The organism is Actinotalea sp. (assembly GCF_041597215.1).
GTDB lineage: Bacteria > Actinomycetota > Actinomycetes > Actinomycetales > Cellulomonadaceae > Actinotalea.
The window spans coordinates 1-51,765 of record NZ_JBFHHB010000002.1 but is presented as its reverse complement, the minus strand read 5'-3'; the positions used below and the strand labels follow the sequence as shown (position 1 = coordinate 51,765).

The following is a 51,765-nucleotide window of genomic DNA, read 5'->3' as shown; positions in this document are numbered from 1 at the left end:
CTGCGGCCCCGGTGCTTCTACGACATCGTCGTCGAGGTCGCGCTCATCCGGCCCGGCCCCATCCAGGGCGGCTCGGTGCACCCCTACATCAACCGGGTGCGGGGTCGGGAACCGGTCACCTACCTGCACCCCTTGCTCGAGCCCTCGCTCGCCAAGACCAAGGGCGTCCCGCTGTTCCAGGAGCAGCTCATGCAGATGGCCATCGACGTGGCCGGGTTCACCGGGGCCGAGGCCGACCAGCTGCGCAGGGCGATGGGCTCCAAACGGTCCAGCGAGCGGATGGAGGCCCTGCACGCGCGTCTCATGGACGGGATGGCCCTGCGCGGCATCGGCCCGGAGGTCGGCGAGCAGATCTTCGACAAGCTCAAGGCCTTCGCCGACTTCGGTTTCCCCGAGTCGCACGCCTACTCCTTCGCGTACCTCGTCTATGCGAGCGCCTGGCTCAAGGTGCACCACCCGGCTGCCTTCTACGCCGGGCTGCTGGCGGCCCAGCCGATGGGCTTCTACTCCCCGCAGTCCCTGGTGGCCGACGCGCGTCGGCACGAGGTCACCGTGCTGCGACCCGACGTCCAGCACTCCGACGTGCACTCCGGGCTCGAACGCGTCGACCCCCCGGTGCCGTCCCGCCCGCTCCGCCCGCCCAGCCCCGTGGGTCACGAGGTGCGTCCCGGCCAGGTCGTGCTCGACGTCGACCCGACGCTCGCGGTCCGGATGGGGCTCGTGGGTGTGCGGGGGATGGGGGAACCCGTCGCCCGCGCGCTCGTGACGGAGCGGACGGCCCACGGCCCCTTCGCCGATCTGCGGGACCTGGTGCGTCGGGTGAGGTTGAGCACCGCCCAGCTGGAGGCGCTGGCCACGGCCGGTGCGCTCGGTTCGCTCGGGGTCGAGCGGCGAGAGGCGCTGTGGGCGGCAGGTGCCCTGGCCCAGGAGGGCCCCGACACGCTCCCGGGGGTCTCGGTCGGCGTCGAGGCGCCGATGCTCCCGGGGATGGACGCGGTCGAGATCGCACGGTCGGACGTCTGGGCCACGGGGGTCTCGGTGGACACCTACCCGACGCAGTTCGTGCGCGAGGGGCTGGAAGCGGCCGGGGTGCTCACGGTGGCGCAGGCCTTCCGGCACGAGGTCGGCCGCCGGGTCGCGGTGGCCGGGGTGGTCACCCACCGCCAACGTCCCGGAACGGCTCAGGGCGTGACCTTCCTGTCCGTCGAGGACGAGACGGGCCTGCTCAACATCATCTGCAGCGCGGGGCTGTGGCAGCGCTTCCGCACGGTCGCGCGGTCCTCGGCGGCGCTCGTGGTCCGCGGTCGGCTCGAGCGGGCCGACGGGGCGACGAACCTGCTCGCGGAGCACCTGGCGCCGTTGTCCCTGCGGGTGCCCACGGCCTCCCGGGACTTCCGCTGAGACGAGGGCCGTGCGATCAGGCCGTCTCCTGCTCCTCTGGTTCTGCAAGGGCGGGGGGCTCGAGGCTCACCGTCGGCGGCTCGATCGTCCGCAGCCGGGAGAACACCGCCCAGGCCACCGCGACGAGCGGAACCGAGATGACCGCCCCGAGGATCCCGGCGACGAGCGTGCCGGCCGTCACCGCGAGGGCGACGGTCACCGGGTGCAGCGAGACCTGACGGCCCATGACCAGCGGCTGGAGCAGGTGACCCTCGATCTGACCGATGAGGGCGATCGTCAGGCCGACGAGGATCGCGTTGATCACACCGTTCGCCGCCAGGGCGACGATCATCGCGACCACCATCGCCAGCGGTGCGCCGACAAGGGGGATGAACGCGCCGACGAAGACCAGCACGGCCAGCGGGGCAGCGAGCGGAACCCCCAGGGCGACCAGGGCGATGGCGGCAAGGGCGCCGTCCGAGGCTGCGACGAGGAAGATGCCCCGCGTGTAGCCGGAGAAGGTCTCCCAGGCGACGCCACCGCCGGTGAACCAGCCGGGACGCATCCGGCTCGGCAGCTGGTTGAGGAACCAGACCCACATCTCCTGCCCACGGATGAGGAAGAAGACCGTGCAGAAGATCGCGAGCGCGAGGGCGGTGAACACCTCCACGACGGAGCCTGCGCTGGTCAGCGCGCGGCTCGCGATCGTGCTGGTGTTCTGCGAGACCCAGCCCTGTGCCTGGACGAGCCAGCGCTGGACGTCCTCACCGGTGATCGTCAGGTGCAGCGGACTGGCCTTCAGCAGGTCGAGCAGGGCCGAGATGCCCTCGTTGAACTGGTCGCCGAGGTTCGCCCACTGCCCGGCCACCGACAGCCCGACGTAGGTCAGCAGCCCGGCGACGGACAGGAAGCCCAGGATGATCGCCAACGCGGTGGCCAGACCACGCGGCATGGCCCTCGAGAGGAAGCCGACGACGGGTCGCAGGACGGAGGTGAACACCATCGCGAGGAAGAGGGCGATGAACAGCAGCAGCACCTGGGAGACCGCCCAGAACACCAGTGCCACGGCGACGAGGATGACCAGCGCGCGCCAGGACCAGCCGGCGAGGGTGCGCAGCCAGCTCGGCGTCGACTCGTGGGGCTCGGGGAGGGCGGCCCGGCGGGATCCGGCGATCCGGGGGGTGGTGACCTGCCCCGCTCCGCGTCGCGGCGGGGACGGGCGCCGCTCGGACGTGGAGGTCTGCCGCTCCGCGGTGCTCGGCGTCGTGGCGTCATCGGTCACTGGGTGGTGCCTCCTCCTCGGGGCCGTCCGGCAGCTCGGGGTCGGACCACGGACGGTCGCTCGTCCCCCTCGTCCCGGTCAGTCTGCCGCAGCGCGGTGGGCTCGACCGACTCCCGCGCCGTGCTATCTTTACTGCCGCACTTGGGGCGGCCTCGACGGCGTCTCGGGTTCACCTGTCCGGGTGGCGAAATGGCAGACGCGCTAGCTTGAGGTGCTAGTGCCCTTAACGGGCGTGGGGGTTCAAGTCCCCCTCCGGACACTCGTTGAGACAGCGAACGACGAAGGCCTCCGACCCCGGTCGGGGGCCTTCGTCGTCCCTGCGGTCGGCGTTCGCCCGTGCGGGAACCCGAGCGGCGCTCAGCCGGCAGTCGCCGGAACCCGGCGTCGCATGCGCAGGCGGCCCTGGCTCACGGCGATCCCCAGGATCACCACGGCACCGCCGACGGGCTCGAACCAGTGCAGCCGCTCGTGCAGCACGAGCACCCCCAGCAGGGTGGCCACCACCGGCGTGAGGTAGGTCACGGTGCTCGCCACGCTGCTGCCGACCGCAGCGATGATCCGGAAGTTCAGCACGTAGGCCACTCCCGATCCGAGGGAGCCGAGCGCGATCATCGACAGGACCACCGCGGGGGTGAGCGGCGCCACGAGGGCCGTCCCCGTCCAGGCGAGCATCGGCAGCGTCAGCAGGGCGCCGAGAAGCACCTGCCCGGTGGCCAGGGCGATCGGGCTCTCCCCGCCGCTGGAGAGGTACCGCCTGGCGTAGGGGTAGCTGATCCCGTAGCAGCTGATCGCACCGATCAGGGCGAGCACCCCGAGCGCCTCCCCGCTGCTGAACCCCTCCCAGACGCCGGTGAGGGTGAGCACGCCGAGGAACCCGACGAGCATCCCCGTCACGCGGTCACGGGTCGGACGCTCCTCGGGGAACGCGACGAGGATCACCGCGAGAGTCGCCAGGGGAGTGGCCGCGTTGATGAGACCTGCGAGCACGGAGGTCAGGTGCTGCTCACCGTAGGCGAACAGGGTGAACGGGATCGCGCAGGACAACGCGCCGACGACGAGCAGATGGCCCCAGGTCCTGCTCCCTCGTGGCAGCCGCGTGCCCGTCATGGCACTGATCGCCAGGAGGGTCAGTGCGCCGAGCCCCAGTCGCACCGAGGCCACCTGGAACGCCGTCAGCGCCTCCAGCCCGACCTTGATGAACGCGAAGGAGCACCCCCAGATGACCGCGAGCAGGAGGAAGCCGGGGATCCACGACCGACCGGTCACCCCGTGGCCCTCCGCTCGAGGTCCAGCAGCCGCTCCTTGACCTCCAGCCCCCACTGGTAGCCCCCCAACGACCCGTCGGCGCGGACCACCCGGTGGCAGGGGACCACCAGGGCGAGGTGGTTGGTGGCACAGGCCCTCGCGACGGCACGTACCGAGCGGGGGGAGCCGATCTCCGCCGCGACCTCGGTGTACGTCCGCGTCTGGCCGGCCGGGATCCGCCGAAGGGCTGACCACACGGTGGCCTGGAAGGCGGTGCCTCGGAGGTCGAGCGGGAGGTCGGCCACACCGGGCCGGCCGGCGGTCAACGACCGGAGCGCGTCGGCGACGGCAGCAAGATCCTCGTCCGCCCGGACCAGCCGCGCCCGCGGGTACTCGGCAGCGATCGTGGCCACGAGCGCGTCCTGCTCCTGACCGATCCGGACATCGGCGAGGCCCAGGTCGCCGGCGACCGCGATGACCCAGCCGAGCTCGGTCGAGACGGTCGTCCACCGCAGCAGCTCGGACGGGGCCCCCGCGGCGAAGGAGCGTGGCGGCATGCCGAGGGTCGGCCCGGTCTCCTCGTAGAAGCCCCGCACCGAGTACCCGGCGGCGAAGACCGCCTCGGTGACCTGACCCAGGTCACGGAGCAGGGTCCTGGCCTCGCCCGTGCGGACGGCCGCACCGAAGTCCCTCGCCGTCACCCCGATCACCGAACGGAAGTCGCGAGCGAGCTGTCGGCTGCTCGTCAGGGTCAGGTCGGCAAGGGCCTGCGCCGGCAGGGGCCCGCCCGCACCGACCATCGCGCGGCAGGCGAGGACGACGCGGCGGGCGGGGGAGCCGAGCGCCAGGGTCTCGGACGGTCCCGTGGCCGTGCCGCCGACGGGGCTGCCGACGGTGCGGGCTGCGGCGGTTGCGTCGGTGGCCATGCGGTCAACCTAGGCCGCCGCGGCACCGCTCGGCACTCCGGTTCCGGACATCGACCTGCCGGTGCCTCCGACCTCCTGTCCCTGCCGGGACCGGCCCCCCGGCGTACGATTTCGAGAGAGGACCGCAGACCGCTCGCGGGTCATGTCCGTGCGAGCACGCCGCCCCGGCTGACCGGCGGTCCTCGGCGGTGGCCTCCGCCGAGATCAGGCCTGTGAGGTGAGAGTAATCATCCCGATCGTCCTCGTGCACGGGACCCGGACCAGCTCCGCGATCTGGGAGCCCCAGGTCGAGGCGCTGCGCACGGCAGGGCACCCGGCGTTCGCCGTCGACCTGCCGGGGCACGGTTCCAGGACCCTCGAACGGTTCAGCCTGCCCGGGGCGATGCAGACCATCGACGAGGCTGTCGCCGAGTTCGGCACACCTCCCTTGCTGGTGGGACTGTCCCTCGGGGGGTACGCCTCGCTCGCCTACGCGGCCGAGCACCAGGGCAAGCTCGCGGGCGTCGTCCTCTCCGGCTGCTCGACGGAGACCGCCGGCAAGCCGCTGAACCTCTACCGCCGGACCACCAGCTGGATCGCCGACACCTTCCGGCCGACCGGCACCTGGCATGTGGTCGCCGACATGCTCGAGTCCCTGCACGGCTACTCCTGCGCGGACGACCTGCGTCGCCTCTCGCTCCCGGTATGGCTGGTCAACGGCAGCCGGGACCCCTTGCGGCTCCAGGAGCGCCACTTCCACCGGGCGGTGCCCGGCGCGCAGCTGCACGTGGTGCCCGGGGCCGGGCACGACGTGAACTCGCACGCACCGATCGCGTTCAACCGGATCCTGCTGCGTGCGCTGGGTGAGCTCGGCGAGCTGCGGGCGCTCACCGAGCTCGGCGAGCTCGGCGAGCTCGGTGATGCCCCCGCTCGATGAGCACCCTCAGCCGGCCGCTCGATCGGCGAGTCGCTCGACGGCGGGACGGCGGTGGGGAGCGACCCGCGTGCCGAGCCTTGCCAGGCTCCGGGCCAGCGCTCGCCGGGACTGCGGATCCTCGCCCGCTGCCAGGAGCTCGGTGTAGCCGAGGTCGACGAGCGCATCCCAGCCCGGGGCCGGCAACCGCAGTCGCGGCACCCCGTCCGCGTCGCGGAAGGTGCGCGTGCCGAGCCGTCGACGGGAGAGCACGAGGAGGATCTGCTCGACGTGCTCGACCGCCTGGGCCGCCGTGCTCGGGTCGTTGACCCCGGGGGAGAGCGCGCGCAGGCCCGCGTCGACCACGAGGCGGAGCGGGAAGGACGGGTCGGCCTCCGCCGTGCGTTCGTCACCGACCTCGAGGGCGTCCAGGACGCACGCCTCGAGCTCGCCGTCCACGGGCCGCGGTCGCCCCGTCCCGCCGTCCTGGACCACGGCGACCACCTCCTCCCTCTGCAGGAACGTCCCGACGGGGAGGGTGAGGAGCACGAGGGCGCCGTCTCGGCGGGCGGCGTCGACGATCGTCGGCACGTGCACGTCCAGGAGGTGCCCGCTGGGCCCGACCCGACGGACCGTCCCGGTGGCGCCCAGCGCGTCCTGGTCGACGACGGCGACGTCGGGAAGCTCGCCGGGACCGTCCTCGGCCTCCCCGCCGTCGTTCTCCTCGGGGTAGGCGGTCTCGGCGAGCCCGAGGGCCGCGGAGGTCAGCTGGGCGAGCACCCGACCGGGTCGCAGCGAGCCGATGAGGCGTTCGAGCAGGGCGATGAACAGCAGGACCGTCGCGGTCGACCCGGCGACGGCGACGACCGCCGCCAGTGCCGCGGCCGTCGAGCTCGCGCTGCGCAGCACCAGCAGCACGACGACCGAGTAGGTGAAGGTCCCGAGGGAGGTGCCGAGGGTGTGCCGCAGCAGCGGGTCCCTGCGCAGGCGGTCCACGAGACGGGGGGCGTAGGTACTGGCCCCGAACTGCAGCGCGAGCGTCGTGATCGTCAGGACGAACCCCGCGAGGGACAACGTCGCGCCGCCGATCGTCGGCAGGACCCGACGCGCGATCTCCACCGTGGCCATGTCGGGCACCCCCTGCACCAGGGCGGCAAGAGGGGCCATCAGCGCACCGGCGGCCGCGCCGCCGAGGATGTACAGGACGGGCACTCCGAGCAGCCCGTCGAACAGCCGCCGGCGCAGCGAGCGCAGCGCGGATCCCGGGCGGCTCATCGGGCAGCGCCTGCCCTGGCCGGCCGGGGCGGGACGGGAGGGGCGGTCATCGCCGCCGGGATGTGCTCGAAGATGAGGCTGGTCTCGGTGTAGGAGACCTCCGGCCTGGCCGAGAGCTGGTCGACGACGAAGGCGCGCAGCGCCTCGGTGTCCCGGGCCGCCACGTGCACGAGGAAGTCGTCGGCACCGGCGACGAAGTACAGGTCGAGGACCTCCGGCCGTCGCGCGATGTGCTGCGCGATCGGCTCGAGGTTGGCCCGCGAGGTCGCCTGCACGCGCACGGCGATCATCGCCTGGAGGTTGTGCCCGAGCGCGGCCGGGTCGATGTCCGCGTGGAAGCCGCGGATCACCCCGGACTCGCGCAGCGCCTTCACGCGGGTCAGGCAGGTGGAGGGCGCGATGCCGACCTGCGCGGCGAGCGCGTTGTTGGGCGTCCTGGCGTCAGCGCGCAGGATCCGCAGGATCTCGCGGTCGACCTCGTCCAGGACGGGACGCCGAAGGATCTTCGGCGAAACCGGTTCCGAGGAACCGCGGCCCGTTGATGTGATCGTCATCTCGCTACCATAGAGAATCTTCTGCCGTTTTACGCTATCGAAACACACTTTCGTTCAGACTTGTGAGGTCCACCACACACGCACGTCCCACCGGAGACCCCCATGCAGATCGGCATCCCCACGGAGCGCAAGGTTCACGAGTACCGCGTCGCCCTCACTCCCGCCGGTGTCCACCGCCTCACGGCCGAGGGCCATGACGTCGTCGTGCAGGCGGGAGCCGGGGTGGGTTCGGCGATCACCGACGAGGAGTACGTCGGCGCGGGTGCGCGCATCGTCGCCACTGCGGAGGAGGTGTGGGCCAGCGAGCTCGTCTGCAAGGTCAAGGAGCCGATCGCGGCCGAGTACGGACTGCTGCGCCGGGACCAGGTGCTCTTCACCTACCTGCACCTCGCGGCCGACCGGGCCTGCACCGACGCCCTGCTGGCTGCCGGGACCACCTCCGTGGCGTACGAGACCGTGCAGCTCGCCGACGGTTCCCTTCCCCTGCTCGCCCCGATGAGCGAGGTGGCGGGTCGCCTGGCTCCGCAGGTCGGGGCGTACCACCTGATGCGCAGCGAGGGCGGTCGCGGACTGCTCCCCGGTGGTGTCCCCGGCGTCGCCCCTGCCAAGGTCGTCGTCCTGGGCGGCGGCGTCGCGGGCAGGCACGCGGCGGACATCGCCGTCGGGCTGCGCGCGGACGTGACGATCCTCGACATCTCGCTTCCGCGGCTGCGTGAGCTCGACGCCGCCTACGGCGGCCGGGTCCGCACCCTGGCCTCGAGCGCCTACGCCGTCGAGCAGGAGGTGCTCGCAGCCGACCTCGTCATCGGCGCCGTGCTGGTCACGGGCGCCAAGGCCCCCACGCTCGTCTCCCACGAGCTGGTCTCCCGGATGAAGCCCGGCTCGGTGCTCGTGGACATCGCCGTCGACCAGGGCGGCTGCTTCGAGGACACCCGCCCGACGACCCACGCCGAGCCGACCTTCCGGGTGTTCGACTCGACGTTCTACTGCGTCGCGAACATGCCGGGAGCCGTCCCGTCCACCTCGACCGCTGCGCTCACCAACGCCACGCTGCCCTACCTCAGCGCGCTCGCCGGCAGGGGATGGCGGGCGGCCCTCGCGGCGGACCCGGCTCTCGCGAGCGGCCTGACCACCCACGAGGGCGTGCTGCTCAACATCGCCGTCGCCGAGGCGCACGGCTACTCCGTCGGCGCGGCGGAGGAGCTGCTCGTCGGCTGACGGTGTGGTCGGCGGGGTGCGGTCCGCCGCACCCCGCCGCCGTGCGCGGCGGCGGGCGCCGCGTCCCCGCGACGTCACCTGGACCAGCGGGGGTCCTGCCGGTACTCGACCGCCCGTCGTCGGTATCGTCGCCGCCATGAAGATCGTCGAGCTCGGCGACGCCGTCGTGTCCCTCACCCTCCCCGTCGACGCCGACGTCCCCGCGATCACCCGCGCCTGCCAGGACCCCGAGGTCGCGAGGTGGACCACGGTCCCGGACCCGTACCGGACCGAGCACGCGGAGGCCTTCGTGCGGGCGACGGTCCCCACGGGCTGGGCGGACGGCACCAGTGCCACCTGGGCGATCCGTGAGTCCGGGACCGAGCACCGGATCTCGGGGATGATCGGCCTGCACGAGATCAGCGTCGGTTCCGGCGAGATCGGCTACTGGGTCGCTCCGTGGGCGCGCGGTCGTGGTCTCGTCGGCCGGGCGGCCGGCCTGGTCCTGGACCACGCCTTCGCACCGGACGGGCTCGCCCTCGACCGGGTGTCCTGGTCGGCCTTCGTGGGCAACTGGCCCTCGCGTCGGGTCGCCTGGCGCGCGGGATTCCGCGTCGAGGGCACCGTGCGCGGGCATGCGACGGCGCGCGGCGTCCGGTACGACGCCTGGATCGGCACCCTGCTGAGGGACGATCCGCGCGTCCCGGTAGAACCCTGGCCGGCCGAGGCCCCCGTTGACGGTCGGGCGGGGGCTCCTCGGCCCCTCTGCTGAGACGGTCCCGGCTCGCCGGTCACCGGTGAGCGGGATCGGGTCAGGGCGCCGTCGGATCCTCCTCGGGTGCCGGCGTCCCGCCCACGAGGAACTCCGCCGCGTGGTCGGCGAGGGCTGCACCGGCCGAGCCGTACAGGTGGAACACGGCGTCGGCGCCGTGCCGACGCAGCTCGGCGACGTCGTCGTCGTAGCGCGCGACTGCGGCGACCTGGCCGGTGAAGCCGGCAGCCTTGAGCCGGGCGAGCGCGATGAGGTTCGCCTTGTGGAACGGCATCGCGAGCACAGCGACCCGGACGCTCCCCGCGCGCTCGACGCGGTTCCAGAACTCCAGGTCGGTGGCATCGGCACGGAAGGTCTCGAAGCCGTGCGCCTCGAGCTCGGCGATGCGCAGCTCGTCGTGCTCGACGCCGACGACGCGGTACCCGTAGTCGTCGCGCAGGCGTCGGTAGGTGGTCGCACCGACCCGTCCCAGCCCGAGCACCACGGCATCGGCCTCCCCGATGTCCACGAGTCGGTCGTCGGGATGGAGCATGGCGTTTCCGTGGTGCGGCAGGAGCGGGACGAGCCGCGTCGCGATCTCGACGCCTCGCCGGTTGACGATCGCGGAGAGCACGAAGCTCAGTGCGACGGTGAGGGCGATGATCACGACCCAGTCCTCGCCCAGCAGCCCGTTGCTCGCGGTGACGGCGGCGACGATGATGCCGAACTCGGAGTAGTTGGCCAGGGCCAGGCCGGCGAGGAAGGCGGTGCGCCGGCGCAGACGCATCATCCACAGCAGGACGGCGTACCCGGCGACCTGCAGGGGAAGCATGGCCAGCAGCACGACGGCGATCCCCAGCTGGGCCGAGGTGGGCAGCCCGTGCAGGCCGATCTCGAGGAAGAACCCCACGAGCATGAGGTCCTTGAAGGTCATCAGGGACCGCGAGAGCTCTCCTGCGTGCGGGTGCCGGGCCAGCAACATGCCGACCACCAGCGCCCCGACCTCCCCGGAGATGCCCACCGCCTCGAAGAGCGCGTAGCCCAGACCCATGGCGACCATCACGCCGAAGAGCGCCTGCAGCTCACCGTGCCCCACCAGGTTCCAGATCCGGTGCAGCACCCACGCGCCCGGCACGAGCAGGACCAGGGCGAACGCCCAGGGGCTCGGCGAGGAGCCTCCTGCCAGGCTCATGAACGCGACCGCCGCGACGTCCTGGACGATGAGCACGCCCACCGCGATCCGCCCGTACAGGCTGCGCGCGTCCGAGCGTTCCTCCAGCACCTTGACCACGAAGACGGTGGAGGAGAAGGACAGGGCGAAGCCGATGAGCGCCAGCGCGCCCCAGGACTCCCCGGCCACGAGCGCCGCGCCGAAGACGGCGAGCAGACCGAGGAAGCCGACGGCGATCGCCACGCTGAAGACCAGGTGGACCGTCGTCGTCAGCCAGACCTCGCGCCGCAGCAGGAAGCGCGGGTCGAGCTTGAGGCCGATGGTGAAGAGCAGCAGCACGACGCCGAGGTCGGCGATCGTGGACAGGTAGGGGAGCTCGGGGGCGCCGGCAGCGCCCAGGGCGAAGCCGGCGACGAGGAACCCGACCAGCGGTGGCAGGCGCAGCCGCACCGCGGCGAGGCCACCGACGAAAGCAGCCGCCACGTACAACGCCGCTACGGTCATGCGTCTCCTCCCGCCGCGCCCATTGTCGGGCACGGCAGGGCCCGGGGCCGAATCCGGCCGGCGGTGCGCCCCAGGAGTGATCCAGCGGGCTCCCGGGCCGGGGTGGAGCAGCGGTCGCGATCCGGGGGCAGGGACGCCACCTCAGCTGCCGCGCAGGATCGAGGTCATCTTCTTGCCACGAGCGACCTCGTCGACCAGCTTGTCCAGGTACCTGATCTTCTGCATGAGCGGGTCCTCGACCTCCTCCACCCGGATCCCGCAGATCACCCCCGTGATGAGATGGGCGTCCGGGGTGAAGGCCGGGGCCTGCGCGAAGAAGGCCTCCATGTCGACATCGCCCGCCAGGACGGAGGCGAGTCCGGCGGTGTCGTAGCCCGTGAGCCAGGAGATGACCTGGTCGACCTCCTCCCGGCTGTGACCCTTGCGCTCGACCTTGGCCACGTAGAGCGCGTAGATGGTGGCAAAGCTGGTCGAGAAGATCCGGTGGCTCGACATCGCGGGGCTCCCTGGACGGCAGTCGGCTGGGCACGGTCCAGCCCGAGCCGGCCCGTGGGACGAGGCTAGACCGCGGTCGCCGGGGCGCGCCCGCCGGGCCGTGTCGGGCAGGATCCAGCGGTCCGGGCCTGCTTGGATGTCGGCATGCCTCTCGACTCCTCGAACCCCTTCGCCGCGCCCTCGACCCTCCCGTACCGCCTGCCCGACTTCGCGGCGATCAGGGTCGAGCACTATCTGCCGGCCTTCGAGGCGGGGATGGCCGAGCAGCGGGCGGAGGTCGAGGCGATCCTCGCCGCCGGCGAGCCCACCGAGGACAACACCCTGCTCGCGCTCGAACGGTCCGGCGCCCTGCTCGGGCGCGTCTCCGCGGTGTTCTTCAACCAGTCGGGCTCGGACAGCAGCCCGGAGCTCGACGCGCTCGAGGAGCAGATCGCGCCGCGGCTCTCCGAGCACCACGACGCGATCTACCTCGACCGTCGCCTGTACGACCGGCTCGAGGCGCTCGCGGCCCGCGTCGAGGCCGGGGAGATCGACCTCCCGGCGGACTCCGCCTACCTGCTGCGGACGCTGCGTCGCGATCTCGTGCGGGCGGGTGCCGCTGCCGACGAGCCCACCCAGGTGCGGTTGCGCGAGCTGAACGCGAGGATCAGCACCCTCGAGACGGCGTTCGGTCGCGAGCTGCTCGCCGACCAGAACGCCAGGGCGGTGCTCGTCGAGGACGAGGCCCGGCTCGACGGGCTCTCGGCCGATGCGATCGCCGCAGCCCGCCAGGCCGCAGCCGACCGAGGGCACGCCACGGGCTGGCTCCTCGAGCTCATCCTTCCCACCCAGCAGCCCGTCCTGGCGAACCTCACCGACCGGGACCTGCGCCGCCGACTGATGGCCGCGGCCACCGTCCGGGGCGGCAGCGGCCCGCACGACACGCGCGAGACGCTGCTCGAGCTCGCCCGGCTGCGCGCGGAGCGTGCCGGCCTGCTGGGCTACGAGCACCATGCCGCCTACGTCGCGGAGGACGGGACGGCCGCGACCTCTGCCGCCGTCGCCGCGATGCTCGGCCCGCTCGGGCCCGCAGCGGCCGCGAACGCCCGGGAGGAGGCCGCCGAGCTCGAACGAGCCCTGCAGGCCGACGAGCCGGGCGCGAGCCTGGAGAGCTCCGACTGGCAGTTCTACGCCGAGAAGGTCCGCCAGGACCGCTACGCCCTCGACGACGCTCGGCTGCGTCCCTACCTCGAGCTCGAGCGTGTCGTGCAGGAGGGGGTCTTCCGCGCGGCGAACGAGCTCTACGGGCTGAGCTTCACCGAGCGTCCGGACCTGGTCGGCTACCACCCGAGCGTCCGCGTCTTCGAGGTGCACGATGCCGACGGGAGCGGGATGGGTCTGTTCCTCGCCGACTGGTGGACCCGGGAGTCCAAGCGCGGGGGCGCATGGATGAACACCCTCGTCGACCAGAGCCGGCTGCTGGACGAGAAGCCCGTCGTGGTCAACAACCTCAACATCCCTCGCCCTCCTGCCGGCGAGCCGACCCTGCTCACCTGGGACGAGGTCATCACGCTCTTCCACGAGTTCGGCCACGCCCTGCACGGACTGCTCTCCGACGTGCGCCTGCCGTCCCAGTCGGGAACAGAGGTCCCTCGTGACGCCGTCGAGTTCCCTTCCCAGGTCAACGAGATGTGGGCGTGGGAGCCGAGCATCCTCGCCCACTACGCGGTGCACCACGGGACGGGGGAGCCGATTCCTCCCGCATGGATCGAGGCGCTGCTCGCCTCGCGGCAGTTCAACGAGGGCTTCGCCACGACCGAGTACCTGGCGGCCGCCCTCCTCGACCAGGCGTGGCACCGGTTGACCCCCGACCAGGTGCCCACCGAGGTCGAGGCAGTGGAGGCGTTCGAGACCGCAGCCCTTCGGGCCGCCCAGGTCCAGGTCGACGTCGTCCCGCCGCGGTACCGCTCCACGTACTTCAACCATGTCTTCGGAGGCGGCTACGACGCGGCGTACTACGCGTACCTCTGGTCCGAGGTGCTCGACGCCGACACGGTCGAGTGGTTCCGGGAGAACGGCGGCCTCAGCCGGGCCACCGGTGACAGGTTCCGGGCAGCGTTGCTCTCTCGTGGCGGCTCGGGCGACGTCATGGACTTCTACCGGGACCTGCGGGGTCGTGACCCCCGCATCGAGCCGCTCCTGACGAGGCGCGGCCTCACCCCTGCACCCGCCGCTTGAGAGGTCCGACGGGCGGGCGCGGCACCGGGGAGCGTCGCCGTCCGGCACCGGGCACGAGCGGCACCGGGCCGGACGGTAGCGTGACGCTCATGCCCCTCGACGCCGCCGCGCCCCCTGCTGCCGCCACCCCGACCGCCCAGGACGAGGTCGTCCGGATCTGCCAGGACCTCCTGCGGATCGACACCTCGAACTACGGCGACAACGAGGGCCCGGGGGAGCGGGAGGCCGCGGAGTACGTCATGGCGTCGTTGCAGGAGGTCGGGCTCGACCCCGAGCTGTTCGAGTCCTCGCCCGGGCGCGCCAACGTCGTCGTGCGGCTGCCGGGGGCGGACCCCGGCCGGGACGCGCTCGTGCTGCACGGGCACACCGACGTCGTCCCCGCCGCAGCAGAGGACTGGAGCGTGGACCCCTTCGCCGGGGAGGAGCGCGACGGCCTGCTGTGGGGACGCGGCGCCGTCGACATGAAGGACATGGACGCGATGATCCTCGCCGTCGTGCGGCAGATGGCGCGGGAGGGACGTCGACCGGCGCGCGATGTCGTGCTCGCCATGTTCGCCGACGAGGAGGCCGGCGGCAGGTACGGCTCGCACCACGCGGTCACGACCCGGCCGGAGCTCTTCGAGGGCGCCACCGAGGCGATCAGCGAGGTCGGCGGCTACTCCGTCCAGGTCGGGGCGGGGCCCGACGGCAGCGGTGGTCGGCGGGCGTACCTGCTGCAGACGGCAGAGAAGGGTCTCGGCTGGCTGCGCCTGGTCGCCGAGGGGCGGGCCGGGCACGGTTCGCAGATCAACCACGACAACGCCGTGACCCACCTGGCAGGTGCTGTCGCGCGGATCGGCGCGCACCCCTGGCCCCTGCGGCTCACGCCCACGGTGCACGCCCTGCTGCAGGGCGTCGCGGACCTCACCGGGCTGCCCTTCGACCCTGAGGACGAGTCAGGGATCGACCGGCTCATCCTCGCGCTCGGGCCGGCCGCGCGCTTCGTCGGCGCGACCGTGCGCAACACGGCGAACCCGTCCCAGCTCTCCGCCGGCTACAAGGCCAACGTGATCCCCGGTCGGGCGGAGGCCGTCCTCGACACGCGGTTCCTGCCTGGCGACGAGGCCGAGGTGCGGCGCGTCCTCGGTGAGCTCGCGGGTCCGCACGTGCGCATCGAGGAGATCGTCGGCGACGTCGCCCTCGAGGCACCCTTCTCGGGGCACCTGGTCGACGCGATGGTGGGCTCCCTCCTCGCGGAGGACCCGGGCGCCGTCGTACTTCCGTACATGCTCTCGGCCGGGACGGACAACAAGGCGCTGTCCCAGCTCGGCATCCGCGGGTACGGGTTCGCCCCGCTGCGGCTGGAGGGGGACCTGGACTTCCCCGCGATGTTCCACGGTGTCGACGAGCGGGTGCCGACCGATGCGCTCGTCTTCGGCACGCGGGTCCTGGACCGCCTCCTCGCGACCTGCTGAGCGCAGGGTGTCTCAGAGGGTGGAGCGCACCCGGATGATCTTGCGACGGAGCCAGACCCGTCGTCTGCCCCCCGCATAGAGCAACGTCCTGGCGAGCTCCCAGCGCCCGTACTCGGCCTCTTCCGTCAGCAGCGTGCGCGCCTGCGCGCGGCTCGTGCTCGGATCGAGGGTGACCTGGCGGTACTCGTACTGCGCGGCGCCGGTGCGGGCTCCCGCACGCGATGCCGTCCCTGTTCTCGCGCCGTCCACTGCGCCACCTCCGAGTCGGCTCGACGACTGCCATTGTGCACGTCGCGGCGCTACGGTCGTGCCATGACCGTAGATCCGCGTGCCGCGCTCGACCGACTTCTCGCCTCCCTCGAGGCGCACTTCCACGCCGTCGCGTCGCGCCGCGGAGACTCGGACCCCGCGGTCGACGATGCCTACGACGTCCTTGCCGACGCCTTCGAGGTCTACGACGACGCGCTCGTCAAGGTCTACGCCGAGACGCTCCCGTTCTACCTCGCGGACGACGACGACGAGGACGACGACGAGGACGACGACGAGATGGACGAGGACGACCTCGACGACGAGATCATGGACGGGACCGAGCCGGACGCTGACGAGCGCTGAGCGTGGTCCGGCTCACCGGGGGACCGGGGCGCTGACCTCGTCGAGGGCCGCCCTGATCTCGTCCGGGAGGCCCGGGTCGAGGTCCAGCACGGGAGCCAGCTGAGCCGGGGTCCTCGCGCCGACGATCGCCGAGGAGATCGGAGCGGACAGGAGCCAGGCGAGCGCGACCTCGAGCGGGCTCCGGTCCAGGCCCGCAGCAGCGGTGACCAGCCCCTCGACCACGGCACCTGCGGGTCGGGTGAGGTAGGGCGCGACGAAGCCGGCGAGGTGCGCGGACGCCGCGCGCGAGTCGGCAGGAACCGTCCGGCGGTACTTCCCGGTCAGGACCCCGCGACCCAGGGGGGACCAGGCGAGGACGCCGGCGCCGAGGTCGGCGGCTGCCGGGAGCACCTCGGCCTCCGCGTCACGGTGCACGAGCGAGTACTCGACCTCGACAGCGCCGAGACCGAACGGGCCGAGCATCGTGCCGATCCGGGCGGTTCGCCACCCGGGGTGGTTCGAGAGCCCGACGTATCGTGCGCGACCGGTGTCGACGATGTGCTGCAGGGTCGCGGCGACCTCCTCGTTGGAGGTGCGGTGATCCGGCTGCTGGACGAGGAACAGGTCCACGTGATCGGTCCCCAACCGACGGAGCGACCCGTCGATCGAGGAGAGCAGCGCGCGGCGCGAGCTGTCGACGACCGGCCCCTGGGGGGTGCGCCGCAGGCCGCCCTTGGTGCACAGCACCAGGTCCTCGCGAGGGACCACGGTGTCGAGCAGGGACCCGATGAGCTCCTCCGCCTGCCCGTCCGCATAGGAGGCCGCGGTGTCCACCAGGGTGCCGCCGGCGGATGCGAAGTCCGAGAGCAGCGTCGCGGCGGTCTCGGCATCGGTGTCGCGTGCCCAGGTCAGGGTCCCGAGACCGATCGACGAGACACGCACTCCCGTGCGCCCGAGCTGACGTTCCTCCATGTCGGTGCACGCTACGGCACGGCGGGCCGGAGCCGGTGGACGCACGCGGGTCGTGGCCGACGGGTGCTCCACGACGCAGCGAGCGGTGGGACCGGTCGGCACGGGAGGCCCCACCGGTTCATGGCGCTACTGTTCGCGGAATGAACTGGTGGGAAGCGGTCGTGCTCGGTCTCGTCCAGGGGCTCACCGAGTTCCTCCCGATCTCCTCCAGCGCACACCTGCGCATCGTGGGAGAGCTGATCGGCAACGCCGACCCCGGTGCAGCCTTCACGGCGATCACCCAGATCGGGACCGAGACCGCTGTCCTGCTGTACTTCCGCCGGGACATCGTCCGGATCTGCGTGGCGTGGTGGCAGGCCCTGGTCGGTCGGCACGGCACGGATCGCCGCTCGCGGTTCGGCGCGCACGACCCGGACGCGCGGATGGCCTGGTGGATCGCGTTGGGTTCGGTGCCGATCGTCGTGCTCGGACTCGCCTTCGAGAGCGTGATCACCAGCTCCTTCCGCAACCTCTACCTCATCGCGCTGACCCTCGCGGTGTTCGGCCTGATCCTGGGCTGGGCCGACCGGATCGGTGCCAAGAAGGAGAGCCTGGGGCACCTCGGCCCGCGCGATGCCGTCCTCCTCGGCTTCGCGCAGGCCATGGCGCTGATCCCCGGGGTCTCCCGATCCGGCGGCACGATCACCGTCGGGCTGCTGCTCGGCTACACGCGGGAGGCAGCGGCGCGCTACTCCTTCCTGCTCGCCATCCCCGCCGTGCTCGGCTCCGGTGTCCAACAGCTGGTGACGAGCCTCGACCTGCTGGGCACGGAGGGGACCCCGTCCTTGGCGATGACGGCCCTGGCGACCGTCATCGCGTTCGGGGTCGGCTACGCCGTGATCATCGGGTTCCTCAAGCTGGTCACCACACGCAGCTACCAGCCCTTCGTCGTCTACCGACTCGGCCTGTCCGTGGTCGTGGTCGTCCTGCTCCTCACGGGGGTGCTGCACCCGCTGGGCACCGGAGCCTGAGCTCGTGCACCTGGCGGCGGGCACGCGCGGTTAGGCTTCCGAGGTGCTCACCTGGCCCGCCCCGTTCCTGCCCGCCATCCCCGGAACCGGCTTTCCCGTGCACCTGCACGACAGCGTCACGGGCCGGCGGGTGCTCGCCTCCGCGGGACCGGTCGCCACGATGTACGTGTGCGGGATCACCCCGTACGACGCCACGCACCTGGGGCACGCCTCCACGTACATCGCCTTCGACCTCCTGCACCGCGCCTGGCTGGACGCGGGACTCACGGTCCACTACGCCTCGAACGTCACGGACGTCGACGACCCGCTCCTCGAGCGGGCGAGTGCCACCGGCACCGACTGGCGCAGTCTCGCCACCGAGCAGACGGCGCTGTTCGCCGAGGACATGACGGCACTGGCCGTCCTTCCACCGCACACCTACCTCGGGGCGGTCGAGACGATCCCGACCGTGGTCACGACGGTCCAGCGGCTCCTGGACGCCGGGCTGGCCTACCGTGTCCCGCTCGAGGACGGTGCCGGAGGCGACCACCCCGAGCTCGGCGACGTGTACGCCGACGTGACGATCGACCCCGGGACCGGCTCCCTCGAGGGGCTGACCCACGACGAGACCGTCGCCCTGTTCGCCGAACGGGGCGGCGACCCGCAGCGCGCGGGAAAGCGCGATCCGCTCGACCCCGCGCTGTGGCGCCGTGAGCGCCCGGGAGAGCCGTCCTGGGACGGCGGAGCGCTCGGCACGGGACGGCCCGGCTGGCACATCGAGTGCACCGTGATCGCCGAGCGCTCCCTCGGGCTCTCCTTCGACGTGCAGGCAGGCGGCCGCGACCTGTGCTTCCCGCACCACGAGATGAGTGCCGCGCACTGTCGTGCCCTGGGTGGCCACGGCCCCCGCATCCAGGCCCATGCCGGGATGGTGGCCCTCGACGGCACCAAGATGAGCAAGTCGCTCGGCAACCTGGTGCTCGTCTCCCGTCTGCGTGAGCGGGGCATCGACCCGATGGCCGTCCGGCTCGCCGTCCTGGCCCACCACTACCGATCGGACTGGGAGTGGACCGACGAGGTCCTCGCCTCCGCGGTCGCCCGGCTCGACAGGTGGCGCTCGGCGGTGTCCGGGAACGGGGGGCCCGATGCGCTGCCCACCGTCGAGGAGATCCGCCGCGCGCTGGCGGACGACCTCGACGCACCGGCGGCGCTGCGCGCCGTCGACGCCTGGGCCGACGCCTCGCTCAGCCTGGGCGGCACCGTGGAGGGGGCCCCGGGAGTGCTCTCGCGTTCCGTCGACGCGCTGCTCGGGATCCGGCTCTGACCGCGGCCGGGCGCCGGCCTCAGCTGCCGGGGGCGTCCCGACGGCGCAGATAGCGCTCGAACTCGCGGGCGATGGCCTCACCCGTCGCCTCGGGGAGCTCGGCGGTGTCCTTCGCCTCCTCGAGCTGGGCGACGTACTCGGCGATCTCCGGGTCCTCCCCGGCGAGCTCGTCGACCCCTGCCTTCCATGCCTCGGCCTCCTCCGGGAGCTCGCCCATCGGGATCGGCACGCCCCACAGCCCCTCGAGCTTCGTGAGCAGCGCGAGCGTGGCCTTGGGCGACGGCGGGTGCGCCACGTAGTGCGGCACGGCCGCCCACAGGGAGATGGTGACGAAACCTCGACGGCGCGCCTCCTCCTGGAGCACCCCGACGATCCCCGTCGGGCCCTCGTAGGAGTTGGCGTCGAGCCCCAGGCGCTCCCGCAGCTCCACGTCGTCCGTCGTCGCGGTGACCGGGATGGGTCGGGTGTGCGGGACATCGGCGAGCAGGGCACCCATGGTGACGATGGTGCGGACCCCGAGGCGCTCGGCGGCGTCGAGGATCTCGGTGGCGTACCGGCGCCACCGCATCGACGGCTCGATGCCCTGGACCACGACGACCGTCTGCTCGTCCGCACTGGTCGCGACGCTCACCGTGGTGACCGGCCAGGCGATCTCCCGGGTGCCGTCCGCGGCGATGGTCACCTGGGGGCGGTTGACCTGGAAGTCGTGGTACTCCTCCGGATCGAGCTCGTCGATCTGCTCGGTCGCCCAGAGCTCCGTGAGGTGGGCGACAGCGAGGCTGGCGGCGGAACCGGCGTCGTTCCAGCCCTCGAAGGCCGCCAGGAGGACCGGGCCGTCGAGGTGGGATCCGCCGGGAAGTGCGTGACTCATGACTTCAGCGTAGGTGCTCGCCGGGAGGCGGCCCGGGACGGGCACCTAGACTGGCGTGGTGCCCCCCGCCGTGTCCGCCCCCGCCGGCACGCCGTCGGCGCCTCCGTTGCCGTCCGCCGTGCTGTGGGACATGGACGGGACGCTCGTCGACACCGAGCCGCACTGGATGGCAGCCGAGCACGCGCTCGTGGCTCGTCATGGCGGGACCTGGACGCACCAGGACGCTCTGGCTCTCGTGGGGTTCGATCTGCTCGACGCTGCGGCGGTGCTCCAGGAGCACGGGGTCGACCTGCCGGCGCAGGAGATCGTCGAGCTGATGCTCGACGAGGTGATCGCCGGGGTGCGCACCTCTGTCCACTGGCAGCCCGGCGTGCGCGAGCTGCTGGCCGCGCTGCGCGAGGCGGGCATTCCCTGTGCGTTGGTGACGATGTCGTACCGGCGGTTCGCCGACGCCGTGCTCTCCCATGCGCCCGAGGGCACGTTCGCCGTCGTCGTCACGGGGGACAACGTGCAGCAGGGCAAGCCCCATCCCGAGGCCTACCTGCGGGCGGCCGAGCTGCTCGGTGTCGACGCGGGGGACTGCGTCGCGATCGAGGACTCCCCGCCGGGGGTCGCAGCGGCGCTGGCCTCGGGAGCGCGAACGCTGGGCGTGCAGCACATCGTCCCGGTCGAGGAACGGCCAGGGCTCAGCCGGGCGACGACCCTCGTGGGGATCGGCCTGGACGAGCTGCGGCGCCTCCGCGCTGGCGAGGTGCTCGAGCTGCCCTGAGCGCAGGGGCGCCGGCCGGCCCGTGGCACCGGGCGCGGGGACGACCGCCGCTCGGTCAGACGCCCTCGGCCGGGCGGACCCCGATGGCCACCTCGACCCGTGCAGGGTCCGAGGGGGGAGCCGTGCCGCCGAACGCCGGGCAGATCGACTGGTGCGCGCACCAGGGGCACAGCGGCCCTCGCTTCGGGTTCCAGCTGTCCTCCCGGGCTGAGGTCTGCACCGACTCCCAGATGGCGCGGACGCGTCGCTCGGTGGACTCCAGCTCCGCCTCGTCGGGCGTGTGCCGGACGACGACGCCGTCGCCCAGGTAGATGAGCTGGAGCATCGCGGGCATCCGACCGCGCAGCCGAGCGAGGAGCAGGGCGTAGAAGCGCATCTGGAACAGCGCGCTTCCCTCGTACCCTGCTCGCGGCGACCTGCCCGTCTTGTAGTCGACCACCCGCAGCGCGCCGTCCGGCGCGACGTCCAGCCGGTCCACGACGCCCCTGAGCTCGAGGTCCTCCGCCAGGTCCAGGCGGACGACCATCTCGCGCTCGGCCGGCTGCAGGCGGTTCGGGTCCTCGAGGGTGAAGTACGTGGCCAGCAGGTCGCGCGCGGGAGCGAACCACGGGTCCAGGTCGTCCCCCGCGGGGAGCACCTCGACGAGGTCCGGTCGTTCCTCGACCATCGCCTGCCAGGCGGCCGGGAGGGCGGCGACGGCGGCCTCGTGGGTGCGCGACCCGGCAGGGAGGTCGAACAGGCCCTCGAGCACGGCGTGCACGAGCGTGCCGCGGGTGGCAGCGGCCGAGGGCGGTTCGGGGAGCCGGTCGACCACACGGAACCGGAACAGGAGCGGGCACTGGAGGTAGTCGTTCGCGCGCGAGGGCGACAGGCCCGGCCGGGGACGGCGGTCCGGGACCGGATCGGGAGCCGTGCCGAGAGGTGTGGTCGGGGGCGTGTCGCTGCTCACCCCGGCAGGTTACGGCCTGCCTCCGACGCGGATGCCGTCGCGGCCGGGCCGCCGACGGACCGTAGGGTGTGCCCGTGGCGAAGACAGGAAGCGGCTGGGTCGTCGGGCGTGCCGCGGGTGTGCCCGTCGTGCTCTCCCCGGGCTGGCTCCTGGCCGCCGTGCTGCTGACCGTCCTGTTCTACCCCACGGCCCGGGTCCTCGCGGCCGCCGACGGTGACCGCAGCACCAGCGGCGCTGCCCTGCTCTCGCTCGCCGTCGTGCTGATGCTCTTCGCGTCGACCTTCCTGCACGAGCTCGCGCACGCCGTCGTCGCGCGGCGGCACGGGATGCAGGTGCGTCAGATCGTCCTCACGCTGCTCGGCGGTCACACCGAGTTCGCCGAGCGTGCCCCGCGGCCGGGAGCGTCCGCCCTCGTCGCGATCGCCGGTCCGGCGGCGAACCTCGTCATCGGCCTGGGCGCCTACCTGGTGTGGAAGGCGGTCGAGGTGCCCGGCGGTGGGTCGGCCCTCCTCCTCGCGGCCGCGGTGACCAACGGGTTCGTCGGCGCCTTCAACCTCCTTCCGGGGCTCCCGCTCGACGGCGGCCGGGTGCTCGAGTCGATCGTGTGGACCGCGACCGGACGCCGGTCCACCGGCACGACGGTCGCGGCCTGGGCCGGGCACGGGGTGGCGCTCGCGGTGGTGGCCTGGGTGCTGCTCCCCGCTCTCCTCTCGGGCACCACCCCGGGTCTCACGCAGGTCGGCTGGGGCGCGCTCATCGCCGCGTTCCTCTGGTCGGGAGCCAGCCAGTCCCGACAGGCCGCCCGCAACGATCGCGCGGTGGACGGGCTCGCCGTCCGGGCGCTCGCCGTTCCCGCCGTCGCGCTCCCGGTCACTGCTCCCGTCGTGGCCGCCGATCGCCTGGGGGACCCCGCCCCGCAGATCGTCCTCCTGGCGGCCGACGGCGCCCCGGTCGGCTATGTGGACCCGGAGGCGCTCGCCGCCGTCCCGCCCGAGCGCCGGCAGACCGTCACCCTCGCTGCCGTCGGCGTGCCGCTCCCGCCGGGGGCGATGGTGGACGTCGCGTTGACCGGCCACAGCGCCCTGGCGGCGGTCGCCGAGGTCTCCCGGACGACCCCGGTGATGGCGGTCGTGGCGAACGGTCGGGTCGTCGGCCTGCTGCGGGCCGCCGACGTCGCCAGGGCGATGCGCGCGGGGACCTAGACTCCTGCGGTGACCAGCCCAGAGCTCCCCCTGCCCGCCGTGCCCGACGCCGTCGCAGCGCCCACGCCGGACGACGTCGTCGAGGCGACCGGGGCCGCCCTGCGCCGGGGGCCGTTGCGTGAGGGGGAGCGGGTCCAGCTCACCGATCCGCGCGGCCGGCTGCACACCATCACGCTCGCCCCGGGAGCCACCTTCCACACGCACCGCGGGTACTTCCGGCACGACGAGCTGATCGGGTCGCCCGAGGGAAGCGTCGTCACCTCGACCGGGGGTACCGACTACCTCGCCCTGCGGCCGCTGCTCTCGGACTACACCCTCTCGATGCCCCGAGGGGCCGCCGTCGTCTACCCGAAGGACGCGGGGCAGATCGTCGCGATGGCCGACATCTATCCCGGTGCGCGCGTCGTGGAGGCCGGGGTCGGCTCGGGGGCGCTGACCCTGAGCCTGCTCCGGGCCGTGGGGGACACGGGTTCCCTGCACTCGATCGAGCGCAGGGAGGACTTCGCCGCGATCGCCAGGGCGAACGTCGAGGGGTTCTTCGGCGGCCGGCACCCTGCGTGGCAGCTGAGCCTCGGCGACCTCGCCGACGTGCTCGTCACGCTGCCTGCCGGCTCGGTCGACCGGGTCGTGCTCGACATGCTCGCGCCGTGGGAGAACGTCGATGCCGTCGCAGGAGCGCTCGCCCCTGGTGGTGTCCTCGTCGCCTACGTCGCGACGACCACCCAGCTCTCCCGCCTCGCGGAGGACCTGCGTGACGACGGTCGGTTCACCGAGCCGCAGGCCTTCGAGACGATGGTCCGCACCTGGCACCTGGAGGGCCTCGCGGTCCGGCCGGACCACCGCATGATCGGGCACACGGGTTTCCTGCTCATCACGCGCCGCATGGCACAGGGGGTCGCCGTCCCCGAGCGTCGGCGTCGGCCGTCCAAGGGCTACGCCCCCGACGCCGAGTGGAGCCCGGAGGACCTCGGCGAGCGCGCCGTCTCGGACAAGAAGGTGCGCCGCGTGCGTCGCGACCTCGGCGCGGGCCCCGTACCCGCCGGTGAGCAGGTCCCGGCTCCGGATAGCGAGGCCGGGTCACAGGTCGCCGGGTCAGAGGACTAGGACTCACCTGCCGGACGCGCGCGCCGTCGTCGGAGCGGGCGCCTACGCTGGGATGAACCTGCAGCAGGAGGCACCATGAGTCAGAACTCGGACCACTCCGCACCTCCGGGCGATGGCGCCTACCGATCCGCGTCCGCCGCCGGCGACGCCGCACGACGTGCCGATGCCCTCGCGCAGAAGAACGAGCGACTCGCGGAGGCGCTGCGTCAGGCACGCGACACGATCGTCGAGCTCCAGCAGCACCTGGACGACCTCGGCAAGCCGCCGGCGACCTTCGCGACCTTCCTCGCCGCGCGAGAGGACGGTACGGCTGAGGTCGTCTCCGCCGGCCGCAAGATGCACGTCCAGGTCTCTCCCTCGGTGGACCTCTCGACCGTCCGGCCCGGCCAGGAGGTCAAGCTCAACGAGGGTCTCGCGGTCGTGGAGATCGGCGCCTACGAGCAGGTCGGCGAGATCGTCACGGTCAAGGAGCTGCTCGACAGCGAGCGAGCTCTGGTGGTCGGACGCTCCGACGACGAGCGAGTGGTACGCCTCGCCGGCGCGCTGCTCGAGACCCCTGTCCGGGTCGGCGACGCGCTGACCGTCGAGACCCGGTCGGGCTTCGTCTTCGAGCGCATCCCGCGCTCCGAGGTCGAGGAGCTCGTGCTGGAGGAGGTCCCCGACATCGCCTACGAGGACATCGGCGGGCTGGGTTCGCAGATCGAGCAGATCCGCGACGCCGTCGAGCTGCCGTTCGCGCACCCGGAGCTGTTCCGGGAGCACGGGCTGCGTGCGCCGAAGGGTGTCCTGCTCTACGGGCCCCCCGGCTGCGGAAAGACGCTCATCGCGAAGGCTGTCGCGCGGTCCCTCGCCGAGACCAGGGGCCGGACCCCGGACGGCACCCCGGGGACGAGCTACTTCCTCAACATCAAGGGCCCGGAGCTGCTCAACAAGTACGTGGGGGAGACCGAGCGCCACATCCGGCTGATCTTCGCCCGGGCGAGGGAGAAGGCGTCCCAGGGCTCGCCCGTCGTGGTCTTCTTCGACGAGATGGAGTCGTTGTTCCGCACCCGAGGCACGGGCATCTCCTCGGACGTCGAGACGACGATCGTCCCGCAGCTGCTCGCGGAGATCGACGGTGTCGAGCGGCTCGACAACGTCATCGTCATCGGGGCGTCCAACCGTGAGGACATGATCGACCCCGCGATCCTGCGGCCGGGCCGTCTCGACGTGAAGATCAAGATCGAGCGCCCGGACGCCGAGGCCGCCAAGGACATCTTCGCCAAGTACCTGACGGCCGACCTCCCGCTGCACGAGGACGACCTGAGCGTGCACGGCGGCGACCGGCTCGCGACCGTCGACGGGATGATCAGCCGCACCGTCGAGCGGATGTACGCCGAGTCGGACGAGAACCAGTTCCTCGAGGTCACCTACGCCTCGGGTGACAAGGAGACCCTCTTCTTCAAGGACTTCAGCTCCGGAGCGATGATCCAGAACGTCGTCGACCGTGCCAAGAAGTCCGCGATCAAGGAGGTGCTGGCCACCGGGCACCGCGGTATCCGCGTCGAGCACCTCCTGGGTGCCTGCGTCGACGAGTTCAAGGAGAACGAGGACCTGCCCAACACGACGAACCCCGACGACTGGGCGCGGATCTCCGGCAAGAAGGGCGAGCGCATCGTGTTCATCAGGACGATCGTGCAGGGCAAGGTCGGCCCCGGCAGCGGCCGCACCATCGAGTCCGTCCAGCCGACGGGGCAGTACCTCTAGCCGGGGTCGTTCCGCGCGGCGGGGTTCGCCGCCTCCCGCGCGCCACGCCCTGCATCTCCCCGCACCGGCCGACGCACCTATCCTTGCCCGGTGAGCGTGCGCAGGGTGATGGGGATCGAGACCGAGTACGGCGTCCTGGAGCCGGGGCGCGCGTACGCGAACCCCATGCTGCTCTCGAGCCACGTCGTGGCCGCCTACGCAGCGGTGGCCGAGGGTGAGGGGCTGGGTCACTGGGACTACAGCGACGAGGACCCGCTCGCCGATGCTCGGGGCTTCCGGATCGACCGGGCCTCGGCTCATCCCTCCCTGCTCACCGACGACCCCTCCGCGCCGGCGCCCTCCGGACCGACCCCCGACCTGGCGGGCGACGGCGCGCTGACGGCGGACGTCGGGATGACGGCCGTCCCTCGGCCGGCGCAGCCCGAGCGCGAGGACCCCAACGCCGCGACGAGCATTCTCACCAACGGCGCGCGGCTCTACGTCGACCACGCCCACCCCGAGTACTCCTCCCCGGAGGTCACCAACCCGCGTGACGCGGTGATCTGGGACAAGGCGGGCGAACGCGTGATGCTCGCCGCGGTCCGGGCCCTGGCCTCGACCCCCGGCATGCCCGATGTCGTGCTCTACAAGAACAACGTCGACGGCAAGGGTGCCTCCTACGGGACGCACGAGAACTACCTCGTCTCCCGGGACCTGCCGTTCACGACCCTGGTGGAGGGGCTCACCCCCTTCCTCGTCACGCGCCAGGTCTTCGCCGGAGCAGGGCGGGTGGGCATCGGGCAGACGGGGTCCGTCGCCGGCTTCCAGCTCTCCCAGCGGGCCGACTACATCGAGGCGGAGGTCGGCCTCGAGACGACCCTGCGCCGGCCGATCGTCAACACGCGCGACGAACCGCATGCCGACCGCACGCGGTGGCGGCGCCTGCACCTGATCCTCGGGGACGCGACGATGCTGGAGGTCGCGACCTACCTGCGCGTGGGCACGACGGCGCTGCTGCTCTGGCTGCTCGAGAGGCACGGGCCGGCGGTGCCCGCGGCCCTCGGCTCGCTCGCCCTGGCCGACCCGGTCGCGGCCGTGCACCAGATCAGCCGGGACCCCTCGCTGACCACGAGGGTCGACCTCGCCGACGGTCGCCGCCTGACCGCCCTGGAGATCCAGCAGGCCTGCCTCACCGCGGTGCGCGAGGCCGTCGGCGCCGAGGGCGGGCCCGACGAGGCGACCTCAGCGGTGCTCGACCGCTGGGCGTCCGTTTTGGACCGGCTCGGCCGCGACCCTGGCTCCTGCGCCCGGGAGGTCGAGTGGGTGGCCAAGCTGCGCGTGCTCGAAGGCATGCGGAGCAGGGACCACCTGGCATGGGACCACCCGCGCCTCGCGGCGATGGACATCCAGTGGTCCGACGTGCGGCCCGAACGCGGCCTGTACCACCGGCTCGAGGCCGCGGGCGCCGTCGAGCGCCTGGTGGACGACTCCGAGGTGGACCGCGCGGTGACCTCGCCACCCGAGGACACGCGGGCGTACTTCCGCGGCACCGTGGTCCGACGGTTCGCCCCCCACGTGCGCGCCGCGAGCTGGGACGCGGTCGTGCTGGACGTGCCGAGCCTTCCCACCCTGCGCCGGATCCCCCTGCTCGACCCGTGGCGCGGCACCAAGGCGCACGTCGGGGCGCTGCTCGACGCCTCCGGGGACGTCGCGACGCTGGTGGACCGGCTGACCGGCGGCTGAACCCGGCGCACACCGAGGTGCGCGCGCACCTAGGATCGTGAGCAAGGGTCGCCCTCGGGCAGCCGTCGGCACGATCGGGAGGTCAGCAATGGCACAGGAGTACAAGCGCCGCCAGGACGAGGACCCCACCCCGGACGACGCCCCTGCCCCCGCTGCGGCCGCGCCCCAGGCCCGCGACGCGGAGGTCGACGCCCTCCTGGACGAGATCGACGACGTGCTGGAGACCAACGCGGAGTCCTTCGTGCGCGGGTTCGTGCAGAAGGGCGGTCAGTGAGCGCCGATGACTGACGCGCACGGCCGCCTCCCGCGGTCCTTCACCACACCCGGGACCTCGTCCTTCGTCGACTTCCTCGCCGCGCACGACCCGAGCCGGCTCACCGGGACGTTCGCCACGCCGCTCGGCGACGTGCCCGTCCCGCACGCCACGACGATCGTGGCGCTGACCTTCGACGGTGGCGTGGTGATGGCGGGCGACCGCCGCGCGACGGCCGGCTCGATGATCGCCAGCCGCCAGATCGAGAAGGTCTTCCCTGCGGACGACTCGTCGGCGATCGGCATCGCCGGCACCGCCGGCCTCGCGATCGAGCTCGTCCGGCTCTTCCAGCTCGAGCTGGAGCACTACGAGAAGATCGAGGGCACCCCGCTCTCGCTCGACGGCAAGGCGAACCGCCTGGCCACGATGGTGCGCGGCAGTCTCGGGCTGGCCATGCAGGGCCTCGCCGTCATCCCGCTGTTCTGCGGCTACGACGAGTCCCGCGGCACGGGCCGGATCTTCTCCTACGACGTGACCGGGGGTCGGTACGAGGAGACCGAGCACCACGCGATCGGCTCCGGGTCGGTCTTCGCCCGCGGATCGCTCAAGAAGCTCTGGCAGCCGGGCCTGGACCGCGACCAGGCGGTGCGGGCGGCGGTCACCGCCCTCGTGGACGCGGCGGACGACGACTCCGCGACCGGAGGCCCGGACGCGCTGCGCCGGATCTGGCCCGTGGTCGCCGTCGTCGGGCCGGAGGGCTACCAGGCGGTCTCGCAGGCCGAGCTCGCCGAGGTCGCCGCTGCGGTCGAGGAGTCCCGTCGACAGGCCGGAGGGCGCCACCCGTGAGCATGCCGTTCTACGTCTCGCCCGAGCAGGTCATGAAGGACCGCGCCGACTACGCCCGCAAGGGGATCGCCCGAGGTCGATCCGTCGTCGTGCTCGCCTACGAGGGCGGTATCGCCTTCGCGACCGAGAACCCCTCGCGAGCACTGCACAAGATCTCCGAGATCTACGACCGGATCGGGTTCGCGGCGGTCGGCAAGTACAACGAGTTCGAGAACCTGCGGGTCGCGGGGGTGCGCTACGCGGACCTGCGCGGCTACTCCTACGACCGCTCCGACGTGAACGCGCGGGGACTGGCCAACGCCTATGCCCAGACGCTCGGGACGGTGTTCACCACCGAGGCGAAGCCGCTCGAGGTCGAGATCGTGGTCGCCGAGGTCGGCACGGTCCCGCAGGACGACCAGATCTACCGGCTCTCCTACGACGGCTCGGTCAGCGACGAGCACGGCTACGTCACGATGGGCGGTCAGGCGGAGCACATCACCGGTCTGCTCGAGGAGGCATGGGAGCCGGGTCTCGACCTCGCGGCCGCGGTCCGGCTGGCGGTCAGGGTGCTGGGCGACCGCTCCGACGGATCGTCCCAGGTGCTCGCCCCTGAGCAGCTCGAGGTCGCCGTGCTGGAGAGGTCGCGACCGCGGCGCGCCTTCCACCGCCTGTCGGCCGCGGCGCTGGCGCCCCTGCTCGACTCCGCCGGCACGGCGGGGGACTGAGCCGTGGACCGTCGGATCTTCGGGCTCGAGACCGAGTACGGGGTCACCTGTGCCGTCGAGAGCGGCCGTGGCCTGTCGGCCGACGAGGTCGCGCGCTACCTGTTCCGCAAGGTCGTGGCCTGGGGGCGCAGCTCCAACGTCTTCCTGGGGAACGGCTCGCGTCTGTACCTCGACGTCGGCTCCCACCCGGAGTACGCGACCGCCGAGTGCGACGCGATCCCGCAGCTCATCGCGCACGACCGTGGCGGCGAGCGGGTGCTCGAGGGCCTCGTCGAGGATGCCCAGGCCCGGCTCGAGCTCGAGGGCGTCCCCGGCAGGATCCACCTGTTCAAGAACAACACCGACTCCGCAGGCAACTCCTACGGCTGCCACGAGAACTACCTGGTGCGACGGCAGGGCGACTTCGGTCGGCTCGCGGACGTCCTGGTGCCCTTCCTCATCACCCGGCAGGTCCTCACCGGTGCCGGGAAGGTGCTGCCCACACCTCAGGGCCCGGTCTACACGCTCTCCCAGCGTGCGGACCACATCTGGGAGTCCGTCTCCAGCGCCACGACGCGCTCGCGCCCGATCATCAACACGCGGGACGAGCCGCACGCCGACGCCGAGCAGTACCGCCGGCTGCACGTCATCGTCGGCGACTCGTCGATGTCAGAGACGACGACGATGCTCAAGGTCGGTGCCACGGATCTCGTGCTGCGGCTGATCGAGGCGGGCGTGCCGATGCGCGACCTCGGCCTGGAGAACCCCATGCGGGCGATCCGCGAGATCAGCCACGACCTGTCGGGGAAGGCACCGGTCACCTTGTCGAACGGTCGCACGGCCACCGCGCTCGACATCCAGGACGAGTACCTCGCGCGCGTCACCGCGCACGCGGACAAGGAGCTCGAGCGCACTCCGGTCATCGATCGCGTGCTGGACCTGTGGGGTCGTGGACTGGCCGCCCTGCGCTCCGGGGACCTGACGCCTGTCGAGCGGGAGCTGGACTGGGTCATCAAGCTGCGCCTGATCGAGCGGTACCGTGCCAAGCACGGCGTGGGGCTCGGGGACCCTCGGGTGACCCGCCTCGACCTCGCCTATCACGACATCTCCCGGACCGAGGGGCTCTACAACCTCCTCGCCGATCGCGGGCTGGTGGAGCGAGTGGTCTCCGACATCGAGGTCTTCGAGGCGACGGCCGTGCCGCCGCAGACCACCCGGGCGAAGCTGCGTGGCGACTTCGTCCGGCGGGCCCAGGCCGCCCGCCGTGACTACACGGTCGACTGGGTGCATCTCAAGCTCAACGACCAGGCCCAGCGCACGGTCCTGTGCAAGGACCCGTTCCGCAGCATCGACGAGCGCGTGGACCGCCTGCTCGAGTCCTTGTGAGCCCGGCGCCCCGGGTGTCGGGGATCTGGGGTCCGTCTAGACTGTCGCGGGTCGATCGGGCAGTCCTGTGCCCGCGGGGAGGAGCCCTGTGCGAGGCGTGCTGACCGCCGTCGTGGCGCTCGTGCTGGTGCTCGGCCTGTCCACCGGCTGCTCCGTCGAGCCGCGCCTCGACCCGAACGTGACCGTGACCGGGGCCTTCGGGGTCGAGCCGACCCTCACCTTCACCTCACCGCTCGACGTCTCCGACCGCCGCATCGAGGTGCTCGCCGAGGGAACCGGGGACGAGGTCGTCGAAGGCAAGGCCGTGCTGGTGCACTACTGGTCGGAGTCCGGCGAGGACGGCTCCGTGATCGGTGAGACCTACTCGGACGCACCGCGCGCGTACCTGCTGACGGTCGACGCGGTCGGCCAGGACATCTTCGACACGCTGAGCGGGCGGAAGGTCGGTGCCCGGGTCCTGCAGGTCCTGCCGGCCGAGGGCGACGCGCCACCGACCGTGACGGTCTTCGACATCCTGCCCACCCGTGCGCAGGGGGCCGCCGTGGAACCGCGAGACGGGCTGCCGACCGTCACCCTCGCAGCCGACGGCACGCCGACCATCACCAGCACCGATGCCGAGCCGCCCCTGGAGGTCACGGCCCAGCCGCTCATCCGTGGCGAGGGCCCGCAGATCGAGCCGGGTGAGATCATCACCGTCCAGTACACGGGTGCGACCTGGGACGACGGAACGGTGTTCGACTCGACCTGGGGGCAGGACATGCTCCCGGCCGCCTTCCCGATCGGCGTCGGCTCGGTGCCGGCAGGCTGGGACGAGGGGCTCGTCGAGCAGACGGTCGGCTCGCAGGTGCTGCTCGTCCTGCCGCCCGGCTCGGGCTACGGCGGGAACGACGACGAGCTGGCGGACACGACGCTCGTGTTCGTCGTCGACATCCTTGCCGCGACCGGCGGACCGGAGGGGAGCTGAGATGGGTGTCGCCGTACGGGTCATCCCGTGCCTGGACGTGGACGCCGGCCGGGTGGTCAAGGGCGTGAACTTCGCCGACCTCCGCGATGCGGGCGATCCGGTGGGCCTGGCCCGCCGGTACGACGGAGAGGGCGCGGACGAGCTGACGTTCCTGGACGTCTCGGCGTCGTCGGGGAACCGCGAGACCACCTACGAGGTCGTGCGGCGCACCGCATCGGAGGTCTTCGTCCCGCTCACGGTCGGCGGGGGTGTGCGGGCCGTCGAGGACGTGGACCGTCTGCTCCGTGCCGGTGCCGACAAGGTCGGGGTGAACACCGCGGCCATCGCCAGGCCGGAGCTCGTCGCCGAGATCGCCGAACGCTTCGGCAGCCAGGTCCTCGTCCTGTCCGTCGACGCGCGACGCGTCGTGGACGGGCCCCCGACGGCATCGGGCTACGAGGTCACCACGCACGGCGGACGCCGCGGAACCGGGATCGACGCGGTCGAGTGGGCCCGACGCGCGGTCGAGCTCGGCGCCGGTGAGGTGCTGCTCAACTCGATGGATGCCGACGGCACGACGGGGGGCTTCGACCTCGAGATGCTCGCCGACGTGCGACCGCATGTCGCCGTCCCGCTCATCGCCTCCGGCGGTGCCGGAACCGTCGAGCACTTCGTCGAGGCGGCCAAGGCCGGTGCGGATGCCCTCCTGGCGGCCAGCGTGTTCCACTTCGGGACCCTGACGATCGCCGAGGTGAAGGCCGGCCTGCGCGAGGCGGGCGTCGAGGTGCGCTGAACCGGGTCGGGCCGGGTGCGCGGGCCTCAGACGCGACGGGGGAAGAGCGCGTCCATCGCGGCGACGGCGTCGGGATGGCCGAGCACCTCGACCTCAGCGACGGCCGAGCGTCCGTAGGCGTGCAGCACCAGCTCGCCGAGGGGACCTCGGAGGACGACGTCGTGCGCGGGGCTCGCCGGGACGGGTGAGGTGCGCACGCGCACGTCCGGTCCGTCCTCCGGGCTGAGCACGACCCCGACGGGGCTCGAGCGGTACAGGGCGCGCGCCATGACGGTGAAACGACGCCAGATCGCCTCGCGCTCGGCTGCGGGGAGGTGACGAGGAGCGGTCCGCCCGCGCCCGCGGCGCACGTCCTCCGCGTGCACGAAGAGCTCGATGAGCTGCGCGTCGTCCCCGGCAAGACGTAACGGGCTCCACCAGGGCGGCCCCTGCCGGACCTGGTCGAGGAGGCGGGACCAGGCCTGCGGAGAGGTCGACGCGTCACCCAGCTCCTGGGTCCTGCGCTCCGTCCGTCCGGCGAGCAGCGGGACGACGATCCCGGCGGCGGTGAGCGGTTCGCGTTCACGCAGCACCAGGTGGGCTGCGAGGTGCTCGGTCCGCCACCCGGCGCAGCAGGTGGGGGATCCGGGGCCGACGGCCTCCAAGGCCTCGACGACGGCGGCGCGTTCGCGGGGGTGCCAGGCCATGGGTCATGGTCCCACGGGCGCCCCTCGTGCGCGCACCGGGCCAGGGGAGCGGTCGCGCGGGTGTGGTGCGGCGGGCGCACCCGATCTCCGACCTAGGATGGACGGGCCGCGGGGGCGATCGTTCGGGCCCGGCCTGCGGTTGCGGGCCGTGCGGCCCGCCACGACGAGCTGACCCGTGTCGATCGAAGGAGTGGCGTGCGTCCACGCGTCCGCAGGGCTGCCCTGGAGGGCGGTCCGGCCAGCCGGGGTGCCCAGCTCATCGGCCGGGGGATCTCCTCGCACCCCTGGACCTACGTCGCCGCCATCGGGACGTCAGCGGCCTTCGGGGCGCTGACCGTCGCCGTGAGCCAGGTCCTCGGCTCGGTCACCGACAGTGTCGTGGTGCCGGCCATCGCCGGTTCCTCCTCTGCGCGGTCCAGGGTCTGGATCGCGGGCCTCGCCCTGCTCGCCGTCGCGGTCGGCCTTGCCCTCTCGGTCGCCGGGCGACGGATCTTCGCGGGCCTGGGGTACGCAGGCATCGGCGCCGACCACCGTCGCGGGGTGACCAGGCAGTACCTGCGCCTGCCGATCTCCTGGCACCGCTCGCACCCGACCGGACAGCTCCTGGCGAACGCGAGCTCGGACGTCGAGGCCGCCACCGGCGTCTTCAACCCCTTGCCCTTCGCCCTGGGTGTCGTCGTGATGATCGCCGTCGCCACCGTCGCCCTCGTGCGGGTGGACCTCTGGCTCGCCCTCACGGCACTCGTCGTGCTTCCGCTCGCCGTCCTGGCGAACCTCGTGTTCCAGCGGTACATGTCGCCGGCGATCACCCGGGCGCAACAGCTGCGCGCCGAGGTCGCCGACATCGCCCACGAGAGCTTCGAGGCCGCACTGCTCGTCAAGTCCCTCGGGACGCAGGACCGTGAGGAGCAGCGCTTCGCCGAGCGCGCCGACGCGCTGCGGGAGGCCAACGTCCGGGTCGGCAGGGTGCGGGCGGCGTTCGACCCGGTGATCGAGCTCCTGCCGAGCGCCGGGACCCTTGCCGTGCTGCTCGTGGGCGCCATGCGTCTGGAGGCCGGGGCCGTGCAGACGGGAGACATCGTCTCGGCCGCCTACCTGCTGACCCTGATGGCGGTACCCGTCCGAGCCTTCGGGTGGGTGCTCGGTGAGCTGCCCCGTGCGGTGGTCGGCTACGACCGGATCGCCCGCGTGCTCGACGCCGTGGGCGACCAGGTGCCCGGGACCCGTGCGCTCCCCGTGCGCGCCGGCGGCCTCGAGGTCCGGGTCCGTGGCGTGGGCGTCCAGGTCCGCGACCTCGGCGGGCCGCGGACGCTGCTGTCCGACCTCGACCTGGACCTCGCCCCTGGGCGGGTCGTGGCTCTCGTCGGTCCGACCGGTGCGGGCAAGACGACCCTCGCCGGCCTGTTCAGCAGGCTCCAGGACCCGAGCGCCGGACGGATCGAGCTGGACGGCATCGACCTGGTCGACATCACCTCGGCGGATCTCAGCGCGCAGGTCGCCCTGGTGCCCCAGACCACGTTCGTCTTCGAGGACACCGTGCGAGCGAACGTCGCACTCGCCGATCCGGGCGACCCCGGAGCGCCCACCGACGACGCCGTGTGGGCAGCGCTCCGGGCCGCGCGGGTCGACGACGTCGTGCGGGCACTCCCGGAGGGCCTCGACGCCCCGCTCGGCGAGCGGGGTGCGAACCTGTCCGGCGGTCAGCGCCAGCGTCTCGCGATCGCCCGCGCCCTGGTGCGTCGCCCTCGGCTCCTCGTGCTCGACGACGCGACCTCGGCGGTGGACCCGCAGGTCGAGCAGGCCATCCTCGCCGGCCTGCGCGAGGAGGTCGGTGGTGCGAGCGGGGGAGCGGGACGGGGCGCCCCGACGGTGCTGCTGGTGGCCTACCGGATGTCCTCCGTGCTGCTGGCCGACGAGGTCGTCCACCTGGACGGCGGGAGGATCGTCGACCGCGGTACCCATGCCGAGCTCCTGGCGAGGGACCCGGGCTACCGGGAGCTCGCGACGGCCTACGAGCGCCAGACCCAGGCCCGCGAGGAGCTCTCATGAGCGCCGGTGCGCGCCTGGACGGCGCGGGCAGCCTGGGAACCCGCGCGACGCTGCGCCGTGGGGTGGAGATCTCGCCGCAGATCCTCGACGGTGCGTTCCTCACCGTCGTGCTGGCGGTGCTCGCCGCGGCCGGACGGGTCGTCGTCCCGCTCGCCGTCCAGCAGACCATCGACACCGTCGGCGTCGCGGGCGGGACCGGGGACGGACGGCTCGTCCGTCTCGTCGGGCTCGCGGCGCTGGGACTCGTCGTCGCGGGCGTGTGCTCGGCCCTGGTCAACGTCCGGCTCTTCCGGTCGAGCGAGGCCGGGCTGGCACGGCTGAGGATCACGGCCTTCCGCCGCGTGCACGACCTCTCCTCGCTCACCCAGGGCACCGAGCGGCGCGGGAGTCTCGTCTCGCGCGTGACGAGCGACGTCGACACCATCTCGCTGTTCGTGCAGTGGGGCGGGATCATGCTCCTGGTCTCGGTCCTCCAGATCGCCGCCGCCACCGTGCTCATGGCCATCTGGTCCTGGCAGCTGACCCTCGTGGTGTGGGCGAGCTTCGTCCCTCTGGTGCTCGTGCTCCGACCCGCGCAGAAGAAGGTGGGCGAGGCCTACGCGGCCGTGCGGCAGTCCGTCGGGGCGATGCTCGGGGCGATCTCCGAGGCCGTGGTGGGCGCGGAGACCGTCCGCGCCTACGGCGTGACCTCCCGCACCCAGGGCCGGATCGACGCGGCCGTGCACAGGACGTGGCGGGCGCAGGTGCGTGCGCAGAACCGGGTGTCGATCGTCTTCTCCAGCGGGGTGCTCGTGGCGAACGCCGTGCTGGCGGTCGTGGTGGTCGTCGGGACGCTGCTGGGTGTGGGTGGATCGCTCAGCGCGGGCCGTCTGGTGGCCTTCCTCTTCCTGGTCCAGCTCTTCACCGGTCCGGTCCAGATGGCGACGGAGATCCTCAACGAGCTGCAGAACGCCCTGGCGGGGTGGCGTCGGGTGATCGGCGTGATCGACACGCCCGTCGACATCGCCGACCCCGAGGGCGGCGGTGCGACCAGCCCTCGCGGGCCGGCCGAGGTGCGGTTCGAAGGTGTCACCTACGCGTACCCGGGCGGGCCGCCCGTGCTCAGCGGGATCGACCTGCGGGTTCCCGCCGGCCAGAAGGTCGCCGTGGTGGGGGCGACAGGCTCCGGCAAGTCCACCCTGGTCAAGCTCGTGACCCGCCTGGCCGATCCGGACGAGGGGCGGGTGCTGCTCGACGGGACCGATCTGCGCGCCTTGAGCCTCGACTCCTTGCGCCGGAGGGTCGTGCTCGTCCCGCAGGAGGGCTTCCTGTTCGAGGGCAGCCTCGCGGACAACGTCGCCTACGGGGCGAGGGACGCCGAGCCGGCGGAGGGACAGGCGGCTGCCGGTCGCGTCGCGGTACCGGACGTCGACCCGCGGACCGTGCTCCGGGCCTTCGACGAGCTGGGGCTCGCCGACTGGGTCGCGGCCCTGCCCGACGGCATCGGCACGGAGGTCGGGCAGCGAGGGGAGCGGCTCTCGGCAGGCGAGCGGCAGCTCGTCTCCTTGGCTCGAGCCCACCTCGCGGGGGGTGACCTGCTCGTCCTGGACGAGGCGACGAGCGCCGTCGACCCGGCGACCGACGTGCGCATCGCGGGTGCGCTGGACCGGCTCGCCGCCGGCCGGACGACGATCACCGTCGCGCACCGGCTGTCCACCGCCGAGGCCGCCGACCTCGTGGTCGTCGTCGACCGGGGACGGATCGTGGAGATCGGCACGCACGGCGAGCTCGTCGCGGCCGGGGGCACCTACGCCGCCATGCACGCCGCGTGGATGTCGCAGACCCGTTGAGCGTCGGCTCCCGGACGGTGCCCGGGACCTGGTCCCGGTTCCTCCTGCCCTGCCGCGGCGTGGCAGGATCGGTGCGTGCCCTCGAATCTCGCCCCTGACCTGGCGGCGCGCCTCAAGCGCGACGCCGACGGCCTGGTCTGCGCCGTCGTCCAGCAGCACGACACCGGCGAGGTGCTGATGGTCGGCTGGATGGACGACGAGGCGCTGCACCGCACCCTGACCTCGGGCCGGGTGACGTTCTGGAGCCGCTCGCGGCAGATGTACTGGCGCAAGGGCGACACCTCGGGTCATGTCCAGCACGTGCGTTCGGTGGCGCTCGACTGCGACGGAGACGCCCTGCTCGTGCGGGTCGAGCAGGTCGGTGCCGCGTGTCACACGGGCACCAGGACCTGCTTCGAGGCAGGCGGCGACCTGGGCGCGGTGGTGGGGGAGTGACCGCCGTCCCGCAGCCCCTCGCCTGGGGGACGACCTGGCCACGGCTCGAGGGCTTCCGCGAGCTCGCGGGCGATCGACGGGTCGTCCCGGTGGTGCGCCGGCTTCTCGCCGACGAGGTCACACCGGTCGGTCTGTACCGGACCCTCGCCCAGGGCCGCCCCGGCACCTTCGTCCTCGAGTCGGCGGAGGTGGACGGGACGTGGTCGCGCTACTCGTTCGTCGGCGTCCGTTCCCGCGCGACGCTCTCGGTCGCCGAGGGCCGAGCAGTATGGACGGGGGACGTGCCGGTCGGCGTGCCCACGGAGGGGGACGTGCTCGAGGTCCTCGCCGCGACGCTCGAGGCCTTGCGCACCCCGGCGCTCGAGGGCCTTCCCCCGCTCACCGGCGGACTCGTGGGCGCGATGGGCTGGGACATCGTCCGGCACTGGGAGCCGACGCTCCCGGCCATGGCTCCTGACGAGCTCGGGGTCCCCGAGGTCACGCTGTGCCTGGCCAGCGACCTCGCCGTGGTCGACCACGTCGACGGCACGGTGTGGCTCGTGGCGAACGCGATCAACTTCGACGACACCGACCAGCGCGTCGACGAGGCCTATCTCGACGCCGTCGCCCGCCTCGACGCCATGCAGGCGGACCTGGTGCGCGGCGAACCCGTCGCGCCAGGGGTGCTGGTCGACGGCGAGGAGCCGGAGCTCGAGTTCCGCAGCACGCAGGAGGAGTTCGAACGCATCGTCCTGCAGGGCAAGGAGGCGATCCGTGAGGGCGAGGTCTTCCAGGTGGTGCTCTCCCAGCGCCTCGACCTCGAGTGCTCCGCCTCGCCGCTCGACGTCTACCGCACCCTGCGGACCATCAACCCCAGCCAGTACATGTACTACCTGCAGCTCGAGGACCCCTCCGGGCGGGAGTTCGCCGTGGTCGGGTCGAGCCCGGAGACGCTCGTCAAGCTCACCGGGGACCGGGTCGTCACCTACCCGATCGCCGGGTCTCGGCCGCGGGGCGCCGACGTCGAGCAGGACGCGGCGTACATCGCCGACCTCCTGGCGGACCCGAAGGAGCTCGCGGAGCACGTGATGCTCGTCGACCTCTCGCGCAACGACCTGGTCAAGGTGTGCGAGCCGACGACGATCGAGGTGGTCGAGTTCATGGCCGCTCGTCGCTTCAGCCACGTCATCCACCTGTGCTCGACGGTCACCGGCCGCCTGCGTGCCGGGGCCACGGCGCTCGAGACGCTCAAGGCGACGTTCCCGGCCGGCACGCTCTCCGGGGCCCCGAAGCCCCGGGCCATCGCCCTGATCGACGAGCTGGAGCCGGCGCGTCGCGGGATCTACGGCGGCACCGTCGGCTACTTCGACTTCGCGGGTGACATGGACATGGCGATCGCGATCCGCACGGCGATGATCCGGGAGGGCCGGGCGAGTGTGCAGGCCGGTGCCGGCATCGTCGCGGACTCGGTCCCGGCCTCGGAGTACGCCGAGGCGCGCAACAAGGCCGCAGCGGCCGTCCGCGCCGTGCAGATCGCCTCCAGGCTGCGGCGAGCGGGGTCGTGACCAGGCGGGCCGTGGTGCTCGCCGCCCTCGCTCTGGCGGTCCTCGTCGCGGCCTGCTCGGCCCCGGTATGGGTCCATGCGGCGACCTCCAGCCCGAGCGTCGAGCGGATCCCGCTCGGGGTGCCTGGGTCGGACCTCGCCCCGGGTGCGGGAGCCGGGGCGCTCGTCGTCGCGGCCGCGGCCCTCGCCCTCGCCCTGGCCCGCCGTGGGGGCCGGGTGGTCGCCCTGCTGGGCATGGCTGCCGGCGGCGCCCTCGTCGCCGCGTCGGCCCTGGCCGGGACCTCCTCCGCGCGGGCCTCGGCGCTTGCTGCGGCGCTCGACGCCGTCGGGGTCGCCGCCCTGACCGAGGAGCCCCGCCTGAGCGTGTGGCCGTGGGCCGTGCTCGGCCTCGGGGTCGCGGCGGTGGTCCTGGCGGCTGCCGGCGCCGTCGGTACCCGTCGCTGGGGGACCACGTCGAGGCGCTTCGAGGTCCCCGACGGCCCGGGAGCGGCCTCCGGGCCGGCCCCGGCCGCCGGGACGCGACCCGACCTCGAGCGGGACGCGGACGTCTGGGACGCGCTCAGTCGCGGCGACGACCCGACCTGAGTCCCCTTCCCCCCGTCGTGGTCCTCGGACCGCCTTCCCCCGCGCGGACGGCTACGCTCGCACCCACACAGGACGGAGAACCCGAATGTCTGAGACCAACCCCGGCGCCGAGCGGGTGCACCTGCCGGTGGCCAGCCCCCCGGCCAACCACGGTCACACCACCGCGGCGTGGGTCACCGTGATCACGGTGCTCGTCGGATCGACCCTCGCCGCCGTGGCGATGGTGTTCGCCGCGGTCCCGCTGGTCTGGGTCGGCGCGGTGATCGTCGTCCTCGGACTCGTGGCGGGCCGGGTGCTCAAGATGCTCGGTCTCGGGCAGCCGCTCGAGCAGCCGCGGCGGACGGCGCACTCCGGCGACTGACGACGGCGTGAGCGGCCAGGCCGCGCGGGACCCGAGCAGCGGTCGCCCGCGGGATGGACTCGTCGGGCGGCGTCCGGATGCTGGCCTACGATGGCGGCGTCGGCCACCCGGGGGACGGCTCGGAGGAGGAGGCAGTCGATGACGGTCCTGGAAGACATCGTGGCCGGCGTTCGCGAGGACCTCGCGATCCGCGAGGCGGCCACGCCGCTCGCCGCCGTGAAGGAGCGGGCCGCCCGCGTGCCTGAGGCGAAGGACGCGCTCTCCCGGCTGCACGACGACTCCGCCGTCGTCGTGATCGCCGAGGTCAAGCGGTCGAGCCCGAGCAAGGGTGCCCTGGCGGAGATCCAGGACCCGGCGGCTCTGGCCGGCCTGTACGAGCAGGGCGGCGCCGCGGCGATCTCGGTGCTCACCGAGCAGCGCCGGTTCAAGGGCAGCCTCGCCGACCTCGATGCGGTGCGTGCCGTGGTCGACGTCCCCGTGCTGCGCAAGGACTTCGTCGTCACGCCGTACCAGGTGTGGGAGGCCAGGGCCCACGGGGCCGACCTCGTGCTGCTCATCGTCGCGGCCCTCGAGCAGACCGTCCTCACCTCCCTCGTGGAACGCGTGCACTCCCTCGGCATGACCGCCCTGGTCGAGGTGCACGACGCCGAGGAGGTGTCCCGTGCGCTCGACGCAGGCGCGCGAGCGGTCGGCGTCAACGCCCGCAACCTCAAGAACCTGGAGGTCGACCGGACGACGTTCGCCCGGCTGGCCCCGCTGATCCCGCAGGGCATCGTGCGGATCGCCGAGTCCGGCGTCCGCGGCCCGCATGACGTCATGGACTACGCACGCTCGGGAGCCGATGCCGTGCTGGTCGGAGAGGCACTCGTGACAGGCAAGGACCCCAGGGCCGCGGTGGCCGACCTCGTCGCCGCCGGCGCGCACCCCTCGCTGCGGGCGGTGCGCCAGTGACCGCACCTCGCGGTGGACGGTCGGCAGCTGCCGCCCTCCACGAGGCCGTCAGCGCGCTCGGGGAACGCGGCCCGCTCGCGACCCAGTCGGGTCCCTACTTCGGGGACTTCGGCGGTCGCTTCGTCCCCGAGGCCCTGGTGGCAGCCCTGGACGAGCTCGACACGGCCTACCACAAGGCCCTGGCGGACCCGACGTTCGGGCGTGACCTCGAGCGCCTTCATCGCACGTACACCGGGCGGCCGAGCCCGTTGACCGAGGCGACCCGGTTCGCTGGCCACGTCGGCGGGGGAGCGCGGGTCTTCCTCAAGCGGGAGGACCTCAACCACACGGGCTCGCACAAGATCAACAACGTGCTCGGCCAGGCCCTGCTGGTCAAGCGCATGGGCAAGAAGCGCGTCATCGCCGAGACGGGCGCCGGCCAGCACGGGGTGGCCACGGCCACCGCCGCTGCGCTGCTCGACCTCGAGTGCACGGTGTACATGGGCGAGGAGGACACGCGCCGGCAGGCGCTCAACGTCGCCCGGATGCGTCTGCTCGGTGCCGAGGTCGTCCCGGTGCGGATCGGGCAGCGGACGCTCAAGGATGCGATCAACGAGGCGCTGCGGGACTGGGTGGCCAACGTCGAGACGACGCACTACCTGCTCGGCACTGTCACCGGACCCCATCCCTTCCCCGAGATGGTGCGCGACTTCCACCAGGTCATCGGCTACGAGGCCCGCGCTCAGCTCGCCGAGGAGATCGGCGCCCTCCCGGACGCGATCGCCGCCTGCGTCGGCGGCGGGTCGAACGCCCTCGGGATCTTCAACGCCTTCCTCGACGAGCCCTCCGTCCGCCTCTTCGGCTTCGAGGCGGGCGGCGACGGCGTCGAGTCCGGTCGGCATGCCTCGCGCTTCTCCGGCGGTGCGCCGGGAGTGCTGCACGGGGCACGCTCCTTCCTCCTGCAGGACGAGGACGGGCAGACCCTGCCGACGCACTCGATCTCGGCGGGCCTGGACTACCCGAGCGTGGGCCCGGAGCACGCCTGGCTGCACGAGCTCGGGCGGGTCCGGTACTCGCCCGTCACCGACACCGAGGCGATGGACGCCTTCTCGCTGCTGTGCAGGACCGAGGGGATCATCCCCGCCATCGAGTCCGCGCACGCCCTGGCCGGGGCGCTGACCCTCGGCCGCGAGACGGCGGACTGGGGTCTCGACCACCCGCCGGTGATCCTCGTCAACCTCTCAGGACGCGGGGACAAGGACGTGGCCACGGCTGCGCGCTGGTTCGGGCTGCTCGACGAGGGCGACGAGGCCGAGCGGACGGAGGGGCGCGGATGAGCGACGTCGTCGTGGACGGCCCGACGGCCACCCACCTGCACCGCCTGCGCGCGGAGGGTCGCGCCGCGCTCATCGGCTACCTCCCCCTGGGGTTCCCGGACCTCGAGGGCTCGATCCTGGCGGCTCGGGCGATGGTCGAGGCGGGCGCCGACATCGTCGAGCTCGGTCTGCCGTACACCGATCCGGTGATGGACGGGCCGACGATCCAGCGGGCCGTGGAGCAGTCGCTCGCTTCCGGCACCCGCGTGCAGGACGTGATGGGCGCCGTCGAGCAGATCGCTGCGACCGGGGCCACCGTTCTGGTGATGAGCTACTGGAACCCCGTCCTGCGGTACGGGGTCGAGCGATTCGCCCGCGACCTGGTGTCGGCGGGCGGAGCAGGACTCATCACACCGGACCTCATCCCCGACGAGGCAGCGCCGTGGCTCGCCGCCTCGGACGAGCTCGGCCTCGACCGGGTCTTCCTCGTCGCGCCCAGCTCGACGCCCGAGCGTCTGGCGATGACCGCCGCCGCCTCCAGGGGCTTCGTCTACGCGGCCTCCACCATGGGCGTCACCGGTACACGTGCCTCGGTGGGTTCCGACGCGGCCCGGCTCGTCGCCGACACGCGTGCGGCGGGGGCAGACCTCGTGTGCGTCGGCCTCGGCGTGAGCACCCCCGAGCAGGCCGCGGAGGTGGCGCGGTACGCGGACGGGGTCATCGTCGGAAGCGCCTTCGTGCGTCCGCTGCTCGACGCCCCGGACCTGGAGTCCGGGATCGCCGCGCTTCGCGTCGCCGTCGCGGCGATCGCCGAGGGAGTGCGGGGTGCGCGCAGGTGACGCTGACCGCCGCGCTCGTGCGCCTGGAGATCCCGAGCCCCTCGCAGAGCGTCTGGTACCTCGGACCCCTGCCGATCCGCGCCTACGCGCTGGCGATCATGACAGGCATCGTCGTCGCGCTGATCATGACGCGGCGTCGGTGGTCGCAGCGCGGGGGCGACCCCGACGACGTCCTGGAGATCGTCTTCTGGGCCGTGCCCTTCGGCATCCTCGGCGGGCGGATCTACCACGTCATCAGCTCGCCCGACGCCTACTTCGGCGCCGGCGGCGACCCGTGGAAGGCCTTCGCGATCTGGGAGGGCGGACTCGGGATCTGGGGGGCGATCGCGCTCGGAGCTCTCGGGGCGTGGATCGGCGCCCGCAAGCAGAAGGTGAGCTTCGTCGCGTTCGCTGACGCCGTCGCGCCCGGGCTGCTGGTCGCCCAGGCGATCGGCCGGCTGGGCAACTGGTTCAACCAGGAGCTCTTCGGCGGGCCGACCACCCTGCCGTGGGGCCTGCGGATCGACCCCGCGTCCGCCACCTTCCCCGCCGACCTCCCCGCGGACACGCTCTTCCACCCGACCTTCCTCTACGAGCTGCTGTGGAACCTCGCCGCGGCCGCCCTCATCGTGTGGCTCGAGCGTCGCTACCGCCTCGGCCACGGCCGGGTCTTCTGGGCGTACGTGATGGCGTACACCTCGGGCCGGATCTGGATCGAGTACCTGCGGATCGACACGGCGCACGAGATCCTCGGCCTGCGCCTCAACGTCTGGACCTCGCTCCTGGTCGGGCTCGGTGCGCTGGTAGCCTTCGTGCTGGTCGGACGCCGTCACCCTGGGCGCGAGACCACGGTGGTGACCGGGGATCCCGTGGAGCCTGCCGACGAGGGCGAGGACGTCCCCGAGACCCCTTCGGGCGACCCATCGGGCGCCATCGCCCCGGCGGACTCCTCTGACGAGCCCGCCCCGCACGAGCAGGAATCCTGACGGCGCCGGTCGCGGTACGTCGTGGTGGTACCTGCGCAGTACCGGAGCTGCGGTCCCCACTGCGGTGCCAGGCGGTATCGTCGCCGCCAGTCGGGCCGATGACGTCCCCGGACATCCTTCACGTACCCGGGCACGGGCCCGGGTCAGCACGAGGACGGTGGTAATGAGTCTCTTCGACGCTGCACCTGTGGGTCTCTACGACCCGACGGCCGAGCACGACGCCTGCGGCGTCGCGTTCGTCGCCACCCTGCGAGGGACACCGGGACGGGACATCGTCGACGCCGGTCTCACGGCGCTGCTCAACCTCGACCACCGTGGTGCCGTCGGCGCCGAGGTCGACAGCGGTGACGGCGCAGGGATCCTCACCCAGGTCCCCGACGCCTTCCTGCGGGACGTCATCCCCGGCGAGCTGCCCCCGGCCGGCCGGTACGCCATCGGCCTCGCCTTCCTTCCCGCCGAGCAGGCCGAGCAGTCCGCCGCCGTCGCCGCGATCGACGCGATCGTGCGCGAGGAGGGCCTCGACGTGCTGGCCTGGCGTGACGTCCCGGTCACGGCCGACCTCGTCGGACCGACGGCGCGCGCGACGATGCCGGCCTTCCGGCACCTCGTGGTCGCGGACCCGGCGCGCTCCCTGAGCGGGGTCGACCTCGACCGGAAGGCGTTCCGCGTGCGCAAGCGCGTCGAGAACGAGCTCGGTCTGTACTTCGCGTCCCTCTCGGCACGCACGCTGACCTACAAGGGCATGCTCACCACCGGACAGCTCGAGCCCTTCTTCCCCGACCTGTCCGACCCGCGGTACGCCTCGGAGATCGCACTGGTCCACTCGCGCTTCTCCACCAACACGTTCCCCTCGTGGCCCCTGGCCCAGCCGTTCCGGATGATCGCGCACAACGGTGAGATCAACACGGTCCGGGCGAACCGCAACTGGATGGCGGCGCGGCAGAGCACGCTGTCGAGCGAGGTCCTGGGGGACCTCACCCCCCTGCTCCCGGTCTGCTCGCCGAGCAGCTCGGACTCGGCGACGTTCGACGAGGTGCTCGAGCTGCTCCACCTGTCCGGGCGGAGCATGCCGCACGCGGTGCTGATGATGATCCCGGAGGCGTGGGAGAACCACGCCGAGATGGACCCGGCCCGCCGCGCGTTCTACGAGTACCACTCCACGCTCATGGAGCCGTGGGACGGGCCGGCTGCGCTGGCCTTCACCGACGGGACGCTCATCGGTGCGGTGCTCGACCGGAACGGGCTGCGTCCCGGCCGGTACTGGATCACCGACGACGGCCTCGTCGTCCTGGCGAGCGAGGCCGGGGTGCTCGACATCGACCCCGCGACCGTCGTGCGCAAGGGTCGCCTCGAGCCGGGCCGCATGTTCCTCGTCGACACCGGCGCGGGCAGGGTCGTCCCGGACGAGGAGATCAAGGGTCAGCTGGCCGACCAGCGTCCCTACGCGCAGTGGACGGCCGAGCACTCGGTCTTCCTCGACCAGCTGCCCGAGCGGGAGCACGTGCAGCACAGCCCCGCATCGGTGCGCCGTCGCCAGCGTGCCTTCGGCTACACCGAGGAGGAGCTCAAGATCCTCCTCGGTCCGATGGGTGCCACCGGCGCCGAGCCCCTCGGCGCGATGGGGACGGACACCCCCGTCGCAGTCCTGTCCAAGCGTCCGCGACTGCTCTTCGACTACTTCACGCAGATGTTCGCCCAGGTGACGAACCCGCCGCTGGACGCGATCCGTGAGGAGCTGGTCACCTCGATCGGCGGCGCGATCGGCCCCGAGCCGAACCTTCTCGCCGATGTTCCCGAGCACGCCCGGAAGCTGATCCTGCCGTTCCCGGTGATCGACAACGACCAGCTCGCCAAGATCGTCCGGATCGACAGGGATCCCGCTCTTGCCGGGGTGTTCCGCTCCGAGATCGTCAGGGGCCTGTACTCCGTCGCCGGCGGAGCCGCGGCGCTGGAGGCACGTCTCGAGGAGATCTTCGCCCAGGTCGACGCCGCGGTCGACGCCGGGGTGAGCTTCCTCATCCTGTCCGACCGGGAGTCCGACGCCGATCACGCGCCGATCCCCTCCCTGCTCCTGTCGAGCGCCGTCCACCACCACCTGCTGCGTCGCCACACCCGCACCCGGGTGAGCCTCGTGGTCGAGGCCGGTGACGTGCGCGAGGTGCACCACGTGGCACTGCTCGTCGGCTTCGGGGCGGCAGCCGTCAACCCGTACCTCGCGATGGAGACCGTCGAGGGAATGGCCCGTGAGGGCGCCCTTCAGGTCGAGCCGGAGAAGGCCGTCGCGAACCTCATCAAGGCGCTCGGCAAGGGCGTGCTCAAGGTGATGAGCAAGATGGGCATCTCGACCATCGCCTCGTACCGCGGCGCGCAGACCTTCGAGGCCATCGGGCTCTCGCACGAGGTGGTCGACCGCTACTTCGCGGGAACGACGAGCCGGCTCGGCGGGATCGGCCTCGACGTCGTCGCCGAGGAGGTCGCGGCTCGGCACCAGGACGCCTACCCCGCGAGCGGGAACCCGCAGGCGCACCGTCGCCTGAACGTCGGCGGCGAGTACCAGTGGCGCCGCGACGGGGAGGAGCACCTCTTCGACCCGGAGACGGTCTTCCGGCTCCAGCACTCGACCAGGACCCGTCAGCTCGACGTCTTCCGGGAGTACACGCGCCGGGTGGACGACCAGGCCGAGCGCCTCATGACGCTGCGCGGGCTGCTGCGCTTCGCCGAGGGTGCGCGACCGCCGGTCCCGCTCGAGGAGGTCGAGCCGATCGAGGACATCATCAAGCGGTTCTCGACCGGTGCGATGTCCTACGGGTCGATCTCTCTCGAGGCCCACCAGACGCTCGCCATCGCCATGAACAGGCTCGGCGCGCGCTCCAACACCGGTGAGGGCGGCGAGGACCCGGAGCGGCTGCACGACCCCGAACGGCGCTCGGCGATCAAGCAGATCGCCTCCGGCCGCTTCGGCGTCACGTCCGAGTACCTGACCAACGCCACGGACCTGCAGATCAAGATGGCCCAGGGCGCCAAGCCAGGTGAAGGCGGTCAGCTCCCGGGCACCAAGGTGTACCCGTGGGTCGCCAGGACGCGGCACTCGACACCGGGCGTCGGGCTCATCTCCCCGCCGCCGCACCACGACATCTACTCGATCGAGGACATCGCCCAGCTCATCCACGACCTGAAGAACGCGAACCCGCAGGCGCGGGTGCACGTCAAGCTCGTCAGCGAGTTCGGGGTGGGCACGGTCGCGACGGGTGTCTCCAAGGCGCACGCCGACGTCGTCCTCATCTCGGGGCACGACGGCGGGACGGGTGCGAGCCCGCTCACCTCGCTCAAGCACGCGGGCACGCCATGGGAGATCGGCCTCGCCGAGACCCAGCAGACCCTCGTGCTCAACAACCTGCGCGACCGGATCGTCGTGCAGGTCGACGGCCAGCTCAAGACGGGCCGCGACGTCGTGATCGGCGCGCTGCTCGGCGCGGAGGAGTTCGGCTTCGCGACGGCTCCGCTCGTCGTGAGCGGCTGCGTGATGATGCGGGTCTGTCATCTCGACACCTGCCCCGTCGGGGTCGCCACCCAGAACCCCGAGCTGCGGGCACGCTTCACCGGCAAGCCGGAGTTCGTGGAGACCTTCTTCGAGTACATCGCCATCGAGGTACGCGAGTACCTCGCGGCGCTCGGGTTCCGGTCCATCGAGGAGGCCGTCGGCCACGTCGAGGCGCTCGACGCCCGCGCGGCCGGCGACCACTGGAAGGCGGCGGGCTTGGACCTCTCCCCGGTGCTCGAGCGGCCGGTGCCGGTCCCTGGAGCGTCGCTGCGCAACACCACGGGCCAGGACCACGGGCTCGACAAGGCCCTCGACAACCAGCTCATCTCGCGGGCGGAACCGGCACTCGAGCGGGGCGAACGGGTCACGATCGACGTCCCGGTCCGCAACGTCAACCGGACCGTGGGCACGATGCTCGGGCACGAGGTCACGCGGCGGTACGGCGGTGAGGGACTCCCGGACGACACCATCGAGGTCACCCTGACCGGATCGGCTGGCCAGTCCCTCGGGGCGTTCCTGCCGCGCGGCATCACGCTGCGGCTGTTCGGCGACGCGAACGACTATGTCGGCAAGGGCCTGTCGGGTGGGCGCGTCGTCGTCCGCCCCGACATCTCCTCCGTGCTCGTCGGCCAGCGCGACGTGATCGCGGGCAACGTCATCGGCTACGGGGCGACCTCCGGCGAGATCTTCCTCCGCGGGGTGGTCGGCGAGCGCTTCGGCGTGCGCAACTCCGGCGCGACGCTGGTCGTCGAGGGGGTCGGTGACCACGGCTGCGAGTACATGACCGGAGGGCGGGTCGTCGTGCTCGGACGGACGGGCCGCAACTTCGGCGCCGGCATGTCGGGCGGTCATGCGTTCGTCCTCGACCTGCGGCCGGAGCTCGTCAACCAGCCGGCGCTCGTCAACGGTGAGCTCGCGCTCACCACCGTCGACGCGGAGCACGGCGCCGAGCTGGAGGCCTTGCTGCGCACCCACGCGGCGGAGACCGGCTCACCGCTCGCTCAGGAGCTGCTCGCCGATCTGCCGGCTGCACTGGCCCGGTTCACCCGGATCGTGCCGACCGAGTACGAGCGCATGCTCGCCACCCTCGCAGATGCCGCGGAGCAGGGGCTCGACCCCAGCGCCCCAGGTGTCTGGGACCACATCCTGGAGGTGTCCCATGGCTGACCCCCGCGGCTTCCTCAAGGTGCGCCAGCGTGAGCTGCCGCCGAGCCGTCCCGTCGAGGTCCGGCTGCTCGACTACCGCGACGTGCAGGCAGAGCTCGCCGGGACGAACGAGGCCAGGCTGACCGCGCAGGCCGGGCGCTGCATGGACTGCGGCATCCCGTTCTGCCACCAGGGCTGTCCGCTGGGCAACCTCATCCCGGAGTGGAACGACCTGGTCTGGAAGGGGCAGTGGGGCGAGGCGAGCGATCGGCTGCACGCCACGAACAACTTCCCCGAGTTCACCGGGCGGATCTGCCCGGCCCCGTGCGAGACGTCCTGCGTGCTCGGCATCACCGAGCCGCCCGTCACGATCAAGAACGTCGAGGTCTCGATCGTCGACGAGGCCTTCGCGCGTGGTCTGATCACCCCGCAGGTCCCGCACTTCCTCACCGGCAACACGATCGCCGTCGTCGGTTCCGGACCGGCGGGCCTCGCCGCGGCTCAGCAGCTGACACGCGCCGGTCACACCGTCGCCGTCTTCGAGCGTGCCGACCGCATCGGTGGCCTGCTGCGGTACGGGGTGCCGGACTTCAAGCTCGAGAAGTGGCACATCGACCGCCGTGTGGCGCAGATGGAGGCCGAGGGCACGAGGTTCCGGCCCGGGGTCGAGATCGGCCGGGACATCAGCTGGACCGAGCTGCGTGCGCGCTACGACGCCGTCGTGGTGGCCATCGGCTCGACGACGCCGCGGGTGCTGACGGTCCCGGGGTCCGACCTCGCGGGGGTGCAGCCGGCGGTGCCGTTCCTCCGTCAGTCCAACCAGGTCCAGGCAGGCGACTCGATCCCCGACCAGGTCACCGCGACCGGCAAGCACGTCGTGGTGATCGGGGGCGGTGACACGGGCTCGGACTGCGTCGGTACCTCGCTCCGTCAGGGTGCGGCCTCGGTGACCTCTCTCGAGATCACCCCGCAGCCCCCGATGGACCGGCCGCTCAACCAGCCGTGGCCGACGTACCCGATGGTGTACAAGGTCTCGAGCTCGCACGAGGAGGGCGGCGAGCGCGAGTACCTGGCCTCGACCGTCGAGCTCATCGGCGACGAGGACGGGAACGTGCGGCACCTGCGGGTCGCCACGACCGAGCTCACCACCGAGGGCCGGCTCGTGCCGATCCCCGGCACCGAGAAGGACCTGCCCGCGGACCTCGTCCTGCTGGCCATGGGGTTCACCGGTCCGGAGACGGACACCCTGGTGGTGCAGACCGGTGCCGACCTGACCGGTCAGGGGACCGTGGCCCGTGGCGAGGACTACTCGTCCTCGGTTCCCGGAGTCTTCGTGGCCGGTGACGCCGGCCGAGGTCAGTCGCTCATCGTCTGGGCGATCGCGGAGGGCCGCGCCGCCGCGGCCGCCGTCGACGCCTATCTGCGTGGGAGCACGGAGCTCCCCGCCCCGATCACCCCGACGGAACGGGCCATGCGTCCCTGAAGCGGGACTCGTGGCCAGAAGGTCCCATGTTCCCCGAACTAGGCTGGAGCCATGCGTAGAGCCAAGATTGTCTGCACCCTCGGTCCCGCGACGGAGTCGCCCGAGCAGGTCCAAGCCCTCGTCGACGCCGGGATGGACGTCGCCCGGATCAACAGGAGCCACGGCGAGCCCGAGGAGCACGCCGCCGTCATCCGTCGCGTCCGCGCGGCCGCCAAGGCCTCCGGTCGCGCCGTCGCGGTCCTCGTCGACCTCCAGGGCCCGAAGATCCGCCTCGGCCGTTTCATCGAGGGCAAGCACGACGTCGCGGTCGGCGACGTCTTCACGATCACGACCGACGACATCGACGGAACCAAGGACATCTGCTCGACCACCTACAAGGGCCTGCCCGGCGACGCCCGCGTCGGCGACCGGATCCTCATCGACGACGGCAAGGTCGCGGTGCGCATCACCGCCGTCGAGGGCAACAACGTCGTCACCGTCGTCGAGGTGCCGGGGACCGTCTCCAACAACAAGGGCCTCAACCTCCCGGGTGTCGCGGTCAACGTGCCGGCGATGTCCGAGAAGGACGAGACCGACCTGCGGTGGGGCCTCGCCCAGGGCTGCGACTTCATCGCGCTGTCCTTCGTGCGCTCCGCCGCCGACTACGAGGACGTCGCGCGGATCATGGCGGAGGAGGGCCGCAAGGTCCCCGTCATCGCCAAGGTCGAGAAGCCCCAGGCCGTCGACAACCTCGCCGAGATCGTCGACGCCTTCGACGGCATCATGGTCGCCCGCGGTGACCTCGGTGTCGAGCTGCCCCTCGAGCAGGTGCCGCTGGTCCAGAAGCGCGCCATCGAGCTCGCTCGTCGCTCGGCCAAGCCCGTCATCGTCGCCACCCAGGTGCTCGAGTCGATGATCACCTCCCCGCGCCCCACGCGTGCAGAGGCCTCCGACTGCGCGAACGCCGTGCTCGACGGTGCGGATGCGGTCATGCTCTCGGGCGAGACCAGCGTCGGAGACTTCCCGATCGAGGCCGTGCGCACGATGGCACGGATCATCGAGTCCACCGAGGAGGGTGGGTTCGAGCGGATCGCCCCGCTCGGCTGGAGCCCCCAGACGCGTGGTGGAGCGATCACCCACGCGGCGGCGGACGTCGGCGAGACCCTCGGCGTGAAGTACCTGGTGACGTTCACGCAGAGCGGTGACTCGGCTCGCCGGGTCTCGCGTCTGCGCGCGCCGATCCCGATGGTCGCGTTCACCCCCGACGCGGTGGTGCGCAACCAGCTCGCCCTGACCTGGGGAGTGCAGACCTACGAGACGCCGACGGTGACCCACACCGACGAGATGGTCTCCCAGGTCGACCAGACCCTGCGGGCGAACGGTCTCGTCGAGGGCGGGGACCGCGTGGTCATCGTCTTCGGTGCCCCGGTCGGCATCCCCGGCACGACGAACTCGCTGCTCGTGCACAAGTTCGCCAACTGATCCCAGCACTGCGCGTACGAGGCCCCCGGCGGATGCCGGGGGCCTCGTGCCGTTCGTGACGAGGGAGTCACGCTCGCGCAGCACGACGGGCCCCCGGCATCCGCCGG

Annotated in this window: 45 protein-coding genes and 1 tRNA gene; 34 read left to right on the top strand and 12 right to left on the bottom strand. The window is 72.4% G+C overall.

Going from position 1 to position 51,765, the window contains the following annotated elements; translation table 11 throughout:
* Nucleotides 1-1,401: OB-fold nucleic acid binding domain-containing protein (locus ABWK99_RS00545; protein ID WP_372592735.1), on the top strand; the 1,401-nt coding region annotated here is incomplete at its 5' end.
* A gap of 16 nt (nt 1,402-1,417) precedes the next feature.
* On the opposite strand, the gene ABWK99_RS00540 is transcribed toward ABWK99_RS00545, so the two are convergent.
* Nucleotides 1,418-2,662, bottom strand: coding sequence for an AI-2E family transporter (locus ABWK99_RS00540; protein ID WP_372592734.1), 1,245 nt, complete (start codon nt 2,660-2,662; stop codon nt 1,418-1,420).
* A 175-nt stretch (nt 2,663-2,837) separates the two neighbouring features.
* Here ABWK99_RS00540 and ABWK99_RS00535 point away from each other — a divergent pair.
* Nucleotides 2,838-2,921, top strand: a tRNA-Leu gene (locus tag ABWK99_RS00535).
* A 98-nt stretch (nt 2,922-3,019) separates the two neighbouring features.
* Here the strand turns inward: ABWK99_RS00535 and ABWK99_RS00530 are convergent.
* Nucleotides 3,020-3,928, bottom strand: a complete 909-nt coding sequence (locus tag ABWK99_RS00530; RefSeq protein WP_372592733.1) for a DMT family transporter — start codon at nt 3,926-3,928, stop codon at nt 3,020-3,022.
* Nucleotides 3,925-4,833, bottom strand: coding sequence for a methylated-DNA--[protein]-cysteine S-methyltransferase (locus ABWK99_RS00525; RefSeq protein ID WP_372592732.1), 909 nt, complete (start codon nt 4,831-4,833; stop codon nt 3,925-3,927). The genes ABWK99_RS00530 and ABWK99_RS00525 overlap by 4 nt, the downstream gene beginning before the upstream one ends.
* A 217-nt stretch (nt 4,834-5,050) precedes the next feature.
* Here ABWK99_RS00525 and ABWK99_RS00520 point away from each other — a divergent pair, with 217 nt between their 5' ends.
* Entirely contained in the window at nt 5,051-5,749 is a 699-nt protein-coding gene (locus tag ABWK99_RS00520) for an alpha/beta fold hydrolase (protein WP_372592731.1), read from the top strand.
* 6 nt (nt 5,750-5,755) lie between these two features.
* Here ABWK99_RS00520 and ABWK99_RS00515 read toward each other — a convergent pair whose 3' ends face one another.
* Together ABWK99_RS00515 and ABWK99_RS00510 are read right to left on the bottom strand one after the other, a co-directional pair.
* On the bottom strand, nt 5,756-7,000 hold the full coding sequence (locus tag ABWK99_RS00515) for a DUF2254 family protein (protein ID WP_372592730.1): 1,245 nt from the start codon (nt 6,998-7,000) through the stop codon (nt 5,756-5,758).
* The gene (locus ABWK99_RS00510) at nt 6,997-7,554 is read right to left on the bottom strand and encodes an Lrp/AsnC family transcriptional regulator (RefSeq protein ID WP_372592729.1); all 558 of its coding nucleotides are present in this window, start codon (nt 7,552-7,554) and stop codon (nt 6,997-6,999) included. Before ABWK99_RS00510 ends, ABWK99_RS00515 begins: the two co-directional genes overlap by 4 nt.
* A 102-nt stretch (nt 7,555-7,656) precedes the next feature.
* Between ABWK99_RS00510 and ald the strand changes: the two genes are divergently transcribed.
* Both ald and ABWK99_RS00500 read left to right on the top strand, forming a co-directional pair.
* Entirely contained in the window at nt 7,657-8,772 is a 1,116-nt protein-coding gene (gene ald / locus ABWK99_RS00505; RefSeq protein ID WP_372592728.1) for an alanine dehydrogenase, read from the top strand.
* Nucleotides 8,773-8,908: 136 nt separating this feature from the next.
* Complete coding sequence (locus tag ABWK99_RS00500) at nt 8,909-9,523, top strand: GNAT family N-acetyltransferase (RefSeq protein ID WP_372592727.1); 615 nt, start codon at nt 8,909-8,911, stop codon at nt 9,521-9,523.
* A 40-nt stretch (nt 9,524-9,563) separates the two neighbouring features.
* Here the strand turns inward: ABWK99_RS00500 and ABWK99_RS00495 are convergent, their stop codons facing one another.
* Together ABWK99_RS00495 and ABWK99_RS00490 are read right to left on the bottom strand one after the other, a co-directional pair.
* The gene (locus ABWK99_RS00495; RefSeq protein ID WP_372592726.1) at nt 9,564-11,177 is read right to left on the bottom strand and encodes a cation:proton antiporter; all 1,614 of its coding nucleotides are present in this window, start codon (nt 11,175-11,177) and stop codon (nt 9,564-9,566) included.
* 141 nt (nt 11,178-11,318) lie between these two features.
* Complete coding sequence (locus tag ABWK99_RS00490; RefSeq protein WP_372592725.1) at nt 11,319-11,672, bottom strand: DUF2200 domain-containing protein; 354 nt, start codon at nt 11,670-11,672, stop codon at nt 11,319-11,321.
* 144 nt (nt 11,673-11,816) lie between these two features.
* Here ABWK99_RS00490 and ABWK99_RS00485 point away from each other — a divergent pair, with 144 nt between their 5' ends.
* The gene (locus tag ABWK99_RS00485; protein ID WP_372592724.1) at nt 11,817-13,889 is read left to right on the top strand and encodes a M3 family metallopeptidase; all 2,073 of its coding nucleotides are present in this window, start codon (nt 11,817-11,819) and stop codon (nt 13,887-13,889) included.
* An 89-nt stretch (nt 13,890-13,978) separates the two neighbouring features.
* Nucleotides 13,979-15,343 carry a M20/M25/M40 family metallo-hydrolase gene (locus tag ABWK99_RS00480; protein ID WP_372592723.1) on the top strand — a complete coding sequence of 455 codons (1,365 nt, stop codon included), beginning with the start codon at nt 13,979-13,981 and terminating at the stop codon, nt 15,341-15,343.
* Nucleotides 15,344-15,355: 12 nt separating this feature from the next.
* Here the strand turns inward: ABWK99_RS00480 and ABWK99_RS00475 are convergent, their stop codons facing one another.
* On the bottom strand, nt 15,356-15,592 hold the full coding sequence (locus ABWK99_RS00475; protein ID WP_372592722.1) for a DUF5703 family protein: 237 nt from the start codon (nt 15,590-15,592) through the stop codon (nt 15,356-15,358).
* Between the two features lie 63 nt (nt 15,593-15,655).
* On the opposite strand from ABWK99_RS00475, the gene ABWK99_RS00470 reads away from it, so the two are divergent.
* Complete coding sequence (locus tag ABWK99_RS00470) at nt 15,656-15,955, top strand: primosomal protein (protein WP_372592721.1); 300 nt, start codon at nt 15,656-15,658, stop codon at nt 15,953-15,955.
* Between the two features lie 12 nt (nt 15,956-15,967).
* Here the strand turns inward: ABWK99_RS00470 and ABWK99_RS00465 are convergent, their stop codons facing one another.
* Nucleotides 15,968-16,906 (bottom strand): aldo/keto reductase, encoded by a 939-nt coding sequence (locus ABWK99_RS00465; protein WP_372592720.1) that lies wholly within the window; start codon nt 16,904-16,906, stop codon nt 15,968-15,970.
* 140 nt (nt 16,907-17,046) lie between these two features.
* Here ABWK99_RS00465 and ABWK99_RS00460 point away from each other — a divergent pair, with 140 nt between their 5' ends.
* Nucleotides 17,047-17,916 carry an undecaprenyl-diphosphate phosphatase gene (locus ABWK99_RS00460; RefSeq protein WP_372592719.1) on the top strand — a complete coding sequence of 290 codons (870 nt, stop codon included), beginning with the start codon at nt 17,047-17,049 and terminating at the stop codon, nt 17,914-17,916.
* 43 nt (nt 17,917-17,959) lie between these two features.
* Nucleotides 17,960-19,219 (top strand): cysteine--1-D-myo-inosityl 2-amino-2-deoxy-alpha-D-glucopyranoside ligase, encoded by a 1,260-nt coding sequence (mshC, locus tag ABWK99_RS00455; protein ID WP_372592718.1) that lies wholly within the window; start codon nt 17,960-17,962, stop codon nt 19,217-19,219.
* A gap of 19 nt (nt 19,220-19,238) precedes the next feature.
* Here mshC and ABWK99_RS00450 read toward each other — a convergent pair whose 3' ends face one another.
* A complete protein-coding gene (locus ABWK99_RS00450; RefSeq protein WP_372592717.1) occupies nt 19,239-20,090 on the bottom strand; it encodes a PAC2 family protein in 852 nt (283 codons plus the stop codon).
* A 58-nt stretch (nt 20,091-20,148) separates the two neighbouring features.
* Here ABWK99_RS00450 and ABWK99_RS00445 point away from each other — a divergent pair, with 58 nt between their 5' ends.
* Nucleotides 20,149-20,859, top strand: coding sequence for an HAD family hydrolase (locus ABWK99_RS00445; RefSeq protein WP_372592716.1), 711 nt, complete (start codon nt 20,149-20,151; stop codon nt 20,857-20,859).
* A 55-nt stretch (nt 20,860-20,914) separates the two neighbouring features.
* Here ABWK99_RS00445 and ABWK99_RS00440 read toward each other — a convergent pair whose 3' ends face one another.
* A complete protein-coding gene (locus ABWK99_RS00440) occupies nt 20,915-21,808 on the bottom strand; it encodes a RecB family exonuclease (protein ID WP_372592715.1) in 894 nt (297 codons plus the stop codon).
* 74 nt (nt 21,809-21,882) lie between these two features.
* Between ABWK99_RS00440 and ABWK99_RS00435 the strand changes: the two genes are divergently transcribed.
* From ABWK99_RS00435 to hisF, 10 genes are all read left to right on the top strand, one after another.
* Entirely contained in the window at nt 21,883-23,010 is a 1,128-nt protein-coding gene (locus tag ABWK99_RS00435) for a site-2 protease family protein (RefSeq protein WP_372592714.1), read from the top strand.
* Between the two features lie 39 nt (nt 23,011-23,049).
* Complete coding sequence (locus ABWK99_RS00430) at nt 23,050-24,114, top strand: tRNA (adenine-N1)-methyltransferase (protein WP_372592736.1); 1,065 nt, start codon at nt 23,050-23,052, stop codon at nt 24,112-24,114.
* Nucleotides 24,115-24,189: 75 nt separating this feature from the next.
* A complete protein-coding gene (gene arc / locus ABWK99_RS00425) occupies nt 24,190-25,860 on the top strand; it encodes a proteasome ATPase (RefSeq protein ID WP_372592713.1) in 1,671 nt (556 codons plus the stop codon).
* 90 nt (nt 25,861-25,950) lie between these two features.
* Nucleotides 25,951-27,582, top strand: a complete 1,632-nt coding sequence (gene dop, locus ABWK99_RS00420; protein WP_372592712.1) for a depupylase/deamidase Dop — start codon at nt 25,951-25,953, stop codon at nt 27,580-27,582.
* A gap of 88 nt (nt 27,583-27,670) precedes the next feature.
* Nucleotides 27,671-27,856: a ubiquitin-like protein Pup gene (locus tag ABWK99_RS00415; RefSeq protein WP_372592711.1), complete on the top strand. Its 186-nt coding sequence runs from the start codon at nt 27,671-27,673 to the stop codon at nt 27,854-27,856.
* A gap of 6 nt (nt 27,857-27,862) precedes the next feature.
* On the top strand, nt 27,863-28,681 hold the full coding sequence (prcB, locus tag ABWK99_RS00410) for a proteasome subunit beta (protein ID WP_372592710.1): 819 nt from the start codon (nt 27,863-27,865) through the stop codon (nt 28,679-28,681).
* Nucleotides 28,678-29,388: a proteasome subunit alpha gene (gene prcA / locus ABWK99_RS00405; RefSeq protein ID WP_372592709.1), complete on the top strand. Its 711-nt coding sequence runs from the start codon at nt 28,678-28,680 to the stop codon at nt 29,386-29,388. Before prcB ends, prcA begins: the two co-directional genes overlap by 4 nt.
* 3 nt (nt 29,389-29,391) lie before the next feature.
* Entirely contained in the window at nt 29,392-30,753 is a 1,362-nt protein-coding gene (gene pafA, locus ABWK99_RS00400; RefSeq protein WP_372592708.1) for a Pup--protein ligase, read from the top strand.
* Between the two features lie 88 nt (nt 30,754-30,841).
* The gene (locus tag ABWK99_RS00395; RefSeq protein WP_372592707.1) at nt 30,842-31,717 is read left to right on the top strand and encodes an FKBP-type peptidyl-prolyl cis-trans isomerase; all 876 of its coding nucleotides are present in this window, start codon (nt 30,842-30,844) and stop codon (nt 31,715-31,717) included.
* A 1-nt stretch (nt 31,718) separates the two neighbouring features.
* Entirely contained in the window at nt 31,719-32,489 is a 771-nt protein-coding gene (hisF, locus tag ABWK99_RS00390) for an imidazole glycerol phosphate synthase subunit HisF (RefSeq protein WP_372592706.1), read from the top strand.
* Between the two features lie 26 nt (nt 32,490-32,515).
* On the opposite strand, the gene ABWK99_RS00385 is transcribed toward hisF, so the two are convergent.
* Nucleotides 32,516-33,175: a TIGR03085 family metal-binding protein gene (locus tag ABWK99_RS00385; protein WP_372592705.1), complete on the bottom strand. Its 660-nt coding sequence runs from the start codon at nt 33,173-33,175 to the stop codon at nt 32,516-32,518.
* A 195-nt stretch (nt 33,176-33,370) separates the two neighbouring features.
* On the opposite strand from ABWK99_RS00385, the gene ABWK99_RS00380 reads away from it, so the two are divergent.
* The 13 genes from ABWK99_RS00380 to pyk all read left to right on the top strand — a co-directional run bounded on the left by ABWK99_RS00380 (nt 33,371) and on the right by pyk (nt 51,658).
* The gene (locus tag ABWK99_RS00380; RefSeq protein WP_372592704.1) at nt 33,371-35,224 is read left to right on the top strand and encodes an ABC transporter ATP-binding protein; all 1,854 of its coding nucleotides are present in this window, start codon (nt 33,371-33,373) and stop codon (nt 35,222-35,224) included.
* Nucleotides 35,221-37,053, top strand: coding sequence for an ABC transporter ATP-binding protein (locus tag ABWK99_RS00375; protein WP_372592703.1), 1,833 nt, complete (start codon nt 35,221-35,223; stop codon nt 37,051-37,053). The genes ABWK99_RS00380 and ABWK99_RS00375 overlap by 4 nt, the downstream gene beginning before the upstream one ends.
* Before the next feature lie 75 nt (nt 37,054-37,128).
* On the top strand, nt 37,129-37,488 hold the full coding sequence (gene hisI / locus ABWK99_RS00370; RefSeq protein WP_372592702.1) for a phosphoribosyl-AMP cyclohydrolase: 360 nt from the start codon (nt 37,129-37,131) through the stop codon (nt 37,486-37,488).
* Nucleotides 37,485-39,032, top strand: coding sequence for an anthranilate synthase component I (locus ABWK99_RS00365; protein ID WP_372592701.1), 1,548 nt, complete (start codon nt 37,485-37,487; stop codon nt 39,030-39,032). The genes hisI and ABWK99_RS00365 overlap by 4 nt, the downstream gene beginning before the upstream one ends.
* The gene (locus ABWK99_RS00360; RefSeq protein ID WP_372592700.1) at nt 39,029-39,616 is read left to right on the top strand and encodes a Trp biosynthesis-associated membrane protein; all 588 of its coding nucleotides are present in this window, start codon (nt 39,029-39,031) and stop codon (nt 39,614-39,616) included. Before ABWK99_RS00365 ends, ABWK99_RS00360 begins: the two co-directional genes overlap by 4 nt.
* A gap of 85 nt (nt 39,617-39,701) precedes the next feature.
* A complete protein-coding gene (locus ABWK99_RS00355; protein WP_372592699.1) occupies nt 39,702-39,977 on the top strand; it encodes an HGxxPAAW family protein in 276 nt (91 codons plus the stop codon).
* A gap of 138 nt (nt 39,978-40,115) precedes the next feature.
* Nucleotides 40,116-40,928, top strand: coding sequence for an indole-3-glycerol phosphate synthase TrpC (gene trpC / locus ABWK99_RS00350; RefSeq protein ID WP_372592698.1), 813 nt, complete (start codon nt 40,116-40,118; stop codon nt 40,926-40,928).
* Nucleotides 40,925-42,244, top strand: a complete 1,320-nt coding sequence (gene trpB, locus ABWK99_RS00345; RefSeq protein WP_372592697.1) for a tryptophan synthase subunit beta — start codon at nt 40,925-40,927, stop codon at nt 42,242-42,244. The genes trpC and trpB overlap by 4 nt, the downstream gene beginning before the upstream one ends.
* Nucleotides 42,241-43,062 carry a tryptophan synthase subunit alpha gene (gene trpA / locus ABWK99_RS00340; RefSeq protein ID WP_372592696.1) on the top strand — a complete coding sequence of 274 codons (822 nt, stop codon included), beginning with the start codon at nt 42,241-42,243 and terminating at the stop codon, nt 43,060-43,062. Before trpB ends, trpA begins: the two co-directional genes overlap by 4 nt.
* Nucleotides 43,059-44,027, top strand: coding sequence for a prolipoprotein diacylglyceryl transferase (lgt, locus tag ABWK99_RS00335; RefSeq protein WP_372592695.1), 969 nt, complete (start codon nt 43,059-43,061; stop codon nt 44,025-44,027). Before trpA ends, lgt begins: the two co-directional genes overlap by 4 nt.
* A 163-nt stretch (nt 44,028-44,190) precedes the next feature.
* Nucleotides 44,191-48,735, top strand: coding sequence for a glutamate synthase large subunit (gene gltB / locus ABWK99_RS00330; RefSeq protein WP_372592694.1), 4,545 nt, complete (start codon nt 44,191-44,193; stop codon nt 48,733-48,735).
* The gene (locus tag ABWK99_RS00325; RefSeq protein WP_372592693.1) at nt 48,728-50,197 is read left to right on the top strand and encodes a glutamate synthase subunit beta; all 1,470 of its coding nucleotides are present in this window, start codon (nt 48,728-48,730) and stop codon (nt 50,195-50,197) included. The genes gltB and ABWK99_RS00325 overlap by 8 nt, the downstream gene beginning before the upstream one ends.
* A gap of 51 nt (nt 50,198-50,248) precedes the next feature.
* On the top strand, nt 50,249-51,658 hold the full coding sequence (gene pyk, locus ABWK99_RS00320; protein ID WP_372592692.1) for a pyruvate kinase: 1,410 nt from the start codon (nt 50,249-50,251) through the stop codon (nt 51,656-51,658).
* The last annotated feature ends 107 nt before the right edge of the window (nt 51,659-51,765 follow it).

Excerpts from the sequence above, each read along its gene's own strand:
- ABWK99_RS00495 (WP_372592726.1), bottom strand. The coding sequence starts at position 11,177 with ATGACCGTAGCGGCGTTGTACGTGGCGGCTGCTTTCGTCGGTGGCCTC.
- ABWK99_RS00515 (WP_372592730.1), bottom strand. The coding sequence starts at position 7,000 with ATGAGCCGCCCGGGATCCGCGCTGCGCTCGCTGCGCCGGCGGCTGTTC.
- ABWK99_RS00525 (WP_372592732.1), bottom strand. The coding sequence starts at position 4,833 with ATGGCCACCGACGCAACCGCCGCAGCCCGCACCGTCGGCAGCCCCGTC.
- ABWK99_RS00490 (WP_372592725.1), bottom strand. The coding sequence starts at position 11,672 with ATGTCGAGCCACCGGATCTTCTCGACCAGCTTTGCCACCATCTACGCG.
- trpC (WP_372592698.1), top strand. The coding sequence starts at position 40,116 with ATGACGGTCCTGGAAGACATCGTGGCCGGCGTTCGCGAGGACCTCGCG.
- arc (WP_372592713.1), top strand. The coding sequence starts at position 24,190 with ATGAGTCAGAACTCGGACCACTCCGCACCTCCGGGCGATGGCGCCTAC.
- ABWK99_RS00355 (WP_372592699.1), top strand. The coding sequence starts at position 39,702 with ATGTCTGAGACCAACCCCGGCGCCGAGCGGGTGCACCTGCCGGTGGCC.
- ABWK99_RS00460 (WP_372592719.1), top strand. The coding sequence starts at position 17,047 with ATGAACTGGTGGGAAGCGGTCGTGCTCGGTCTCGTCCAGGGGCTCACC.
- ABWK99_RS00465 (WP_372592720.1), bottom strand. The coding sequence starts at position 16,906 with ATGGAGGAACGTCAGCTCGGGCGCACGGGAGTGCGTGTCTCGTCGATC.
- ald (WP_372592728.1), top strand. The coding sequence starts at position 7,657 with ATGCAGATCGGCATCCCCACGGAGCGCAAGGTTCACGAGTACCGCGTC.
- ABWK99_RS00480 (WP_372592723.1), top strand. The coding sequence starts at position 13,979 with ATGCCCCTCGACGCCGCCGCGCCCCCTGCTGCCGCCACCCCGACCGCC.
- ABWK99_RS00385 (WP_372592705.1), bottom strand. The coding sequence starts at position 33,175 with ATGGCCTGGCACCCCCGCGAACGCGCCGCCGTCGTCGAGGCCTTGGAG.
- gltB (WP_372592694.1), top strand. The coding sequence starts at position 44,191 with ATGAGTCTCTTCGACGCTGCACCTGTGGGTCTCTACGACCCGACGGCC.
- ABWK99_RS00375 (WP_372592703.1), top strand. The coding sequence starts at position 35,221 with ATGAGCGCCGGTGCGCGCCTGGACGGCGCGGGCAGCCTGGGAACCCGC.
- pyk (WP_372592692.1), top strand. The coding sequence starts at position 50,249 with ATGCGTAGAGCCAAGATTGTCTGCACCCTCGGTCCCGCGACGGAGTCG.
- ABWK99_RS00510 (WP_372592729.1), bottom strand. The coding sequence starts at position 7,554 with ATGACGATCACATCAACGGGCCGCGGTTCCTCGGAACCGGTTTCGCCG.
- ABWK99_RS00325 (WP_372592693.1), top strand. The coding sequence starts at position 48,728 with ATGGCTGACCCCCGCGGCTTCCTCAAGGTGCGCCAGCGTGAGCTGCCG.
- ABWK99_RS00500 (WP_372592727.1), top strand. The coding sequence starts at position 8,909 with ATGAAGATCGTCGAGCTCGGCGACGCCGTCGTGTCCCTCACCCTCCCC.
- ABWK99_RS00485 (WP_372592724.1), top strand. The coding sequence starts at position 11,817 with ATGCCTCTCGACTCCTCGAACCCCTTCGCCGCGCCCTCGACCCTCCCG.
- prcB (WP_372592710.1), top strand. The coding sequence starts at position 27,863 with ATGACTGACGCGCACGGCCGCCTCCCGCGGTCCTTCACCACACCCGGG.
- ABWK99_RS00470 (WP_372592721.1), top strand. The coding sequence starts at position 15,656 with ATGACCGTAGATCCGCGTGCCGCGCTCGACCGACTTCTCGCCTCCCTC.
- hisF (WP_372592706.1), top strand. The coding sequence starts at position 31,719 with ATGGGTGTCGCCGTACGGGTCATCCCGTGCCTGGACGTGGACGCCGGC.
- ABWK99_RS00415 (WP_372592711.1), top strand. The coding sequence starts at position 27,671 with ATGGCACAGGAGTACAAGCGCCGCCAGGACGAGGACCCCACCCCGGAC.
- trpA (WP_372592696.1), top strand. The coding sequence starts at position 42,241 with ATGAGCGACGTCGTCGTGGACGGCCCGACGGCCACCCACCTGCACCGC.
- ABWK99_RS00450 (WP_372592717.1), bottom strand. The coding sequence starts at position 20,090 with ATGAGTCACGCACTTCCCGGCGGATCCCACCTCGACGGCCCGGTCCTC.